Source organism: Bacillus sp. AFS059628 (genome assembly GCF_002571225.1).
In the GTDB taxonomy this organism is placed as follows: domain Bacteria; phylum Bacillota; class Bacilli; order Bacillales; family Bacillaceae_G; genus Bacillus_A.
The window spans coordinates 1-57,671 of sequence record NZ_NVEC01000052.1; the positions used below are offsets into that span (position 1 = coordinate 1).

At 34.2% G+C, this 57,671-nt stretch carries 61 protein-coding genes and 4 pseudogenes (1 of these 65 running past the window's edge); 41 read left to right on the forward strand and 24 right to left on the reverse strand.

Annotated elements, in window-relative coordinates; all coding sequences use genetic code 11:
• The first annotated feature begins 245 nt into the window (after positions 1-245).
• The 6 genes from COL05_RS17845 to COL05_RS17875 all read left to right on the forward strand — a co-directional run bounded on the left by COL05_RS17845 (position 246) and on the right by COL05_RS17875 (position 5,074).
• Entirely contained in the window at positions 246-644 is a 399-nt protein-coding gene (locus tag COL05_RS17845; protein WP_098669551.1) for a DUF2871 family protein, read from the forward strand.
• 294 nt (positions 645-938) lie between these two features.
• Positions 939-2,330, forward strand: coding sequence for an FAD-binding oxidoreductase (locus COL05_RS17850; protein WP_098669552.1), 1,392 nt, complete (start codon positions 939-941; stop codon positions 2,328-2,330).
• 4 nt (positions 2,331-2,334) lie between these two features.
• Positions 2,335-3,303, forward strand: coding sequence for a bile acid:sodium symporter family protein (locus COL05_RS17855; protein ID WP_098669553.1), 969 nt, complete (start codon positions 2,335-2,337; stop codon positions 3,301-3,303).
• 12 nt (positions 3,304-3,315) lie between these two features.
• Positions 3,316-3,663: a DUF4260 domain-containing protein gene (locus tag COL05_RS17860; RefSeq protein ID WP_098669554.1), complete on the forward strand. Its 348-nt coding sequence runs from the start codon at positions 3,316-3,318 to the stop codon at positions 3,661-3,663.
• Between the two features lie 23 nt (positions 3,664-3,686).
• Positions 3,687-4,214, forward strand: a complete 528-nt coding sequence (locus COL05_RS17865) for a GrpB family protein (RefSeq protein ID WP_098669555.1) — start codon at positions 3,687-3,689, stop codon at positions 4,212-4,214.
• A gap of 260 nt (positions 4,215-4,474) precedes the next feature.
• Positions 4,475-5,074, forward strand: coding sequence for an FMN-binding negative transcriptional regulator (locus tag COL05_RS17875; RefSeq protein ID WP_098669556.1), 600 nt, complete (start codon positions 4,475-4,477; stop codon positions 5,072-5,074).
• Between the two features lie 73 nt (positions 5,075-5,147).
• Here the strand turns inward: COL05_RS17875 and COL05_RS17880 are convergent, their stop codons facing one another.
• The 5 genes from COL05_RS17880 to COL05_RS17900 form a co-directional block, all read right to left on the reverse strand.
• Positions 5,148-5,336, reverse strand: coding sequence for a Phr family secreted Rap phosphatase inhibitor (locus COL05_RS17880; protein ID WP_098669557.1), 189 nt, complete (start codon positions 5,334-5,336; stop codon positions 5,148-5,150).
• On the reverse strand, positions 5,333-6,427 hold the full coding sequence (locus COL05_RS17885; RefSeq protein ID WP_098669558.1) for a response regulator aspartate phosphatase: 1,095 nt from the start codon (positions 6,425-6,427) through the stop codon (positions 5,333-5,335). Before COL05_RS17885 ends, COL05_RS17880 begins: the two co-directional genes overlap by 4 nt.
• Positions 6,428-6,679: 252 nt before the next feature.
• Positions 6,680-8,143: a protein adenylyltransferase SelO gene (locus COL05_RS17890; protein WP_098669559.1), complete on the reverse strand. Its 1,464-nt coding sequence runs from the start codon at positions 8,141-8,143 to the stop codon at positions 6,680-6,682.
• Between the two features lie 178 nt (positions 8,144-8,321).
• A complete protein-coding gene (locus COL05_RS17895; RefSeq protein ID WP_098669560.1) occupies positions 8,322-9,320 on the reverse strand; it encodes an NADP-dependent oxidoreductase in 999 nt (332 codons plus the stop codon).
• A gap of 114 nt (positions 9,321-9,434) precedes the next feature.
• Positions 9,435-9,836, reverse strand: a complete 402-nt coding sequence (locus COL05_RS17900) for an ArsR/SmtB family transcription factor (RefSeq protein WP_098669561.1) — start codon at positions 9,834-9,836, stop codon at positions 9,435-9,437.
• Positions 9,837-10,311: 475 nt separating this feature from the next.
• Between COL05_RS17900 and COL05_RS17905 the strand changes: the two genes are divergently transcribed.
• Both COL05_RS17905 and COL05_RS17910 read left to right on the forward strand, forming a co-directional pair.
• The gene (locus COL05_RS17905; protein ID WP_142337547.1) at positions 10,312-11,931 is read left to right on the forward strand and encodes an FAD-dependent oxidoreductase; all 1,620 of its coding nucleotides are present in this window, start codon (positions 10,312-10,314) and stop codon (positions 11,929-11,931) included.
• A gap of 380 nt (positions 11,932-12,311) precedes the next feature.
• Positions 12,312-13,256: a glycerophosphodiester phosphodiesterase gene (locus COL05_RS17910; RefSeq protein ID WP_098669563.1), complete on the forward strand. Its 945-nt coding sequence runs from the start codon at positions 12,312-12,314 to the stop codon at positions 13,254-13,256.
• Between the two features lie 74 nt (positions 13,257-13,330).
• Here the strand turns inward: COL05_RS17910 and COL05_RS17915 are convergent, their stop codons facing one another.
• Positions 13,331-13,840: a DUF3916 domain-containing protein gene (locus COL05_RS17915; RefSeq protein ID WP_098669564.1), complete on the reverse strand. Its 510-nt coding sequence runs from the start codon at positions 13,838-13,840 to the stop codon at positions 13,331-13,333.
• 2 nt (positions 13,841-13,842) lie between these two features.
• Positions 13,843-14,685 (reverse strand): LysR family transcriptional regulator, encoded by an 843-nt coding sequence (locus COL05_RS17920; RefSeq protein ID WP_098669565.1) that lies wholly within the window; start codon positions 14,683-14,685, stop codon positions 13,843-13,845.
• A gap of 85 nt (positions 14,686-14,770) precedes the next feature.
• Between COL05_RS17920 and COL05_RS17925 the strand changes: the two genes are divergently transcribed.
• Complete coding sequence (locus COL05_RS17925; protein ID WP_142337548.1) at positions 14,771-16,021, forward strand: MFS transporter; 1,251 nt, start codon at positions 14,771-14,773, stop codon at positions 16,019-16,021.
• Between the two features lie 99 nt (positions 16,022-16,120).
• Here the strand turns inward: COL05_RS17925 and COL05_RS31915 are convergent.
• Positions 16,121-16,330: pseudogene (locus tag COL05_RS31915) on the reverse strand (hypothetical protein).
• Between the two features lie 257 nt (positions 16,331-16,587).
• Between COL05_RS31915 and COL05_RS17935 the strand changes: the two are divergent.
• Positions 16,588-17,721, forward strand: coding sequence for a serine hydrolase domain-containing protein (locus tag COL05_RS17935; RefSeq protein ID WP_098669567.1), 1,134 nt, complete (start codon positions 16,588-16,590; stop codon positions 17,719-17,721).
• 35 nt (positions 17,722-17,756) lie between these two features.
• On the opposite strand, the gene pepF is transcribed toward COL05_RS17935, so the two are convergent.
• Both pepF and COL05_RS17945 read right to left on the reverse strand, forming a co-directional pair.
• Complete coding sequence (gene pepF, locus COL05_RS17940) at positions 17,757-19,544, reverse strand: oligoendopeptidase F (protein ID WP_098669568.1); 1,788 nt, start codon at positions 19,542-19,544, stop codon at positions 17,757-17,759.
• Between the two features lie 117 nt (positions 19,545-19,661).
• A complete protein-coding gene (locus COL05_RS17945; RefSeq protein ID WP_098669569.1) occupies positions 19,662-20,453 on the reverse strand; it encodes an arylamine N-acetyltransferase family protein in 792 nt (263 codons plus the stop codon).
• A 214-nt stretch (positions 20,454-20,667) separates the two neighbouring features.
• Here COL05_RS17945 and amyS point away from each other — a divergent pair, with 214 nt between their 5' ends.
• Positions 20,668-22,209 (forward strand): alpha-amylase, encoded by a 1,542-nt coding sequence (gene amyS / locus COL05_RS17950; RefSeq protein WP_098669570.1) that lies wholly within the window; start codon positions 20,668-20,670, stop codon positions 22,207-22,209.
• 92 nt (positions 22,210-22,301) lie between these two features.
• Here the strand turns inward: amyS and COL05_RS17955 are convergent.
• Positions 22,302-22,388 (reverse strand): annotated as a pseudogene (locus COL05_RS17955) (exosporium leader peptide); the annotation flags it as partial.
• 234 nt (positions 22,389-22,622) lie between these two features.
• Between COL05_RS17955 and COL05_RS17960 the strand changes: the two are divergent.
• The 4 genes and pseudogenes from COL05_RS17960 (at position 22,623) to COL05_RS17975 (ending at position 27,099) form a co-directional block, all read left to right on the forward strand.
• Complete coding sequence (locus tag COL05_RS17960; RefSeq protein WP_098669571.1) at positions 22,623-23,342, forward strand: hypothetical protein; 720 nt, start codon at positions 22,623-22,625, stop codon at positions 23,340-23,342.
• A gap of 453 nt (positions 23,343-23,795) precedes the next feature.
• Positions 23,796-25,697 (forward strand): endonuclease MutS2, encoded by a 1,902-nt coding sequence (locus COL05_RS17965; RefSeq protein WP_098669572.1) that lies wholly within the window; start codon positions 23,796-23,798, stop codon positions 25,695-25,697.
• Between the two features lie 6 nt (positions 25,698-25,703).
• A pseudogene (locus tag COL05_RS17970) lies at positions 25,704-26,228 on the forward strand (GNAT family N-acetyltransferase).
• A gap of 160 nt (positions 26,229-26,388) precedes the next feature.
• Complete coding sequence (locus tag COL05_RS17975) at positions 26,389-27,099, forward strand: histidine phosphatase family protein (protein ID WP_098669573.1); 711 nt, start codon at positions 26,389-26,391, stop codon at positions 27,097-27,099.
• A 50-nt stretch (positions 27,100-27,149) separates the two neighbouring features.
• On the opposite strand, the gene COL05_RS17980 is transcribed toward COL05_RS17975, so the two are convergent.
• Positions 27,150-28,115, reverse strand: a complete 966-nt coding sequence (locus COL05_RS17980) for a quinone oxidoreductase family protein (protein ID WP_098669574.1) — start codon at positions 28,113-28,115, stop codon at positions 27,150-27,152.
• Between the two features lie 122 nt (positions 28,116-28,237).
• Here COL05_RS17980 and COL05_RS17985 point away from each other — a divergent pair, with 122 nt between their 5' ends.
• The 3 genes from COL05_RS17985 (at position 28,238) to COL05_RS18000 (ending at position 30,439) form a co-directional block, all read left to right on the forward strand.
• Positions 28,238-29,131, forward strand: a complete 894-nt coding sequence (locus COL05_RS17985) for a LysR family transcriptional regulator (RefSeq protein WP_098669575.1) — start codon at positions 28,238-28,240, stop codon at positions 29,129-29,131.
• 301 nt (positions 29,132-29,432) lie between these two features.
• On the forward strand, positions 29,433-29,945 hold the full coding sequence (locus tag COL05_RS17995) for a DUF2690 domain-containing protein (RefSeq protein ID WP_098669576.1): 513 nt from the start codon (positions 29,433-29,435) through the stop codon (positions 29,943-29,945).
• 17 nt (positions 29,946-29,962) lie between these two features.
• A complete protein-coding gene (locus COL05_RS18000; RefSeq protein ID WP_098669577.1) occupies positions 29,963-30,439 on the forward strand; it encodes a DUF2690 domain-containing protein in 477 nt (158 codons plus the stop codon).
• A gap of 98 nt (positions 30,440-30,537) precedes the next feature.
• On the opposite strand, the gene COL05_RS18005 is transcribed toward COL05_RS18000, so the two are convergent.
• Entirely contained in the window at positions 30,538-31,029 is a 492-nt protein-coding gene (locus COL05_RS18005) for a DinB family protein (RefSeq protein ID WP_098669578.1), read from the reverse strand.
• A 184-nt stretch (positions 31,030-31,213) separates the two neighbouring features.
• Here COL05_RS18005 and COL05_RS18010 point away from each other — a divergent pair, with 184 nt between their 5' ends.
• The gene (locus COL05_RS18010; RefSeq protein ID WP_142337549.1) at positions 31,214-31,690 is read left to right on the forward strand and encodes a DinB family protein; all 477 of its coding nucleotides are present in this window, start codon (positions 31,214-31,216) and stop codon (positions 31,688-31,690) included.
• A 215-nt stretch (positions 31,691-31,905) separates the two neighbouring features.
• Complete coding sequence (locus COL05_RS18015; protein ID WP_142337550.1) at positions 31,906-32,943, forward strand: DUF4003 domain-containing protein; 1,038 nt, start codon at positions 31,906-31,908, stop codon at positions 32,941-32,943.
• Positions 32,944-33,046: 103 nt separating this feature from the next.
• Here COL05_RS18015 and COL05_RS18020 read toward each other — a convergent pair whose 3' ends face one another.
• Entirely contained in the window at positions 33,047-33,811 is a 765-nt protein-coding gene (locus COL05_RS18020) for a DUF817 domain-containing protein (RefSeq protein WP_098669580.1), read from the reverse strand.
• 267 nt (positions 33,812-34,078) lie between these two features.
• Here COL05_RS18020 and COL05_RS18025 point away from each other — a divergent pair, with 267 nt between their 5' ends.
• The 5 genes from COL05_RS18025 to COL05_RS18045 all read left to right on the forward strand — a co-directional run bounded on the left by COL05_RS18025 (position 34,079) and on the right by COL05_RS18045 (position 38,153).
• Positions 34,079-35,113: a FecCD family ABC transporter permease gene (locus COL05_RS18025; protein WP_098669581.1), complete on the forward strand. Its 1,035-nt coding sequence runs from the start codon at positions 34,079-34,081 to the stop codon at positions 35,111-35,113.
• Position 35,114: 1 nt separating this feature from the next.
• Complete coding sequence (locus tag COL05_RS18030) at positions 35,115-36,131, forward strand: FecCD family ABC transporter permease (RefSeq protein ID WP_098669582.1); 1,017 nt, start codon at positions 35,115-35,117, stop codon at positions 36,129-36,131.
• A 21-nt stretch (positions 36,132-36,152) separates the two neighbouring features.
• Positions 36,153-37,061 carry an iron-hydroxamate ABC transporter substrate-binding protein gene (locus tag COL05_RS18035; RefSeq protein WP_098669583.1) on the forward strand — a complete coding sequence of 303 codons (909 nt, stop codon included), beginning with the start codon at positions 36,153-36,155 and terminating at the stop codon, positions 37,059-37,061.
• A 218-nt stretch (positions 37,062-37,279) separates the two neighbouring features.
• A complete protein-coding gene (locus tag COL05_RS18040) occupies positions 37,280-37,831 on the forward strand; it encodes a GNAT family N-acetyltransferase (RefSeq protein ID WP_098669584.1) in 552 nt (183 codons plus the stop codon).
• A 94-nt stretch (positions 37,832-37,925) separates the two neighbouring features.
• On the forward strand, positions 37,926-38,153 hold the full coding sequence (locus COL05_RS18045) for a coiled-coil domain-containing protein (protein WP_001047302.1): 228 nt from the start codon (positions 37,926-37,928) through the stop codon (positions 38,151-38,153).
• Positions 38,154-38,224: 71 nt separating this feature from the next.
• On the opposite strand, the gene COL05_RS18050 is transcribed toward COL05_RS18045, so the two are convergent.
• Positions 38,225-39,550: an ArsB/NhaD family transporter gene (locus tag COL05_RS18050; protein WP_098669585.1), complete on the reverse strand. Its 1,326-nt coding sequence runs from the start codon at positions 39,548-39,550 to the stop codon at positions 38,225-38,227.
• 414 nt (positions 39,551-39,964) lie between these two features.
• Between COL05_RS18050 and COL05_RS18055 the strand changes: the two genes are divergently transcribed.
• Positions 39,965-40,315 carry a YojF family protein gene (locus COL05_RS18055; protein ID WP_000407039.1) on the forward strand — a complete coding sequence of 117 codons (351 nt, stop codon included), beginning with the start codon at positions 39,965-39,967 and terminating at the stop codon, positions 40,313-40,315.
• Between the two features lie 15 nt (positions 40,316-40,330).
• Positions 40,331-40,993, forward strand: a complete 663-nt coding sequence (gene bshB2 / locus COL05_RS18060) for a bacillithiol biosynthesis deacetylase BshB2 (protein WP_098669586.1) — start codon at positions 40,331-40,333, stop codon at positions 40,991-40,993.
• A 112-nt stretch (positions 40,994-41,105) separates the two neighbouring features.
• Here bshB2 and COL05_RS18065 read toward each other — a convergent pair whose 3' ends face one another.
• Both COL05_RS18065 and COL05_RS18070 read right to left on the reverse strand, forming a co-directional pair.
• The gene (locus COL05_RS18065) at positions 41,106-41,534 is read right to left on the reverse strand and encodes a cytidine deaminase (protein WP_098669587.1); all 429 of its coding nucleotides are present in this window, start codon (positions 41,532-41,534) and stop codon (positions 41,106-41,108) included.
• 108 nt (positions 41,535-41,642) lie between these two features.
• Positions 41,643-42,194: a DUF5823 family protein gene (locus COL05_RS18070; RefSeq protein ID WP_098669588.1), complete on the reverse strand. Its 552-nt coding sequence runs from the start codon at positions 42,192-42,194 to the stop codon at positions 41,643-41,645.
• A gap of 364 nt (positions 42,195-42,558) precedes the next feature.
• Here COL05_RS18070 and COL05_RS18075 point away from each other — a divergent pair, with 364 nt between their 5' ends.
• Both COL05_RS18075 and COL05_RS18080 read left to right on the forward strand, forming a co-directional pair.
• Positions 42,559-43,758, forward strand: a complete 1,200-nt coding sequence (locus COL05_RS18075) for a multidrug effflux MFS transporter (protein WP_098669589.1) — start codon at positions 42,559-42,561, stop codon at positions 43,756-43,758.
• A 579-nt stretch (positions 43,759-44,337) separates the two neighbouring features.
• Complete coding sequence (locus tag COL05_RS18080; RefSeq protein ID WP_098669590.1) at positions 44,338-45,729, forward strand: amino acid permease; 1,392 nt, start codon at positions 44,338-44,340, stop codon at positions 45,727-45,729.
• Positions 45,730-45,778: 49 nt separating this feature from the next.
• Here the strand turns inward: COL05_RS18080 and COL05_RS18085 are convergent, their stop codons facing one another.
• The gene (locus tag COL05_RS18085; protein ID WP_098669591.1) at positions 45,779-46,798 is read right to left on the reverse strand and encodes a zinc-binding alcohol dehydrogenase family protein; all 1,020 of its coding nucleotides are present in this window, start codon (positions 46,796-46,798) and stop codon (positions 45,779-45,781) included.
• A 303-nt stretch (positions 46,799-47,101) separates the two neighbouring features.
• Between COL05_RS18085 and COL05_RS18090 the strand changes: the two genes are divergently transcribed.
• The 4 genes from COL05_RS18090 (at position 47,102) to aiiA (ending at position 49,923) form a co-directional block, all read left to right on the forward strand.
• Entirely contained in the window at positions 47,102-47,431 is a 330-nt protein-coding gene (locus tag COL05_RS18090; protein WP_001969260.1) for a PadR family transcriptional regulator, read from the forward strand.
• Complete coding sequence (locus tag COL05_RS18095) at positions 47,418-47,981, forward strand: HAAS signaling domain-containing protein (protein WP_098669592.1); 564 nt, start codon at positions 47,418-47,420, stop codon at positions 47,979-47,981. Before COL05_RS18090 ends, COL05_RS18095 begins: the two co-directional genes overlap by 14 nt.
• Positions 47,971-48,837, forward strand: a complete 867-nt coding sequence (locus COL05_RS18100; protein ID WP_000608750.1) for a DUF4097 family beta strand repeat-containing protein — start codon at positions 47,971-47,973, stop codon at positions 48,835-48,837. Before COL05_RS18095 ends, COL05_RS18100 begins: the two co-directional genes overlap by 11 nt.
• 333 nt (positions 48,838-49,170) lie before the next feature.
• On the forward strand, positions 49,171-49,923 hold the full coding sequence (gene aiiA / locus COL05_RS18105; protein ID WP_098669593.1) for a quorum-quenching N-acyl homoserine lactonase AiiA: 753 nt from the start codon (positions 49,171-49,173) through the stop codon (positions 49,921-49,923).
• A 40-nt stretch (positions 49,924-49,963) separates the two neighbouring features.
• Here aiiA and COL05_RS18110 read toward each other — a convergent pair whose 3' ends face one another.
• From COL05_RS18110 to COL05_RS18120, 3 genes are all read right to left on the reverse strand, one after another.
• Positions 49,964-50,458, reverse strand: coding sequence for a hypothetical protein (locus COL05_RS18110; protein ID WP_142337551.1), 495 nt, complete (start codon positions 50,456-50,458; stop codon positions 49,964-49,966).
• Between the two features lie 89 nt (positions 50,459-50,547).
• Positions 50,548-51,012, reverse strand: a complete 465-nt coding sequence (locus COL05_RS18115) for a DMT family transporter (protein WP_098669595.1) — start codon at positions 51,010-51,012, stop codon at positions 50,548-50,550.
• A gap of 13 nt (positions 51,013-51,025) precedes the next feature.
• Complete coding sequence (locus COL05_RS18120) at positions 51,026-51,472, reverse strand: DMT family transporter (RefSeq protein WP_142337552.1); 447 nt, start codon at positions 51,470-51,472, stop codon at positions 51,026-51,028.
• A 109-nt stretch (positions 51,473-51,581) separates the two neighbouring features.
• Between COL05_RS18120 and yeiL the strand changes: the two genes are divergently transcribed.
• The 4 genes from yeiL (at position 51,582) to COL05_RS18140 (ending at position 54,403) form a co-directional block, all read left to right on the forward strand.
• Positions 51,582-52,274 carry a transcriptional regulator YeiL gene (gene yeiL / locus COL05_RS18125; RefSeq protein ID WP_098669597.1) on the forward strand — a complete coding sequence of 231 codons (693 nt, stop codon included), beginning with the start codon at positions 51,582-51,584 and terminating at the stop codon, positions 52,272-52,274.
• 13 nt (positions 52,275-52,287) lie between these two features.
• The gene (locus tag COL05_RS18130; protein WP_098669598.1) at positions 52,288-52,641 is read left to right on the forward strand and encodes a glyoxalase superfamily protein; all 354 of its coding nucleotides are present in this window, start codon (positions 52,288-52,290) and stop codon (positions 52,639-52,641) included.
• 204 nt (positions 52,642-52,845) lie between these two features.
• Positions 52,846-53,889 carry a flavin-containing monooxygenase gene (locus COL05_RS18135; RefSeq protein ID WP_098669599.1) on the forward strand — a complete coding sequence of 348 codons (1,044 nt, stop codon included), beginning with the start codon at positions 52,846-52,848 and terminating at the stop codon, positions 53,887-53,889.
• 265 nt (positions 53,890-54,154) lie between these two features.
• On the forward strand, positions 54,155-54,403 hold the full coding sequence (locus COL05_RS18140; RefSeq protein WP_000666946.1) for a hypothetical protein: 249 nt from the start codon (positions 54,155-54,157) through the stop codon (positions 54,401-54,403).
• 35 nt (positions 54,404-54,438) lie between these two features.
• On the opposite strand, the gene COL05_RS18145 is transcribed toward COL05_RS18140, so the two are convergent.
• On the reverse strand, positions 54,439-55,476 hold the full coding sequence (locus tag COL05_RS18145; RefSeq protein ID WP_098669600.1) for a serine hydrolase domain-containing protein: 1,038 nt from the start codon (positions 55,474-55,476) through the stop codon (positions 54,439-54,441).
• Positions 55,477-55,578: 102 nt separating this feature from the next.
• A complete protein-coding gene (locus COL05_RS18150; RefSeq protein WP_098669601.1) occupies positions 55,579-55,773 on the reverse strand; it encodes a hypothetical protein in 195 nt (64 codons plus the stop codon).
• 131 nt (positions 55,774-55,904) lie between these two features.
• Here COL05_RS18150 and COL05_RS18155 point away from each other — a divergent pair, with 131 nt between their 5' ends.
• Entirely contained in the window at positions 55,905-56,186 is a 282-nt protein-coding gene (locus COL05_RS18155; RefSeq protein WP_098669602.1) for a hypothetical protein, read from the forward strand.
• A gap of 29 nt (positions 56,187-56,215) precedes the next feature.
• Here the strand turns inward: COL05_RS18155 and COL05_RS18160 are convergent, their stop codons facing one another.
• The gene (locus COL05_RS18160) at positions 56,216-56,506 is read right to left on the reverse strand and encodes a DUF3784 domain-containing protein (protein ID WP_098669603.1); all 291 of its coding nucleotides are present in this window, start codon (positions 56,504-56,506) and stop codon (positions 56,216-56,218) included.
• Positions 56,507-56,619: 113 nt separating this feature from the next.
• Between COL05_RS18160 and COL05_RS18165 the strand changes: the two genes are divergently transcribed.
• From COL05_RS18165 to bla2, 3 genes and pseudogenes are all read left to right on the forward strand, one after another.
• The gene (locus COL05_RS18165) at positions 56,620-56,901 is read left to right on the forward strand and encodes a MazG nucleotide pyrophosphohydrolase domain-containing protein (protein ID WP_098669604.1); all 282 of its coding nucleotides are present in this window, start codon (positions 56,620-56,622) and stop codon (positions 56,899-56,901) included.
• Positions 56,900-57,097: pseudogene (locus COL05_RS31425) on the forward strand (GH25 family lysozyme); the annotation flags it as partial. The gene COL05_RS18165 and the pseudogene COL05_RS31425, both read left to right, overlap by 2 nt.
• A gap of 136 nt (positions 57,098-57,233) precedes the next feature.
• Positions 57,234-57,671, forward strand: the 5' portion of a protein-coding gene (gene bla2 / locus COL05_RS18175) for a BcII family subclass B1 metallo-beta-lactamase (RefSeq protein WP_098669606.1). 336 nt of this gene lie beyond the right edge of the window; 438 of the gene's 774 nt are visible here — the first part of the coding sequence; the start codon lies at positions 57,234-57,236; its stop codon lies off the right edge, out of view.

The window sequence follows — 57,671 nt, forward strand, 5'->3', positions numbered from 1 at the left end:
TAAAGTTTCACTTTATAATAATTAGTATGGATTGCGTAATACGAAATCGCAACATATTTTAAAAGAATCTTGCTTGTTCACATAAAGTTCGTTTGTTTTGTATAAAGGGATATTTTATAATTAGAATTGATTGTAAAGAGTGAGATGCTTATACAATGACTCCTAGGTAACTAGGAGTTTTTACTATATAACTATCATTATTACTAAATATGACACACTACACATTCTACTCAAGGAGGTACATAATGAAAAAATTATATAATGCATCGTTTACGTATTTGATTATCGGTTTATTATCAGGAATTTTCGCTAGGGAGTATGGAAAGTATAAGGGGATTTTAGGATCTACTTTGTTAAATCTTTTGCATACACATACACTTGTGCTGGGCTTTTTCTTCTTTTTAATTGCTTTAGGATTAGCAAAAGTATTCGGGTTTCATGAAGCGAAAAGTTTTAATAAGTGGTTTGTTGTACATAATATCGCATTAACTTTAATGTTAGGTTCGTTAGCAGCGAGAGGGCTTCTTCAGTTAAATGGAGCAGACTTTAAAGGGTTAACGTATATTGTAGGGTTTTCCCATTCGTTAATGGCAGTTACTTTAGTTTGGTTTATGTTGTTAATAAAGAAGTCATTTAAAATATAGTTTTATCCCGCTATTCGTCGGGCAGTAAGACCCCCAACTAAAAATTCAACGAAAGCAAAGAAGTTAGGTNNTGAGGGCTAATAATCAGTGGTGGATGAATACACCCTACTGATTAAAGTTTCACTTTATAGAAAAGAACTTGCAGCAATTGTTGCAAGTTCTTTTTGTTTATTCGACAGTATGAAACGAGTTTCATATGTATAAAACTTGAATTATTTAATTTTTCGGATTATTATGTATAAAATAGTTAGCATATTTTGTAATTCGAATTTATAGTAGGTAGGAGAGTGTATGATGGAAATAACGGTAGAGCGTTTAGTAAATGAATTAAAGGGCGTACTTCCCGAAGATCGAGTAGTTGTAAATACGACAGTAAGAGAGTTACATAGTAAAGATGAATCTTATCATACTAGTAGTTTACCTGATGTAGTAGTTTTTCCGAAAACGACTGAAGAGGTTAGTAAATTAATGAAAGTAGCGAGTGAGCATAAAAAACCTGTCGTTCCTTTTGGGGTAGGTTCTAGTTTAGAAGGCCATGTTATTCCATATGAAAAAGGAATTACAATGGACTTTTCGTTTATGAATAAAATACTCGAAATAAGAGAGAAAGATTTTCTTGTGAGAGTACAGCCGGGAGTGACTCGCTCTCAGCTTAATAAAGAATTGAAAAAGTATGGATTGTTTTTTAGTGTAGACCCAGGTGCAGATGCGACGTTAGGTGGAATGGCTGCCACAAATGCGAGCGGAACGACAGCGGTTAAGTATGGGGTAATGCGTGATCAAGTTCGTGATTTAGAAGTCGTTCTTGCTGATGGGGAAGTCATACATACTGGGAATTTAGCCGCGAAGTCGTCATCAGGTTACCATTTAAATGGTGTTTTCGTAGGATCAGAAGGTACGCTTGGATGCTTTACAGAGTTAACATTAAAAGTATACGGCATACCAGAACATGTTATGGCTGCTAGAGCATCGTTTCCAACTATAAATGATGCAGTAGAAGCTGTTATTCATATACTGCAAGCGGGTATTCCAATTGCGAGAATTGAACTTGTAGATGAATTATCTATGAAACAAGTAAATCATTATAATGAAACAAGTTATAGAGAAGAGCCTATACTGTTTTTAGAGTTTCACGGTAATGAAGCAGGTCTTAAGCAAGATATTGAATTTACGAAGGAAATTGTTTTTGATCATAAATGTAAAGAAGTTGCTTTTGAAACAGAAACTGCGGCCAGAAATAAATTATGGGATGCACGGCATAATCTAGCATATTCTTACGTTCATAGCTATCCTGGTAAAAAGCTTATGAGTACAGACGTATGTGTACCAATTTCAGAATTAGCTGGCGCAATCCAACATGCGAAAGAGACGTTGGATAAGATTGGACTTGTCGGCGGTATTCTTGGCCATGTAGGAGACGGAAATTTCCATGTGCTCTTAATGGTTGATCCAAACGATAAAGAAGAAGTGGAAAAGGCGGACGAAATAAATGAAAGTATCGTTTTATATGCTCTTAAACGAGGTGGAACGTGTACGGGAGAACATGGCGTTGGAATCGGAAAACGGAAGTATCAAGAAGAAGAACATGGGGCGGCATTACTCGTAATGGAAAAAATAAAGAAAGCTCTTGACCCGCAAAATATTTTGAATCCGAATAAAGTTTTTCAGTTGAAGGATAGGGGATGATGGGGTGAAAGTACTAGAAGCGATAAGTAATATAGCTGGAAAGTATTTTGCATTTTGGGTTATTTGTATTGCAGCAATTGCATATTTCATTCCTGGACCATTTCTCGGGTTAACTAGTTACATCACAATTTTACTTGGAGTTGTAATGTTTGGGATGGGATTAACATTAAAGGCTGTTGATTTTAAGATCATTGCTACAAAACCATTGCCAGTTATTATCGGTGTATGTGCTCAGTTTATTATTATGCCACTTGTCGCATACGTACTAGCCTACGTTATGAATCTGCCAGCTGAATTAGCAGCTGGACTAGTGTTGCTCGGTTCAGTACCGGGTGGCACTGCATCAAATGTTATGGTTTATTTAGCAAAAGGGAACTTAGCATTGTCTATTGCAATGACGTCATTATCAACGTTACTAGCACCGATTGCTACACCTCTTATTTTATTATTACTCGCGGGACAATGGATGCCAGTGAATGCTATGTCTATGTTTCTTTCTATCGTACAAGTTATTATCATACCTATTATTTTAGGATTAGTAGTGAAGAAGTTTTTCCCTACAACTGTTACGAAAGAGATGACTGTTATTCCGTTAATATCAGTTTTAGCAATTATCATTATTGTTTCTGCAGTTGTTTCAGCGAATGTAAGTAACATTACTCCTTCAGGCCTGCTTATCTTTATTGCAGTGATGCTTCATAATGCATTTGGCTTTTTACTCGGATATATAACAGCGTTCGTACTTAGACTAGACGAAGGGACAAGAAGAGCTATTTCAATAGAAGTAGGAATGCAAAACTCAGGTTTAGGTGTTGCGCTAGCAACTGCACATTTTGGACCAGCTGCCGCACTCCCAAGTGTATTAGCTGCAGTATGGCATAACATTGCAGGACCAATATTAGCAACCATCTGGTCAAAAAATGCAAAGAATACTTTCAGTGATGAAAATGTATCTGTAAGTATAGAAAAATAGGGATGGTAAAGAATGCAAAAGCGTATTTTACATTTTGAAGGTCTAGTTGTTTTCTTAGCCACGACTTATGCGTATTCAATATATGAATTTAGTTGGATTATATTTTTGGTGTTCCTTTTAACGCCGGATTTATCAATGTTCGCGTATGGGATAAATAATCATGTAGGTGCTACAATTTATAATATATGTCACACATATATTATATCGATAGTAATAGCTATCATAGGTGTCTATTTTAAGGTAGATACCGTTATAATGATTGGCTTAATATGGATAGCGCATATTGGAATGGATCGAATGTTTGGATATGGATTGAAATATGAGACGGATTTTAAGGATACTCATATTCAGAGGTTATAGTTGCTTTTGAGGAGAGGGATACATTGAAACAGAGAATTACTATCGAAGAATATAACATCAAATGGGAGAATGAATTTTATAGACTACAATCGCTCATTAACAATGTAATAAATGAACTAGTTTTGTCCATTGAGCACGTTGGGAGTACATCTGTTAAAGGACTTGCAGCAAAACCAGTATTAGATATTGATATAGTAATAGAAGAGTACGAAATTTTTCCTGAAGTAGTAAAAAGGCTTGAAACGATAGGATACTATCATCAGGCAGAATGGAGTTACAAAGGGAGAGAGGGGGTTGGCAGAAAGGATGCTTTCGTTCCGTGGAGTGAAGAAAGTACAGTTTGGATGGAACATCATTTATATGTGTGTGATAAAAATAGTGAAGAGTTAAGAAGACATATAGCGTTTCGGGATTACCTTCGTGAGCATGAAGACGTTGCTGTTGAATATGGTCGTTTAAAGGAAGAGTTGGCAAGAGAATCGAAAAATCGATCCAGTTATAGTGAAGGTAAGACGGCATTTATTACAAGTATATTAGAAAAAATAAACTAAGGTCGCATTGAGTATATGCGACCTATTCTTTTTTGATTGAAAGCTGCCACTATAAAATAATGGCAAACTGTCCCTGTTGATTGATGCGATTACTAAATATAATAGAAAATAAAGTGAAACTTTAATCGTGGGGGTTTTCTTCATCCCACACTGATTATTAGTTGAACCAATCGGACTTTTATGNNGCTGCATTTTGAGGTGGGGGTCTTACTGCCCATTAAAGCGGGATAAAATAGAAAAGAGCGGAAAAGAGGGAGTTTATGTATATACCAAAATATTTCGCAATACAAGATGAAGAGATGAAATACGAAATAATGGAACAAAATAGCTTTGCAACATTATTTTCTCAACATAACGGGGAACCATATGCAACGCATTTACCGTTGTTATTAAATAGGGAAACACTCACGTTACATGGACATTTCGCACGTCCGAATGAACAGTGGAAAGATATTGAGAGTCAACAAGCGCTTGCTATATTCCAAGGACCGCACAGTTACATATCGCCGTCATGGTATGAAACAAACAATGCAGTACCAACTTGGAATTACGTTGCAGTGCATGTATACGGTGAATTAGAAATTGTTGAGGGTGAACAGGAATTAATTGACTCTCTTCAACAATTAGTACATAAATATGAAGATTCAAAGAGCACGTACTCATTAAACGATGTAAATCCGAATTATATGGCAGGATTAAGTAAGGGAATAGTTGGATTCAAAATAAAGATAAATAAAATAGAAGGAAAAGCGAAGTTAAGTCAAAATCATTCTGTGACAAGAAGAAAATTAGTTGTGGAGGAACTTGAAAAAGTTGATAGTGAGGGGAGCAGGGGGATTGCGGAGTTGATGAGAAAATAAAGTCTACATGAAAGGAAAATATTCTAAATAAACGTATTTAAAAAGACCTTCTTAATTGAAGGTCTTTCATTTTTTAAAGTGTTTTTTCAGCTGTTGTTGAGTTGTAGTCTTTATTTGTGTCAACAGATTGAACAAAGTCAGGTCTTTGTGGTGCCGGGAAATCTGCATGGCCTGCTTGATATGTAAATGAACTATTTAGACCAATAGATACAATACCTAGTACAGATAATCCTAAAACGATAGAACTAATTTTCTTTATCATTTTAATGCCCCTTTCTCAAACGTTTTTTCTTTTGCTTGTAACGCTTTATGAAAATACTCACTTGCTTTTATATGGTTATTTTCATCGTAAAGTTTAATGGCTAACTTTTCTGAATATTCCTGAGTGTAGTTATATAAAGATTCTTTGTCGAAATACGTAATTCCTTCAAGAATAATTTTTTCTAAGTCTTCAGTTGATGCATTATTGTTAAGAGACTCTAAAATTTTAAAGTGAAGCATATATTCTTCATTGTTAAGTTCTGTACAAATTTTTAATCCTTTTTTAATAAATTCTGAAGCGATATTTATTTCACCAAGTTTAGAATGTTCCCTTGCTTGTAAGAAAATTGCTTTAAAATGTGTAGGCATTTTTGTTGTCACTTCAGATAGATGACGAATAGCTAATGTTGATAAGTTTTGATTAGCATATAGCCAACCTAAGTTATTACGCACTCTTAACAGTAATGATTCTTCACCCTGTTTCTGTAAAATATTGATTGCTGAATTATATTTTTCCTCTGCTTGCTCGTATTGTTTTAAATATACAAATGCTGCACCTAATACGCTTTCACAAGAGGCGACATTTTTTTCATATCCTACAGCTTTTATGAAGAATTCTTTTGCTTTGGATGCATATTCAATAGCCTCAATTGGCTGGTAAAAATGATAATAGAAAATAGCCATTCGATAATTAAATTCCCCTTTTTCTAGATCATCAGTGGCATTTACCAGTAGTCTCTCAGCTTTTTCATAATGTTCATTTGCTAAATTATAATTTGTTGTTAAAGTAGCATGAATAGCTTTAAAGAAATGATAGTAGTAAGAAAGTTGGTGATTAGGTGAAATCGCGTAAGAATCTATTTTATTGAAACTGTCTTTTGTGATACTTAAACCGTCAGTTAAAACTTTGAAACGAAAATCTAGTAGAGAATAGTATAATGCTAAGTTTTCATCTTCTTCAAAGTTTAGTTCCTTTTCCTCAATTTCATGCTTTAAGTTTGTCGCCTGGGACACATCTTGTTTAAGCATAGCTAAATACCAATCATTAAATAATTTCGTAATTTGTTTATTACCTTGTAGTTGAACGTTCATGAAATCCCCTCACTTTTTGAATATTCTTATAAAATATATTATCAAAAATAACAATATTTAGAAATGTAATTTTTATTTCTCAATATTTGTTTAACAAGATCATGAGTAAGTCTATTGGAATAGTTAGGTTTTTGTTTTGGAGTAAAGAAAAGGAATCGGGGGAAGTGCATTTTAAAGTTCTAGTTGAGAGGGGAGAATATAAAAAAGTGTGTTCACATAATTTGTATGAACACACTTTTTTATATTAAACCATCAAGTCCCACAAAAAGTACGATAAGGACGATTCGTCGGTGCAGGTGGAACGCAGTATTCTTCTTGCTCTGTAGCATACGCATAAGGATTTGATAGAGCTTCAAGAAGTTTTTCCATTACGCTATAGTCGCCGTTTGTGACAGCTGCTTCTAGCGCTTCTTCTACGCGGTGATTCCTTGGGATGATGGATGGATTATTATTTTTCATCATTTCGTAGGCGTTTTCTTTCGATTCTTCTTGTCTTTCTAATCGAGATTGCCATAGTTTGTACCATTCTTTAAATTCAGGACTTTCAAATAGAGCTGTATTTTCGATCGTATTAAGAGTTAATGAACGGAATGTATTTGTGTAATCTGCTTTATGTTTCTCCATCATTTTTAAAAGTTGCTCAATAAGTGATTGATCTTGTTCCTCACTGCTAAATAGTCCTAATTTCTTTTTCATTCCAAGGAACCACAGGTTTTCATACTGTACGCTAAATTTTGAAATTTCATCTTGAGCAATCTTTAATGCTGCTTCCTCATCTTCATGTAGAATTGGTATTAAAGATTCTGCTAATCGCGCCAGGTCCCATGCGGCCATATATGGCTGATTTCCATATGCGTAGCGACCTTGTGTATCAATAGAGCTAAATACGGTTCCTTGGTCGTAATTGTCCATAAATGCACAAGGGCCGTAATCAATTGTTTCTCCACTGATTGTTATATTGTCAGTATTCATTACACCATGGATAAATCCAACAAGTTGCCATTTAGCGATGAGACTTGCTTGTTTCTTTATGACTTCTTGTAGTAATGCAGTATATCGGTTTTCATGAGCTTCAATTTCTGGATAATGTCTTTTTATCGTATAGTCAGCTAGTGATTGTAGATCCTCGATAGAACCACGAGCAGCATATTGAAATGTGCCGACGCGTATATGACTGCTAGCGACTCTAGTTAAAATGGCTCCAGGTAACTTTGTTTCCCGATATGTTGGTTCGCCTGTTGTGACAACTGCTAAACTGCGAGTAGTCGGAATATCAAGTGCATACATTGCTTCGCTAATAATATACTCACGTAGCATCGGACCAAGTGCAGCGCGACCATCACCACGGCGTGAATACGGAGTAGGGCCAGAACCTTTCAGCTGAATGTCAAAACGTTTACCTGAAGGGGAAATTTGTTCACCTATTAAAAGCGCACGACCGTCGCCTAACATATTAAAATGTCCGAATTGATGACCGGCATATGCTTGAGCTAATGGACGAGCTCCTTCTGGGAGTGCATTACCAGCAAAAACAGCAATTTCAACTTCTTTTTTCAATTCTTCAGGATTAAAGCCAAGAGATATTGCTAGTGAATGATTTAGTTTAACTAGCTCCGGTGAACTTACGGGAGTAGGGGGGATTTCTGTATAAAATGATTGTGGTAAAGTCGTATAACTATGATCTAAATTCCAACCAGCTTCATTATTTTTAGTCATTTTATTTCCTCCTTGTTTATTTTTTTATTATGTATTTGTACGTATGTATTCTTTGCAAAATTAGCTAAAAGTATAATATGATATTTCCCCTTGCAATCTATTGTAAGGACTTCACTGCACTATGTCTATTTAACAGTAAATATAAAGACCCCATTTTAAGAAAATGGGGTCTTTGTTATTATTTTATTTTTACAATTATTTTTCCCTTTGCTCTTCCAGCCTCTGAATATTCCATTGCTTTTTGAGCATCTTCAAATGAAAAAACTCGATCGATTATCGGTTTGATTTTTCCGGCTTCAATATAGTTTGCGATAGTACGTAATTGATCTCCGCTTGGTTTCATAAATAAAAATGAATATTGAGCATTATGCTTTTTTTCAAGTGCAGTAAGTTTTTTGCTCGCTAATGAAAATAAGAGTGTTTTGAAAAATCCCGAACCGAATTCTTTACCGAATCGAGCATTCGGCATACCTGAAACTGAAACAATGTTGCCACCGCTTTTTATAATATTGAATGATTTTTCAAGGGTTGTACCGCCGATTGTATCAAATACTGCATCATAATCTTTTAGTATTTCTTCAAATTTTTCTGTTTTGTAATTAATAATTTCATCTGCGCCGAGAGACTTTACTAAATCGGCACCAGCTTCACTAGCAGTCGTTGTAACGGTAGCGCCCATTATTTTTGCTAACTGAATTGCGAAAGTACCAACACCACCAGACCCAGCGTGAATTAATATTTTTTGTCCTTTTTGTAAATGCATAATATCATGTAGTGCTTGATAGGATGTTAAGCCAACGAGTGGAATCGACGCTGCTTCCTCAAAACTTAAATTTTTTGGTTTTAAAGCTATATCATCCTCATGAATGGCTATATATTCCGCGAAAGTACCGATCTTATTTTTTCTTGGACGTGCATATATTTCATCGCCGACTTTAAAACGAGTCACTTTTGATCCAACCTTTACGATAACACCGGAAAAGTCATTCCCAAGGATTAGGGGCATTTCATATTTAAGTAACATCTTTACTTTTCCATCACGTATTTTAAAGTCAATTGGGTTAATACTAGCTGCATGAATTTCTGCGAGCACTTCATGCTTATTTATTTCAGGCGTAGGTACCTCTGCCATACGCATTGGAACTTTCCCGTATTTATCAATTATCATTGCTTTCATTTCTTATACCTCCAAATTTTAATAAAGTGAAACTTTAATCAGTGGGGGGGTTCTTCATCCCCCACTGATTATTAGTCCTCACCAATCGGACTTTTATGGGCAGTTGATCCCCCATCAAAATTCTTTGCTTTCGTTGGATTTTGATGTGGGGGTCTTACTGCCCGTTAAAGTGGGATAAAAGTTGTGTAATAGCTTTTCGATATCTAATACAAGATTTTTTAATACACCTAATTTTGTACGTATATCAATATAATAAAAGTTTTTTGTACCTTCTTTTCGCATTAAAATAATACCAGCTTCTCGTAAAATCCGAAGGTGATGCGATACCGCTGGTCGAGAAAGGTGTGTTTGTTTCGTGATTTCTTCTACACGTAATCCGGTTTGACATTCCGTTTCCATGAGAACTAACAAAATAGCTTGACGTGTTTCATCGCCAATTGCCAATAATACTTTTTGAGAATCAATAAAATCTTTTTTTATAACATTTAATTGTTCTTGTTTATTCATTTCAATCATTTTACCTCCTGGTAATTAGTCGAAAGGTTTAAGATGATGAACCATTACATCGATACGGTAATGCTACATGATTGTTGAATGGGCTGCAATATTGGGAAAGAAAATCGAGACGAATGAAATTTTATGAGTTGGAAATGGTAGGGGGATAGAAAAGGCTTTAATGATACGTTGTTTACAGATGAGAAAGGATAAGAATTTTAAAAAAAATAAGCAGTCGTGCCCTGTATAACTTATAGGGTTACGACTGCTTATCATGTTTTTATTATGTTATTGTCTACTAAAGTGAGTTGTTTCGTTTTACTCTTTCATACATGCATAATTCAAGCAGATTATAGATGTATGAAAAAGTAAAAGTAATTTGGGGCGTAATCTATCTATATGATAATTTAAAATGAAATATAAGTCTATATTTTAATGTTTTTTTTGATTATATTTATGTCACTGAGCTCAGAACAATGATGTGGAGGATAAATATATGAAATCGAACGATGTACCAGTTTTAATTGTTGGAGGGGGATTATCAGGGTTAGCATCTGCGCTATTCCTTGCAAAACATAACGTTGATTATTTATTGGTTGAAAGACACCCGGCTACTGCAATTCATCCAAAAGCGGGTGGAATCACTTTTCGTACGATGGAGTTATTTCGAGAATTAGGTTTAGAACAAAGAATTAGATCAGCGGGTAAAGCGTTAGAAAATTGCCGCGGAAGAATAGCAGTTCATACGATAGCTGAGGTGAATAAGGAAGAATTGGCAAAAATGCGGGCGACTCAGTATGGAAACGATGAGAAGTTACTTCGAAAAATAGAAGAAATTAGTCCATCAAAACAAACGGCTTGTTATCAAATTACTTTAGAAGAGATCATGTTACAAGAAGCGAGAACATTAGGTGGAGAATTATCTTTTTATCATGAATTAGTTTCTTATGAACAAAATAAGCACGGAGTAATCGCAACGATTCGGAATCGTGAAACGGAGCAAGAGCGCATTATTCATTGTGATTATGTAATTGCAGCGGATGGAGCGAAAAGTAAAATGCGTGAGCAACTAGGGATAAGTACTGAGGGACGAGGTACAATCGGTGGCTATTATATGAATATTTATTTTGCAGCGGATTTAAGTGAGTTTATGCAAGGAGATGCATTTGGTTTTACTATGGTACTTCATCCTGAAGTTCTTGGTGCACTTATTCCAGTTGATAACGAAAGAAGATGGATTTACCATGTATCCTACGATCCATTAAAAGGAGAGCGACCAGAGGATTTCACTATAGAACGTTGTAAACAAATTATTCAAATAGCAATTGGAAGCACAAATGTTGAGCCGGAAATAGTAAGTGTTTTACCGTGGGAAGCGGCTGAAAGTACTTCTACAAAATTTCAAGATAATCGCATTTTTTTAGTTGGCGATTCTGCACATATTATGCCGCCAACAGGAGGATTTGGTTCAAATACAGGTATACAAGATGCACATAACTTAGCTTGGAAATTAGCGGCTGTTATAAAAGGGAAGGCAAAACCAAAATTGTTAGAAACATATCATAAAGAGAGGTATCCTGTTGCAAAATTAACGACGGAGTATGCGAGTAGTTTGTTGTTCCGTGCTGCAAATAGGGAGGAGGGCAGTTTAAATAATATGGATGGTTTAGCTGTAACAGTTGGGTATCAGTATTGTTCAGAAGCAATACTAGATGAATCAGCCACTTCACATAGAATGGATATCGTAGATTTGAATGGAAGACCTGGAACACGAGCACCGCACTTTTGGGGGATGTATAAAGGGAAAGAAGTTTCTATATTAGACTTATTTGGTAACAATTTTGTATTACTTACTGGAGTAGACAATAGTTCTTGGGCTGAAGCCGTATATGATGTTTCATCTAAATTAGGGATAAATATTAATGTGTATCGAGTAGGGTTAAGCGGAGATTTTATTGCTCAAGAAAATGTTTTTCGTGAATTATATGGGATAGAAAATGAAGGAATTGTATTAATTAGACCAGATGGCTTTATTGGATGGCGTTCGGAAAAAGCAGTGGTAAATCCAGATGTAATACTGGAGGAGGTAATGAGTAATTTATTATGTGATTTTTAAGTAACTATGGAAACATTGTCTGATAAGCTTCACTTTACTGAAAAAATAATATTCACAAATATTAATAGGTTTGGTATGATTAATTTCGACAAGTTAATCGAGGCCGGAGATATTTGAGATAAGCCATAAATTTATTTAGGGATACAGCAGTGTCCTCTAAATAATTTATGGCTTTTTTTATTGATGAACTGTAATCAATAAGGAGTTACATGTGAATAGGAGGGATATGGAAAATAAATAGTATAGTAATAACATAGGGGAATTGTATTTGTAAGATTGGAATTTTTATATAAGCTTATAAAAATGATGAAAGTATATCTTCTATTTCGTGTAAATCTCATTAACTTGTTGAAATTTGCAACGTAGGAAGGATTAGAAGGATGAGAAAAGTTATTAGCGTGTTAGTTATTTTCTTTATGACGGGGAGTATCTTTGCTGGGGGAGCTGTTCATGCGAAAGCAGAAGGGCAGCATGAATGGAATACGAATAAGTTTTTAAATATTGCACATCGCGGAGCAAGTGGACATGCACCTGAGCATACTTTTGCTTCTTATGATTTAGTGAAAAAAATGAAAGCGGATTATTTGGAGTTAGATATTCAATTAACTAAGGATGGCCAATTAATTGCAATGCATGATACAGCAGTTGACCGCACTACAAATGGAACAGGTGAAGTACGAGATAAAACATTAAGTGAAATAAAAAGCTTAGATGCAGGATCTTGGTTCAATAAAGCTTATCCAGAAAAGGCTAAGCAAGAGTATGTTGGGCAAAAAGTTCCGACTCTTGAAGAAATCTTCCAAAAGTACGGAAGAAGCATGAAGTATTACATTGAAACAAAATCACCAGATGTGTATCCAGGAATGGAAGAGAAATTATTAGCTTTATTAAAAAAATATAATTTAGTAGGTCAAAACATGTCTTCTAGCCGTGTTATGATTCAATCATTTAGTAAAGATAGTTTAACAAAGATTCATAGTATGAATAAAAATATTCCGTTAGTTCAACTGCTTTGGTATTACCCAAATGAAAACAATGAGATTGTTGAATGGTCTGGCATTACACATGAACCAAAAAGTGTAACAAATGAAGATTTTCAAGAAATTAAAAAGTATGCAGTTGGTATTGGACCAAACTTACGTAATGATAACGGAGAACTAATTATTGATGAGTCATATATGAAAATGGCTAGAAATAATGGGCTGTTAATTCATCCTTATACAATTAATGAGAAACCAGATATGAGATTGTTAATTAAATGGGGTGCTACAGGAATGTTTACAAATTATCCTGATCGATTACATAGTGTGTTAAAAGAAAAATAAATATTAGAAAAGGTATACCGAGGTTTTGGTATACCTTTTCTAATATGCTAGATGATAGAAGTAAAGTACCCCTTTTAAGTTAATTCTCCAACAAACCAAATTTCTTTTTCATAGCATTTACCTTCATCATAAATGACTTCTTGGAAGTGTAAGGTTTGGAAGGGAGGGTAAATTAAAATTCCCCATATCTTCCAAAAATCAGGTTCATTTGCAAGAGGAATCCATTTTTGAAATGCACTATTTCTCTTAAAGAAATTATGAAAGTACTCTTCATTTTTAAATACAATAATTTGCGAATCCCACAAACTTTCTATAGAAATGAAAACAACAACTCGATATGTATGTATATCGCTCGGTTTTATGTTTATTAAATGGTTTGCTTGATTTAATAAGGTTTGTATACATAATCGTTTTACTTGTCTAGGTGTTTTACACGAATTGATAAAAGTTTGTGAAAATGGTAAAGGCATATACCAATATTCATCGTTATAGAAAGTAGAAGGGAACGTTTTTGTATGTTCTTCAATTCGCTGTATCATCGTGTTTGTTTTACGCTTCACCCCACGTATTTTCTTTTCACGCATTGTCAAATCATCTCCATAAATTTTTGAAGTGCAGCTGAGTGATATATATCTTTTCTAGTAATAAAAGTAGTAGGAACTTTTTTAAATCTATTAGGTAAAGGATTGAATGATAAATTATGTTCATGCCCCTTTAAAATTGATTTCATCATAATCGCTACGCCCATACTTGATTTTACACATGCAAGTATAGCTTCGATTGTCCCGAATTCCAAAACTCGTTTAGGTGAGATGTCTTCTTCTTGAAGCCAGTCTTCTAATAAACTTCTATAATAGCACCCGTGACTAAAAGCGAGTAAATTCATATCTTCTATGTCTTTAAGAGAGGATAAAGTTTTTTTACTAATGAGAACCAATTCTTCTTCATGAAATACATTTGTATGAAGTTCAGCATGCTGAGTAGAGCCAGCTATAAACGCTCCGTCTAGTTTTCGCTCTAATACAAGCTTAATTAGTTGTTCAGTCGTATTTGTTTCCAAAATCAATTCGACTTCTGGGTATTTCTCATAATAGGCCGTTAATATAGATGGCAGCCTAACCGCGGTTGTAGATTCTGTACATCCGATTTTTAAAGTACCTTTAGGGTCGGTTCCATTACTTTGAACCGCTTTTATAGATTGATCCATTAAGTGGATAATTTGTTTGGCGTATGCTAATAAAATCTCACCGTTAGAAGTTAATGTTACACCTTTTCCGTTACGATAAAATAAAGGCACACCTAATTCGTTTTCTAGTTGTTTCATACGCATTGTTACGCCTGATTGTACATAGTTCAAATTTTTCGCTGCGTGAGAAATATTACTTTCCTTTGCCACTTCGTAAAATATAGTTAAATCTTTTATGTCCACGTATCATCCCTCCGGAAAGGTATCAATTTTTTTGATGGATTATATGATGAATCTTTATTTTATATGATATCAGAACTTTCATACAATGGAAGAGAATGGGGGGATTATTGTGTTAATGGAAGAAAGGATGAATAGTACTTATAAGTGGGTTATGTTATTGTTTGCGACGATTACTCAAACAACAGCGACACTTATAACATATGGTGTTGGAGCTTTCGCTTTATTTTGGAAAGAAGAATATGCGCTTACGAATATGGAAAGTGGATTGTTAGTAAGTGTTGTAAATGTTGGACCATTATTTTGCATGCTTTTTGTCGGTCGGTTACTGGATAAATATAATGAAAAATTATTAATTTCTATCAGTTCATTTTTATTAGGAGGTTCGTTTTTACTAACTAATATAGTAAGTGGATTGAATGGTCTGTTATTTGTACTTTTATTAGTAGGAATGTTTTATAGTGTTTCCCAGCCAGGAGGAAGTAAAGTGATTTTGAAATGGTTTTCAAAAGAAAATCGTGGATTAGCGATGGGAATAAGGCAAGCTGGTATACCGATTGGTGGCGCATTAGCGGGAGTGCTAATCCCATTTCTTACGATACAATATAATGTGACTTACGCGATAAATAGTATGGCATGCATTTGTATAATTGGAGGATTATTATTTTTTATGTTTTATAAAGAACCATATGTTCAAGTGGATGCAAGGAAAGGACATATTAAAATTTCTTTTTGGACGCAGCTAAAAGTAGTGATATGTAAAAAAGAGTTGTATCCAATATATATAACGGGTATTTGTATGATTTCATTGCAAATGGTGTTAGTTGGACACTTTATGAAATTTTTAGTAAAGGAACAATCTATCACATCTATTGTAGCCGGAACAGTATTTTCAGTGATGTTCTTTTCTGGCATGATTGGCCGTGTTATATTAGCATCTATTAGTGATTTGTTTTATAATGGAAATCGGCGCACGCCATTATTTATAGCTGTCTGTGCTTCTATCGGTTTAATTCTATTGTTAGTCATGAATATACATACGGTAACGACTGGTGTATTGTATGGTGTAAGTGCATTGTTAGGTTTCTTTTCAATTGGTTGGTTTAGTCTTTTTATCGCCGAAGTTGCTGAATTGGCGAGTGAAGATTCCGTTGGGATAACAGTTAGTTTGGCACTTACATTCAATCAAATTGCTATTATTGTTGCACCTATTTTATTTGGTTATATTGTAGATAAAAAAGGGTATACGTATGCGTGGTTGTGTATAGTAGTATTACTATGTATCTCAGCAGTCAGTTTATATAGAAAAAACAAAAAACCAAAAATAAAGGGAAGTTAGCAATGTAAATTTTTTATGAAGAAAATCTAAAGAAATGCCGAATGAGCGACATTTCTTTTTTTATTTGTTGTATAATCAAAACATAAATGAGATTTATTTTCAATGATGTGCATTGCCTGTAATTTTAGACATAATGAGTTGTTTTTCTGTATCGTTATTTGCATGATTTATTTTGATTGAAAATTTTCAGTAGCATTTCCCTTTAAAGTTATAATCCATTTTACTTAATATTAAATTATAACTATATTTTATTGTAGGATAATAAAACATTATATCATCTAAACGATTATCTCTATCTGTATTTTTCATCTTAACAACTCTGTTTTTATAGTGTGTAACAAATGTTACATAAGATATTGAAATTATAGTAGGGTGCATCCGATTGTAAGGTGGAAATTTTGCAAGAAAGAAATACAATAGAGAGTAGCCAAAAACTGAATATGAGAAAAGGGAATCTAGTTCACTTGGATGAATAATAGATAGTTATTATAAAAAATTGAAAATTAATAGATATAGAATAGAATGGATGTGCGTTAAGTGAAACTAGATAAAAGAGGGTTCCTATTATGTTAAAGAAATGGTTAATCGTTTTCTTTATTTTTGCTATTTTTTGTGGGAGTGTCGTTGCACTCATACATGCAAGTAAAGGAAAGAAATATGATATAAAGGCATTTTCTAATGTAAATAGTAAGCAAAAGGACGATATGCAAGAAGTTGATGCCAATGAGAAAAAGCACTATGAAGTTGTAGCTGGAAAACTAGATCAATATTTAAAAGATAAAGGATTTAATGGGAGTGTTCTTGTAGCTAGTAAAGACCATGTGATTTTACGAAAAGGTTATGGGTATGCAAATGTGAAAGATGAAGTAGCGACAACGCCAAGAACGAAATATCGTATTGGTTCTATTACGAAAACAGTCGTTGCAATATCTATTATGCAGCTAAAGGAAAAAGGGAAATTAAATATTGAAGATAATGTAAATAAGTATATTCCATCGTTTCCAGCAGATAAAAACATTACGTTACGAAATTTGTTAACACATACGTCCGGGTTACCAGATCAGGGACAAGGTAGGGTTGATGCGGCGTCACGATTAAAGTTAGTAACGTGGATTGGCGCGCAAAAATTGCAATTTCCTGCAGGTACAGGATGGAAATATACAGACTATAATTATATGGTACTTGCGTATATTGTAGAAAAAATAGCAAATAAACCGCTCGCTGAATATGTGAAAGAAAATATTTTTACTCCTGTTGAAATGCATGAGTCTGGAATGGGGGCAACTCTTCCTGAAGATATTTTTTTAGCAGAAGGTTATACGAGAAAAGATAATGAGTTAATAGCTACACCCCGTTTGAAAATGAACTGGTTGTATGGGTGTGGTGAAATGTATACGACTGTTGAAGATATGAAAAGACTAGATGAGGCAATAATGGATGGAAAACTGTTATCGAAACAAAGTGTAATAGATATGTTTACTGCATCACCAGCAAGAAAATATGGATTTAGTTTCTATACGTATCCAGATTATTATCATAACCACGGCGTATTAGCAGGTTGGAATACTTTTAATAATTTTAACTGGGATAAAAAAACGTTCGTCATATTATTCTCTAACGTTCAAAATGGTATGAATGATGCATTTAATCAAGAGTTTAGGAAAATGGCGAATGATTTAATAGAAGGAAAGGGAGCATAAAAGAGAAAGAGCCTCTAGCGAGAGGCTCTTCTTTTTTATAGAGTTGAAAACTCTTCAACAAGTGAGCTAAAACGATTTAGTGCACTCTCAATCGGTTCAGGAGTAGTTAAATCGACACCAGTTTTTTTCAATAAGTTTAATGGGTAGTCTGAACTTCCACTTTTAAGGAATTCAATATAATGTTTTTGAGCATTTGGATCGCCGCTCAATAATTTATCGGCAATTTGGATTGCAGAAGCGAATCCAGTTGCATATTTGTATACGTAAAATGGACGGTAGAAATGCGGTATTCTAGCCCATCCGTATTTTACTTCTTCGTCAAATACGAGGGAGTCACCATTATACTCTCTAAACAAGTTTTCATAAACTTCGCTAAAGACTTGGGCATTTAATGGTTTACCTTTCTGCGCCATTTCATGTGTGATTTTTTCAAACTCAGCGAACATGATTTGTGTAAAGAAAGTGCCTTTAAATTTATCGATGAAATGGTTTACTAAATGATTACGTACATTAGCATCTTTTGCTTCTTTTAATAAATGATGAATTAATAGCACTTCATTTACTGTAGAAGCGACTTCTGCAACAAAAATAGTATAGTGTGCAGAAATTCTTGGTTGGTATCCGTGTGAGTAGTGCGTATGCATACCGTGTCCACATTCATGAGTGAGAGTGAAAAGGCTATTTAAATCATCGTGATGATTTAAAAGAATGAAAGGATGAACACCGTACACACCAAAGTTATAAGCACCGGAACGTTTTCCTGGCGTTTCTCTCACATCAATATAACGTTTATCTTTAAAGTTTTTTAATGTTTCAATATATTCTTCACCTAATGGAGCTAGTGATTCAATCATGATGTCAAACGCTTTGTCATATGGAATGTCTTGTTTTACACCCGCTACTAAATCAACGCTCAAATCGTACTGGCGTAGTTCATCTACATTTAATTTTTCTTTTCGAAGTTCATTATAAGTATGTAGTGATTGAATGTTTTTTTTCGTCGTATCAATTAAATTTTCATATACTTCTTTTGGAACCATGTCGCCAAATAATGATTTTTCTAAAGCTGATGGATAGTTTCTTAGCTTTGAAACAGTAACATTATTTTTAATAGCAGCAGATAAAGTAGAAGCGATAGAATTTTTTAATTGTACGTATGGCTTGTAATAAGCTTTATAGGCTTCTTTACGTTTCTCGCGATTCTCATCTTCTATTAACTTTGCATACATCCCGCGTGTTAAATTTACTTTTTCTCCATCATCATTTGTAATTTCTCCAAATAGTATATCTGCATTATTTAACATGCCGTATGTATGCTGAGGAGAGGAAAGTGCTTCACCCATTTGTGATAAAATCTCTTCTTGGTCCTTATTCAATACGTGTTTTTTATAACGATATAATTCAAATAAGTCTTCTTTATAATATTGTAAGCCTTCTGCTTCTTCTATGTAAGAATGTAATGTGTCTTCATCTATGCTAAGTAAGAATGGAGAAAAGAAAGATTTAGCCGCACTTACTTTCACGTGCAATTGTGACACTTTATCAACAAGAGATTGAGCGTCAGTATCACGCGTATCAAGATCAGATTGTAATCGTGCATAAGCAAACATTAAAGATATTATGCTAGATATTTCTTCGCTCTTTGTTAAATAGGCTAATAAACTATTGCCATCGTGAATGTTTCCATTAAACTCGTGTAATTCATTCGTTAATACTTCAATTTTATGAAAATCGCTTTCCCAATCTTCAATGGTATCGTAAATATCCGTTAAATCCCATTTCTCTTTCTCATCTACTTGTAGTCGCTCTTTAAGTTCAGTCATAATCATTTCCTTTCTAAATATGTAGTTATATTCCTATATAACTATGAAATACAACAAATTGCAAAAAATCCCTGCTGAAAATTGAAAAGCCTTGCTAAAATGGCAAGGCTTGAAAAATTATAATGTAATTCCGAATTTTGCATGTAAAAGATTTTTATATTGCCCATTTGTAATGTTTTCTTTCGTTTTTTTACCGTTTTTTGCTATTGTGAGACCATCCTTCGTTAATGATGCATGCCCATCTTCAGTTAGTTTTACAATAAGAGGTACTTTATTAAATGGTGAGCCCTCATGTTCAACGATAATTTTTTGTGCCGCATTTGCTTTTTCTTCAGTGACTTCTTCTAAATAAAATGCATAGCCTAACGTCCAATCATCAGCAGAAGATTGATCCAAAAACTCATTATTTTTACGCATCTCTAAAGTATAGTTTCCTTTTTCGGTTATTTCTTTACGAATACGATAATCTCCTGTAACGGAGTGAATGACTTCACCTGAGAAAGGAATAGGTGCAAGAGGTAAGTATGATCCGAATCCCACTTCAATTAAATAAAGTTCATTATGATATATTAAAACGGTTGCGATATGGCCAGAATCAACAGCCCATATAGAATTTGCCGCATTGTACACTGTTCCTGAAACGAGATGAACATCAAATCCAGCGTCTTTAAGGAAGTAGTACATAGTAGGATTAAGTTCATAACAAAGACCGCCACGGTTGTTTACTAAAATTTTTTCTTTTAGATTTTCTTTTGATATTTCTGTAAAGTTGTTTTCGAGTATATTTAAGTTTTCAAAAGGGACAGTTTGTGCCATCGCGTACATAATGTTAGGTAAATCTTCAAATGAAACGTTGCCTTTTTCTTCTACATGTAATCGTGCGAAAAATTGTTTTTGAAAGTCGGTCATAGAAATCCCTCCGTCATGCTTTTATAGATAAATTGTAAACAATCTTGAATAAGATGTGAAATAAAACTACTTTGAAGTATTTGCTAAATATGTGAAGTTAGACTGAAAAATAACGTGGGAGAGTGAGAGATTGCTACTTTACTAATTGTAGAACGAATATTATAATAATTCCGATAAACTATGCAAACGTTTTCTTGAAGGGGATGGTGTAAATATGTTGAAAAGAATAATAGTAGTCGGCTTTTCGGTTGTTTTGTTTTTACCTATTATATATGGAGGGAGTAAAGTGTATGCAGATACAGTTAACAATGGAACGTTAATGCAGTATTTTGAGTGGTATGCTCCGAATGATGGGAATCATTGGAATCGTTTGCATTCGGATGCTGGAAATTTAGCTCAGAAAGGAATTACATCTGTCTGGATACCGCCTGCATATAAAGGAACTACGCAAAATGACGTAGGATATGGAGCGTATGATTTATATGATTTAGGAGAATTCAATCAAAAAGGAACGGTGCGGACGAAATATGGGACAAAAGCACAGTTGAAATCTGCAATTGAAGCTTTACATAAGCAAAACATCGATGTATATGGCGATGTAGTTATGAATCATAAAGGTGGAGCAGATTATACTGAAACTGTAACAGCTGTTGAGGTAGACCGTAACAATCGAAATATTGAGGTATCAGGTGATTATGAAATTAATGCATGGACAGGGTTTAACTTTCCAGGGCGCGGCGATGCTTATTCTAATTTCAAATGGAAATGGTATCATTTTGACGGAACGGATTGGGATGAAGGAAGGAAATTAAATCGAATTTATAAATTTAGGGGGATAGGTAAAGCATGGGACTGGGAAGTGTCTAGCGAGAATGGAAATTATGATTATTTGATGTATGCAGATCTTGATTTTGATCATCCAGATGTTGCGAATGAGATGAAAAATTGGGGAACTTGGTATGCGAATGAATTAAATTTAGATGGCTTTCGTTTAGATGCTGTTAAACATATTGATCATGAATATTTACGCGATTGGGTAAATCATGTCAGACAGCAAACAGGAAAAGAAATGTTTACGGTGGCTGAATATTGGCAAAATGATATCCAGACTTTAAATAATTATTTAGCGAAAGTCAATTATAATCAATCTGTATTTGATGCACCACTGCATTACAATTTTCATTATGCTTCAAAAAGAAATGGGAATTATGATATGAGAAATATTTTAAATGGAACAGTAATGCAAAATCACCCTACACTTGCAGTTACTCTCGTTGAGAATCATGATTCTCAGCCTGGACAATCATTGGAGTCTGTAGTAAGTCCGTGGTTTAAACCGTTGGCATATGCATTTATTTTAACTCGTGCAGAGGGCTATCCTTCAGTTTTCTATGGTGATTACTATGGTACAAACGGAAATAGTAGTTATGAAATTCCAGCGTTAAAAGATAAAATTGATCCGATTTTGACGGCACGAAAAAACTTTGCATATGGTACGCAGCGTGATTATTTAGACCATCCAGATGTAATTGGATGGACAAGAGAAGGTGATGGTGTACATGCGGATTCTGGTCTAGCAACATTAATCTCGGATGGGCCAGGAGGATCAAAGTGGATGGAAGTTGGAAAGAATAACGCAGGGGAAGTATGGTACGATATGACGGGTAATCAAACAAATACTGTAACAATTAATAAGGACGGATGGGGGCAGTTCCATGTAAGTGGAGGATCAGTTTCCATATATGTTCAGCAGTGAACTGGTGATAAAAAAAGAGGAAGACTGAAATATAAGTCTTCCTCTTCTTTTTATATTGTTATCATTCCTAAATTTTTATTTTTATAAATGAACTAGTCGACTTTTAAAACAATGAGAGATGCGTTGGAATAAATAATGTCACCCGTGGCTTCTCTTATTCGTACTCGAAGAATATCTCCTTAATGTGATTGCTATAGAACTAAATATTAGTATGTTTTTAACGTAATTTTTATAGATATTATATTTGCTTTACGATAAAACAATTATAGTGTAAAATTACACTATAATTGTAAAGTTACAATAAAAAGTGTTTTTACACTTGTGGTTATGAGAAGAAGTTCTTTATATAAATCGTAATTTAAAATCGATAAGGACATTTCTGTATAGGCAGTAGTAGCAAAAGGAGAGGCAATATGAAAAGAACAATAATGAAATATAGCATAATGTTTAGTTTAGTCCTATTAACATCATGTGATATATCGGATAAAGAAATGGAACAAAAAGCACAAAGTTATACAAAAGCTGAGTATGGTATTTCTGTAAAACTAGATCGAATTGAAATACCCGACCTAGGTAAGGATTTTTTAGGTCCAGACACACGAACAGCTTATGTACAGCAAGTAGATGAACCGCATTTACACTTTCAAATATCCTTCGATGGACGAAGCTCTCCAAAGGTAAACAATGATAACTATAAAATAAAAAAAGGAGCGAATGATTTACGAGAAAGATACAATACATATTATGAAGAAAAAGGAAATAATACTATACTTACTTTTGAACAAATGCAGACGGGGGATATTGTTTTCGATAAGGATGCAGAGAAAAGAATAGTGAAGAAACATCCGAAGCATTATGTTACGGCAGTTTTCAAAAGTAATATCTTGTTGGACGTAAACAACCGTGTACATATGGAAACATTAGCGGAGGTTGCAAGAAATATTCAGGAATTTAATAAAACAATTGAAAATAGTAAGAGTAGCGTGGATGATATAACGATTCAGTTGCCAAATGATAATAAGGATGTATTACAACATATTCCGGTAGATTATATAGTAACGGCTGAAGAGGCAAAAAAGACACTTGAGAAAAATGTTGATTATATGAAAGCTTTACAATCTGTAAGGAAATAGTCTGACACCTTTACTTCTCAAGAAACATATAGTATGATGATTTCAGTAAATTAGATTTCAATGACTATAATATAAATTAATGAGAGGTGCTTTTTGTGAGTGCGGTAGGTACTAAATAGGAAAAATTTAATGAAATAAATCGGATAAGAGCAGGGGATTTTTATGTATACCATACCCCTAATTTTGTCATGGATTTATTTCGAAACCTATGAAGATACCTACAATACTTTATAAAGCGTGTAATAAGGGGATTGCCATCTGTTTTTTATGGCTTATTTCCGCATATGTTATTACACATGCCTTGTAAATGTAAAAGCTGCGGTATCCCCGCAGCTTTTTTGTATATATTTTTAATGTATAAAAATGGTAATTGAATCATGTAGAGCTCATTGGAATCTAATGAGTAGGTATCTTCATTTATGATAGAAATCAATCATAGTGAGGAGAAACAAAATGAATACAATGACTTTTGAAAAGTTACAATATAACGAATTAAAGGATATAGTGAAATCTTATTGTGTAAGTGGATTAGGAAAAGAATTAATAAATAAATTAGAGCCGAGTACGAGTATAAAAGTAGTAAGGAATCGATTAAATGAAACAACCGAAGCGCGAGCTATATTAGATGCAGAAGGGCATGTTCCTTTTTTCGGTATTTCAAATATCGCAAGTACGATTCAAAAAATAGAAAAAGGGATGATTTTAGATCCTGAAGAGTTAGTAAGCGTTTCAGATTTTTTACGTGGCTGTAGGAAGATTAAAAAGTTTATGTTAGATAAAGAATTTTTTGCGCCAGTATTAGCTTCTTATGCAAATTCAATGACTGAATTTAAAAGTATTGAAGAGGAAATTAATTTTTCAATAAAAGGAAATACCATTGATTCTGCCGCTAGTAAAGAGTTAAAACGAATTCGAAATAACATCGATTCTGTAGATGGAAAAATAAAAGAGCGTTTAACGAAGTTTTTAAATAGTAGTGCAAATAAGAAGTATATTCAAGAATTCTTTATTAGTAAGAAGGATGATAGGTATACGATTCCAATTAAATCTTCTTATAAAAATCAAGTTGCGGGAAGTATAGTTGAAGCCTCCGCTAAAGGTTCTACTGTATTTATAGAACCACATACGGTTACAAAGTTAAATGGGGAACTCGCAAGTTTGAAAGCAGAAGAAGCGATGGAAGAGTATCAAATTTTAGCGACTTTATCAGGAATGGTGTTAGAAAACATTTATAGTATAAAGATTAACATGGAGTTAATTAGTCAATATGATATGGTATTTGCGAAAGCGAAGTTTAGTAAATCAATCGATGGAATAGAGCCGAGATTAAATGATCATGGCTACATGCATTTAGTAAATTGTAAGCATCCGCTTTTAAGTGGGAAAGTAGTACCGTTAAACTTTGAAATCGGTCAAAATTACCGTAGTTTAATTATTACAGGACCAAATGCAGGCGGGAAAACGATTGTATTAAAAACAATTGGATTGTTAACATTAGCGACAATGTCAGGCTTGCACATTGCTGGAGATAAAGAAACAGAAATTGCTATTTTCGAAAATGTGTTTGTAGATATTGGTGATAATCAAAGTATCGAAAATGCACTCAGTACATTTTCATCTCATATGAAAAATCTATCTGAAATTATGAGGATGTCAAACAATAATACGCTGTTATTATTTGATGAAATAGGAAGTGGGACCGAACCGAGCGAAGGGGCAGCCCTTGCAATTTCTATTTTAGAGGAGTTTTATCTTGCAGGATGTATTACAGTTGCGAGTACGCATTACGGTGAAATTAAACGATTTTCAGAAATGCATGATGATTTTATGAACGCAGCGATGCAATTTAATAGTGAGACACTAGAACCACTTTATAAATTAGTAATCGGAAAATCAGGTGAAAGTAATGCGCTTTGGATTGCGAATAAAATGAACGTAAGAGAGCGTGTACTGCAAAGAGCGAAAGCGTATATGGAAAATAAAGAGTACGCTCTAGAAAAAGTGAATGAAAGTAAAATTAGAAAACCGAAATTTGTGCAAGAAAAAAGAGAAAACCATTATGAGTACAAAATCGGTGATCGTGTAAAATTATTAGATTATGATGATTTTGGTATTATCTATAAGGAAATAGATAATTTCTATAACGTCGTTGTATATTATAACGGTGAATTTGTTGAAGTAAATATAAAACGTATTACGTTGGAGGTAGCGGCAAAGGAATTATACCCAGAGGGATACGATTTAAATACACTATTTGTCGATTATAAAGAAAGAAAAATGCAGCATGATATAGAGCGGGGATCGAAAAAAACGCTTCGTAAAATCCAAAAAGAAATAAGAAAGAATAGAGGATAAGTTAAATTGGTAACGATTAGACAAGAACAAAAAAACGATTATAGAAAAACAGAAGAAGTTGTACAACAAGCATTTTTACAGGAAGAATGTAGCGATAAAAAAGAACATGAACTTGTAAAACGTATTAGAGAATGTGACGGGTTTATTCCAGAGTTATCAATCGTTGCAGTAGATGAGGAAATCGTTGGTCACATTATGTTATCTAAAATTACGATAGAATAGGGTACAACTTCTGTAGAATCGTTAGCACTTGCACCGGTTTCAGTTACTCCAATTCATCAGAGAAAAGGTATTGGCGGAAAACTTATTGTAGCTGCGTTAGAAAAAGTGAAAGAACTCGGATACGGATCAGTTGTAGTGTTAGGACATCCAGAGTACTATCCGAAATTTGGTTTTAAGAAAGCAAGTGAGTGGAATATAAAAGCACCATTTGAAGTGCCAGATGAAGTGTTTATGGTGATTGAGCTAAGTGAGAACGCTCTGCAAGGTGTAGAAGGAGTTGTTCAGTATTCGAGTGCATTTGCTGAGTAGGAGTATCGGTTAAATAAATGTAATCATAAAAGATGCTATCTTTTTGTAGGGATATACAGAAAGATAGCTTTTTTATTAAACAAATGCACTTACGTATATTTTGCTCAATGAATAATTAAGGTGGTAAGATTGATATAGAAATGTAAAGGGAGAGAATTGAATGAAGAAGCGAGAAACAGATAGCAATGAGAATGTAGTTACGTTATATGTTACGAGACACGGTAAAACAATATTAAATACGAATCATCGCGCGCAAGGTTGGGCAGACTCTCCGTTAGTAGAAAAAGGTGTGGAAGTTGCCTCTAATTTAGGAACAGGATTAAAAGATGTTCACTTTGTGAATGCGTATAGTAGTGATAGCGGCCGAGCGATCGAAACTGCTAATTTAGTATTAAAATATAGTGAGCAAACAAAGTTAAAACTTAAGAAAAGAAAAAATTTACGAGAATTAAATTTTGGTATTTTTGAAGGTGAAAAACTTGAAAATATGTGGGATGTGGTTGGAAAAGCTGCGGGCGTTGCATCGCCAGAAGAACTTATGAAGTTTTCTATTCAAGAAGTAATTAATCTTATTAGAGCAGCAGACCCTACGAAACAGGCGGAAGATTGGAAATTATTTTCTACTCGTATAAAAGAAGAGATTGATAAAATTAGTGAAGAATCTGCTGCAAATGGAGGCGGCAACGTTTTAGTTGTCGTTCATGGGCTTTTAATTACTACATTAATCGAAATGTTAGACAGTAGCCAAACAAAACTTGGAGTAGAAAATGCTAGTGTGACGAAGATTATATATCAAAATGGAACATACACAGTCGAGTCGGTTGGAGATATGAGCTACGTTGCAAAAGGGAAAGAAAGTGTGGAAATATAAAAATAAGAAAAGGAAGGTAGAGAAATCTAGCTTCCTTTTTATTTTGTTAATTATGGGATCAATAAAATCTTCCCAGTACTTTTTCTGCTCTCTAATAATTCATGTGCAAGAGCACCATCTTGTAAGGAGAATGTAGTAGGGCTCGCAATATTTAATTTGCCAGTAGCGATCCAATCAAATAATTGAGTAGAACGCTTTTTACGTTCTTCATACGTAGTAAGCACGTTCCAAAGGTCTCCGCCAGTTAAAGTTTTCGAAGTATCCATCAGCATACGCGGATCAACAGGCGCAGGATTACCACCGGCCATTCCGTAAAATACGACAGTGCCACCAGTTTTAGTAGCGCTAAAACTTTCCTCTAATGTAGAACCTACTGATTCATATACCACATTTACCCCATTACTGTTTGTTATTTCAACTACTTTCGTAGGCCATGCTTCCGTATATAAAAATACGTGGTCAGCACCAGCTAATGTAGCTATTTGTGCTTTTTCTTTTGATGACGTGAGGCCGATTACTGTTCCGCCTAGTAGTTTAATGATTTGGATAAGAAGTTGCCCAACACCACCAGCTGCGGCATGTACTAAAGCTATATTACCTTGTTTTATTTCATAGCTATCTTTCGTTAAATAATGTGCTGTTAATCCTTGTAATAAGACAGAAGCGGCTGTTTCAAAAGAAATAGAATCTGGAAGTATAATTGCTTTCGCAGATGGAACGGCAACTAGTTCTGCATTAGCAAATGGTACATCAGCAAATGCAATACGATCTCCAGGATTAATATTCGTAACGTCAGCTCCTACTTTTTCAACAATGCCAGCCCCTTCATAACCTAATATATACGGCGGGTTGCCAGCGAGATGATAATCACCGCGGCGTCTATAAATGTCGGCGAAATTTAAACCGATTGCTTTCGTACGGACAAGAACTTCATTTGGATTTATGATTGGATCATTTAGTTCTTTATATTGTAGTACATCCGGATTTCCAAACTGTTCAAAACAAAGTGCTTTCATATGGAATACCTCCATTTTATTGTTTGTCGATGCTCTTTATCATACAATACAAATATTAATAGACAAAGAGGATTATTTCGATGAAATCAATCGGAAATATCGATTGAAAAGAGGGACGATAAATGGAGATAAAACAATTAATTACATTTAAAATAGCCGCGGACACTTTGAATTTTACGCAAACTGCGAAGAAATTAAACTTTGCTCAATCAAGCGTAACAGCGCAAATTAAAACGTTAGAAGCTGAGCTAGGTACGCCGTTATTTGAAAGATTAGGAAAACGCCTTTTCTTAACGGAAGCAGGTAGGAAGTTTCAACTATATGCCGACAAGATGATTGCACTGAGTAACGAAGCAAAAATGGCTGTGAAACATGATGAGGGAATAGCAGGTACATTAATAATCGGTGCGCAGGAAAGTCAATGTACATATAGACTTCCTTCTATATTAAAGAGGTTTAAAGCACAATTCCCTCAAATAAAACTTATATTTAAACCAGCGCATTCCAATAAAGATGCGAAGGAACAATTGATGGAGGGAAAAGTCGATCTTGCCTTTATTTTGGACGAATGTAAAACAGAAGATGCTTTACATGTGGAGCCGCTTATGAAAGAAGAATTAAAAATAGTAGCTGCTTCAGGGCATCATTTACTCGAGAAAGCTTCCATTTCTACAAAAGATTTAGAAGGTGAGACGCTGTTGCTAACAGAGCTAGGGTGCTCGTACCGGACTTTATTTGAAGAGCTACTTCGTACAGAAGATGTGTATCCAGCAAATAAAATTGAGTTCGTTAGTGTAGAGGCAATTAAACAATGTGTTATTGCAGATTTAGGAATAGCTGTTTTACCAGCGATAGTAGTAGAAAAAGATATACGAGAAGGGACGATAAAAGAGTTACATGTAGAAAGTGCAATCTCACCAATTTACACACAAATTGCTTGGCATAAAGATAAATGGATGACAGTGCCACTGCAACAATTTATTGATGTAACGAGGGAGTTTCTTACAACGGATTAAGTGGAGAAATATTTATTTTATATAGTAGTAAAAATAGAAATTTTGTATAAAGAACCGGTGCTTGCATGAAACGAGTATCGGTTCTTTTATGTTTTAAATAAAGGATGCTATAAAATGTGTATTTCTCAACTTTTTTTCTTAGATGGATACGTAAAATTCTTCGTATATTCCAATAATCATAAGGAAATTTACAACGTTTATTGGTTTCTGTAAGATGCCTCTAGGAAGTATGAAAGGAGGGGCGTACATAGGGGATAGATTGTCTTTATTATACGTACTTATTTTAAGGGGGAGATTTAAAATGTTTAAAAAGCTAATGAAAGTATGTGCGTTAAGTGTAGTGAGTGTCGGGGTATTATTTAGTTTTCAAGAAAGTACATTTGCAGCTACTGATTTAAGTAGTTATTATGACGGAAAAAATTCAGCAACAACAAAGGTATACGGGGGAAGTACAACGTGTGATGCTGATGGATTTAATGCAAAGTCTACAGCCGTGTACGAAGGTAGTAAAAAAGTAGGAACAGTCTATTTACGTTACAGTAATAAATGTCATGCAGCTTGGGCTAAGCTTGTTTTAGATCAACCAGCACCTTCTGTTTCTGGAGGAGTATATGCTTACGCTGTTATTAATAAATATAAAAACGGTGTATTCCAAAAATCAGTAGATTCTAATAGTGGTAATGGAGCAATAAAAACAGGTCAAACGAGCACGTATACAGGAATGGTATTTGATTTAACTGCTGATTTTGGTTATACAGCTGATGCCGAAGCGGTGACGATTAATAATGGTTACGGGAAAACTGGACGTTATTAATAAGGGAGCGGAGTGCTATGAAACTTTTAAAAAAGCTGAGCGCATGTTTTTTTCTATCTTTGCTCGTTTTAACTAGTGTGTTTAGTACGACTGGTAATGAAAAAGCATATGCAGAAGACCATTCGTATGATGGGAAAAGTCCGTATTACAATAGTTGTGACCAATCCGCAGTAACGAAAGAAAAGAAATGGATTGATTCCAATTCTTATGTGGAATTAAAATTTAGCACGACGTGTAAGACAGCGTGGGCAAAAGTTACTGTAACCCGCCCAGCAGTATATAATAATGAAGCTGATGCAAGAATTGTAAGAAAAACAGATGGAAAGGCATACACTTGCGGCAGTGCTGGAGGAAATGGTGTTGTAAATAAAGGGCAAACATCATGCTATACACCAATGGTATATGATTTAGATCCAAGAAAGGCGCAAGCGCAGGGGAAACATGCCATTCCGAATAGTGATGCATATAATTATGCTGAGACTATTTGGTATTGATCATATTATAAAAAAATTAAGATAGCATATTTAAAGAGCATGTTTTGAGTGGTTTTCAAAGCATGCTCGATTTGTATTCATTTTAAGTTTTTAGGTAATCAACTAATAAGGTCCGTATCAGGAGGCGTGTACCCAAGGTGACGAGCCATTGATACAATTTGTCCTTTATGATGAAACTCATGTGTCTCTGTATGAGTTAAAAGCCATAGCGGTGTTGTGCTCCAAGGCTCTTTTTGCCATTTTACTTCATTTGCTATATTTTCGAGCCAGCGGTCATTGTATTCATCTAAAAAACGTTGTACAGTCTCATCTACTAACTTAAATCTAGCACGGACTTTCTCCACATCTGCATGCTCAATTTCATCATCACTAGCAAATGAAAAATCTGCTCGCTTTTGCTTAAATGCAAATGATCCAAGCCAGTATCGATAGCAATCGGCTACATGAATATGCGTCTTTATAATGCTACCGCTTCCGAAATTGGGAACAGTGCTATGTAATTTTTCTAGTGGGATTTCTTCCAAAAACGAAAATAAAGTTTCTCTTGTAGAGCTAATAAGATGATATTGCTGTTTAAAAACACGTAACATGTAATTGACACTCCTCTATTATTTACTAAACTAACTGTGTAGTAAGTAATTCTATATTTATTAGGGGTGAACCTTTTAAATATTTTTACTAAGCATATTAGATGTATTTCTTCATTGTTTCTGATAGATTAAACAAGGTGAAACTTTAATAAATTGAACATTCTTAGTTCATAATAAATGGTACATGAAGAAGGAGAACGATCAAATGAATAGACTAGTTGGCTTAAAACAATTTGAAATAACGCGTGGGGCATTGCTTAAATTTATGGAGACGCTAGACGATAAAACTGTAGATACACAGCCAGAGGGTTTTAACAATACAATTCGCTGGCATATCGGTCATGTATTAACGGCAGCAGAAGTTTTCATGTTTGGAAAAGAATTTAAACAATTACCAACTGAATATCCAGGTATGTTTGGGTATGGATCAAGACCATCTAAATGGAAAACAGAGGGGCCGTCATTGGAAGTGTTAGCGGCTCAATTAAAAGAACAAGCAAAACGTATTAACGAAATTCCAGCAGAAGCATTTGAAAATAAACTTCCAGAGCCATTCCTAGGATTGGAAACGGTAGGTGAGCTTTACGGCATGATGCTTTATCATGAAGCTGATCATATTGGGCAAATGAAGGCGATGGAGCGTATTATTAAAGCTCTTTAGTTGTAATTGCATGTAAAAAACGAAATTACACCTGTATTGTGAAATAATATAACGACAAAAAGGATAGATANNTATCTATCCTTTTTGTCGTTGCGCTTAAAGGAGGTATAAGCGCTTGCAATCTTAATACTGATAAAATAGGAATAGTTATTATATTTGTTTTACATAATAGAAAAATATTGAAGATAATACAGAATTAAGGTTGCGAAACCTGCATGAAATATAAGTATAATAAAAGAGAAGAACTAGAAATAGGGGTGAATACTATGATTACATTAGAACAAAAGTTGGAGCAATACACACATACGTATACACAGTTAAAGCGAGAACTAAAATGGAAAACGAGTGATTCTCGAACAGGTATGATGATTGCTGCTATGTATACAGGTAGTGATAAATTGTTTGATCTCGGACGTTTTTTAGAGATTAGTAGTTATATTAAAAATCAAGTAGGGATGTTTTCATACTTAAAGTCTTATCATCGCTTTGTGGTGGCCGCAACTTTAGATATTCACTTTACAGATTACAAGAAGGCTTTTCGGAAGTTTTTAGATTTATATGAACAATTGGTTGCTGGTGGTTTTAGTCGGAGTATATTTACTTATCTCGCAGCATCTGTGCTTTTAACAGAAGAAAATGAACAGCATGGCACGCACATTCAGCGTTCGATGCAAGTATATAAACGTATGAAAGAGGATCACTTTTTTCTTACAAGTACAAATGATTACCCACTTGCAGTTTTACTAGCAGGACAATCAGAGAATGTAGAAACGCTTATGGACCGAGTGGAACGTCTGTATCAGAAACTAGTGAAAGCTGGTTTGCGTAAAGGGAATGACCTTCAGTTTTTAAGTCATATCTTTTCACTAAAGAAGGATGTTCGTGAAGAAATGTTAGTTGCAACATGTACAAACATATGGAATTCATTAAAAAAAGAAAAGGTAAAAGTGAAACAGATGCATTACCCAGCCATAGGGCTACTAGCGTTACTTGAGGATGGAGAAAAAGAGATTCATTCTATTACAGCGTTGATTGAAAAATTGCAGGGAGAGAAATTATTCCGTTGGCATACAGACACGAATATTCTTATTGCTATTCAACTGTTCGTAAGTCAGAAAGGTGAGGAAAGTAAAGCTACTAACACAGGTTTACAAACAATGATAGAAGTCATCATACAAGCACAACAAGCAGCTATGATGGCAACGATTGCCGCTTCATCTGCAGCAACCTCTTCAGCTAGTAGTAGCTCATAATGTGTAACTGCTTATGCTCTTGTAATGTATAACTCCTTTGATAAGGACGGTAAAAAAGCCTATCACTCTTTAATGAGTGATGGGCTTTTTTACATAATCAGCATTATTTTTTCGACTCCTTCAAATGTTTAAGTTGTGTAACAATCATAATGCTAATAACAACGAGTAAAAACCATGAGCTAATTTTGCTTAAGTGAACGAGATTCCACGCCTCCCGTTGATTTGGATATTGCCATGCTCCGAAAAATGTTGCTATGTTCTCTGCAATCCAAATAAAGAAACCGATAAGGAAAAAGGAGAGAACAAGTGGTATTTTATAGGTAACGCCTCGTAATGAAAATTCTACAAATGTCCGAAAGAAAACGATGAATAAAAGGACAGTTAATACCCATCTAAAGTCATATAGAAAATGATGTGTAAAAAAATTAAAGTAAATCATTGCTCCTAGAGGAATTGTAAAAATAGCTCTCGGCCAATGATGCATTTGTAAATGCAATCTTCTCCAAGCTTGGCATATGTAACTGGCGACACTTGCATACATAAAACCACTGTAAAGCGGAACTCCCAAAATTTTTGAATACGCCTCTTCCGGATAACTCCATGAACCGAAATGTACTTTATATATTTCTAGTAGAAGGCCGATGAGGTGGAAGACAGTAATTACTTTTAGTTCGTCTTTTGTTTCAAGTTCAGTCTTATACATAATCCACTGCATAAGAAGACATACGATGAGTATGAAATCATAGCGGTATAACCCTGGGATAGAAATGATTTTTGATAGGGCTAGTGTTAAGAAAATAACGACTGGGAATAAACAGGATAATGCTTGCTCGTAAGTGAAATGTAATAGTTGTTTTATATAGAACATTGTATCTCCTTTTTGTTAGAAAAATCAAAATAATGACTAAGTATACTATAATTAAAAAAATAAACCAGTAGTCTATTTTGCATGTATTTGTAAGTTTTAGAGGGGAATTGTAATAAGTATTTTAATATATAACAAAGTAAAAAATAGTTTGCTATTTAAAAAAAGTGGGGATATAATATCTAAATGAAAATGATAATTGTTATCAATATTAATTATAAATAAAAAATAATTATAAAAAATAACTGAATATAAAGGATGAAATGAAACATGTTACATAAGTCTACTATACGTGCTGGCAATAACCGCTGGATACATATTAAGTTCATATGTTTTATGAGCTTAACAATTATATGTTTAATTGGATCTATATTTTTGGCCATCGCATTTGGTGCAAAGGATATTCATTTGCAAACGGTGTGGACAGCGGTTTTTGATTACAATCCGAAATTAACGCAGCATCAAATCATTTACGAATTAAGGCTCCCAAGGGTAATTGGCGCAGCAGTTGTAGGAGCGGCTTTTGCGGTCGCTGGGGCTGTTATGCAAGGAGTAACACGAAATCCTTTAGCTGATGCAGGTGTACTTGGCATAAATGCAGGTGCGATGTTTGTAGTAGCACTTAGTTTTGCCTTTTTTCCGCATATGCCATATTCCTATTTAATGATTGTCTCTTTTATTGGAGCGGTTTTAAGTACAGTACTCATTTTTATTATCGGATCGGCCACATCAGGCGGATTAACACCGATGAGATTAACGATTGCAGGGGCAGTTATGGCCGCGTTATTGCATTCGTTGAGTTCAGGTATCGCGATTTATTATGACTTAAGTCAAGATTTAGCGTTTTGGTACGCTGGTGGTGTTGCAGGGGTTAAGTGGGAACATTTGAAGTTTTTAGTTCCTATTATTCTTATAACGATTCTTTTTGCGATAGTGATAGGGCGATCTATTTCACTCATATCAATGGGGGATGACGTCGCTACGAATTTAGGAGTAAAAACGAACCGAACGAGAATACTAGGGATGATTATAGTAGTCATTCTTGCAGGTGTATCTGTTTCAGCTGTTGGTTCTATCGGATTTGTAGGACTCGTTATCCCGCATATTGCTAGAAAAATAGTTGGTGTGAATTATCGACTCATTATTCCTATGTCAGCATTATTAGGTGCTATGTTATTAGTTTTAGCTGACCTAGGGGCAAGAACAGTAAACCCTCCTAAAGAACTGGCGATAGGAATTATGGTAGCTCTTGTTGGAGTTCCGTTCTTCCTCTATATAGCACGTAAAGTTGGGAGGGAGCTATAAGGTGAAGGATCTTATTACCACAGATAAAAAAAGAGCCATTACTGTAACTACAATATTCGGTTGTATTAGTATCGCTGTCATTTTACTTAGCTTAAATACAGGGACACTTAGCATTGCACCGCTCAAAGTAATTCAAACACTTTTCGGTTATGGTGATTTTGAGAGCGTAACAGTGCTATACGATTATCGTATGCCAAGAATTATAATCACCATGTTAGCTGGAATTGGCCTTGGGATTTCTGGTGCGATTTTACAAGGATTATCACGTAATGCACTTGCAGACCCTGGTATTTTAGGATTACATGCAGGTGCATCCTTCGGGCTAATTATATTCGTTACTTTCTTTCATTCTATTAATGAGAATGCATCGATTTTAATACCGTTATTTACATTTGGCGGAGGAGTGCTAGCTGCATTTTCAATTATTATACTTGCGAGTGATCGGTCAAAAGGTTTACTGCCTATTAGACTTATTCTCGTTGGTATTGCTGTTTCAGCTGGATTTAGTGCAATTTCGTTATTTTTCTCTCTCAAGTTAAATGATGAGACATATACATTCGCTTCTAGATGGTTAGTTGGTAACGTGTGGGGAAGGGATTGGATTCATGTCCTTGCATTATTACCTTGGATTTTCATACTAACTCCGTATGCATGGCTAAAATCTAAAACGTTAAATGCATTGTCACTCGGTGATAGTGTGGCAGCAGGACTTGGTGTTTCTGTTCAAAAAGAACGTTTACTCCTTTTAGCTACAGCGGTTGGATTATCTTGCGCGAGTGTATCGATGGCAGGAGGGATTGGTTTTATCGGTTTAGTTGCTCCGCATATTGCAAGAAAGTTAGTAGGTACTACGTATCAACATTTCCTTCCACTAGCTGGCATTATCGGAATGATTATTTTAGTACTAGCAGATACGATAGGTCGTTCTATATTTGAGCCAAACTCTATTCCAGCTGGTGTAGTAGTGGCAGCTTTAGGAGCACCGTATTTTCTTTATTTACTTACAAAAACAAAATAAATATTTCAAAGAGGAGAACATATGAAAAAGAAACTTACTATTTTATTTAGTATGATGTGTATTTTAGTATTAGCAGCATGTGGTCAAACGAAATCTAATGAAGGGGCAAGTGAAAAAACGGAAAAAAGTAATGACCCGAAAATCGCCTCTATGTCCATTCACTTAACGAATAATTTACTAGCATTAGGAATTACACCTGTAGGTTCTGTTATTGGTGGAGATTTAAAAGATTTCTTACCGCATGCAAAAGAGCAGTTGAAAGGTACGAAGAAACTTGGTGTTGTAACGGATCCGAATATGGAAGCATTACTTCAATTGAAGCCAACTGACATTTATGTGGATGAAAAATACGCTGGCAAAGATTTAGCGAAATACGAAAAAATTGCAAAAACACATTCTTTCAATTTAGATGAAGGTACGTGGAGAGACCATTTAAAACAAGTTGGTAAACTTGTAAACCGTGAGAAAGAAGCGGATACATATATTCAAGATTACGAAGAGCAATCAAAACGAGTAAAAAGTTTAATAGATAAAGAGTTAGGTAATAACGAAAAAGTAATGGCAATTCGCGTTACTGCAAAAGAATTACGTGTATTTAGTACGAAAAGACCGATGGGACCAATTTTATTCCAAGACTTAGGATTACAACCTGCAAATGGTGTAGAGAAAATTGATGGAAACCGTCCTTTCGAAGTCATTTCCCAAGAAGTATTACCTGACTTTGATGCAGATGCTATTTTCGTTGTTGTAAATAGAGACGATAAGGCAAAAGCTGCATTTAAACAACTTCAAGAAACACCAATTTGGAAAGACTTAAAAGCTGTTAAAGGCAAGCATGTATACATTATTAATGACCAACCATGGCTTGACTATTCTGCTTTAGGTAACAAAATGGCAATGGATGAAGCGGAGAAAATGTTTACGAAATAATGCAGTTTTATTATTAGGGAAGGCCTTCTAAATTTGGAGGGCTTTTTTATTGTTGTTAGAATAAACAGGAAATTATACAATAAAGTTAATTTCGTGTAGAGGAGATGTGCCAATGTCAGCGCTTATTGTATGTATCCCGTTTATAACGCAGTTTATGGAACAAGGGGATAAATAGGCTAAAATAAGTATCCCCGTTATTAAAAAAGGGGGAGTTTGAAATGACAATGAAACTTTTTCAAAATAAAACGATGAAATTAACAGCTATGAGAGAAAACGATGCTGAAGTAATGGCCAAATGGCAAGAAGATAGTGAGTATTTAAGAAATGTCGATACAGATGTAGCATTCCCGCAATCTTTACAGGAAATAGTAAGTGATGGTCTATTAAAGGGAAGGAGATCGAATAGTGTTTCTTTTATGGTAAGGACAGTTCAAGATGATCGCTTAATTGGTTTTGTTGCAATTCATGGCATAGAGTGGAATAACAGGACGGGTTTATTAGCGATTGGTATAGGAGATGCAAATGATAGAGGGAAAGGATATGGAAGAGAAGCGATCTACCTTATCTTAAAATATGCTTTCTATGAATTGAATTTACACCGTGTCGGTCTGGATGTTATTTCTTATAACAAAGCTGCTATTGAGTTGTATAAAAAAATGGGTTTTCAGATGGAAGGCTGTATGAGAGAAGCGGTTCAAAGGGATGGGAAGTGTTTTGATCGTATCATTATGGGGATATTGCGAGATGAATGGATAGAGATGCAAGATTAAAAATGCATTCTTATATGTGTAATATGCAGGAGATAAAACAATAATTGGCGAATTTTTACAATGTACTGATTGAACTTATAAGGAGTTATGCAAAATGAACTTAGAAAAAGCAAAACCAGTAAATGAAGAGGTCGCTGAATTAAAGGAATTAATTAAAGAATTACACGGAAGTGTACATCAACTTCAAAGTGAAGTGCAGCAATTAAGGCACGAGAGACCGGTTGTTGAAGTGAGAAAAGGTGTTCAATTATCGCCAGCAATCGTCGGGCAAATTGGTGGTATGATATTAGGTGGATTAGCAATTATCGGTATATTTTGGTGATGAAAAAAGGTTTGCAGCATAGTGCTGCAAACCTTTTGTATTTGACGATATAATTTCATGCAATATAACTTTTACATTAAATAACGTAAATATATGTAAGCATGTGATAACAATAGCGCAATAATTGTTAACGGTAAACCAATTTTTAAGAAGTCCATATACGAGAATCCATGTCCTTCACGTTTTGCAATACCAGCAACGACTACGTTTGCGGATGCTCCGATTAATGTTCCGTTTCCTCCTAAGCAAGCTCCAAGTGATAACGCCCACCATAGTACTTCGATTTGCGGAGAGTCAACAGATAGTCCGAGTCCTGTAGCTAAATCTTGAATAAGCGGAATCATCGTTGCGACAAAGGGGATATTATCAATTGTCGCAGATGCGATGCCTGATACCCATAATATAAGTACCGCAGCGAAACCGATATCGCCATTTGTTACGTCGAGTACTTCTTTTGCAAGTGAAGAAATAAGGCCGATATCAATTAATCCGCCAACGAGAACGAATAGTCCAGCGAAGAAGAAAATGGTTACCCATTCAACGTGGGCAAATACATCTTCAATATCATGTTCTTTTACTCCAATTAGCATAAGAAGTGTAGCGCCTGTCATCGCGATAACGGCAGCGTCTACATGAATAATCGAATGAAGTACAAAGCCTAAAATAGTTAGTCCCAAAATCGTGATCGATTTTAAAAGGAGGCTTTGATCTTTAATATAATCTTTTTCGTTCAATGCCATTAATATTTTAATTTGTTCAGTTGTTGTTTTTAGTTTGTTACGATACATGAAGTAAATAATGCCAAGTGTAACGATAGAAATAATGATTACGATTGGAGCTAAGTTTAGTAAAAAGGCATTAAAATCTAAATGTTTGTTTGCTGATCCAATCATAATGTTCGGTGGGTCACCGATTAATGTTGCTGTTCCGCCTATATTTGAAAATAGCACTTCTGAAATCAAATAAGGAACAGGGTTTACTTTTAAAATACGTGTAATGGACAGTGTAACAGGTACGATTAATAAAACGGTTGTTACGTTGTCCAAAAATGCTGATCCGACAGCAGTTAATAGGGATAGCAATAATAAAATGCGGATTGGTTTTCCGCCAGCTGCTTTTGCCGCTTTAATGGCTACAAATTCAAATATGCCTGATTGACTCGTAATATGTACGAGAATCATCATCCCAATTAAAAGGGTGATCGTTTCCCATTGAATATGTGATGTGAAAGCGGTATGTAAATCTACAACTCCAAAAATAATCATAATAGCAGCACCGAATAGTGCGATTACAGCACGATTTAATTTCTCGGAAATAATAAATCCATATGTGATTAAAAATACGGCAATTGCAAAATAATATTGCCAATTTGCTACTTCATGTGCTGATTGTTCCAATCATGTCACCTTCTTTAAAGTATGTATTCAATTGTCAAAATGTATCTCGCTGTATTCATACGGGATAAAATATATTGTAGCAAATTCAAAAAAGAAAGAAAACTATTTAACAAAGTGAAAGAAAAAATGATGATTTTACATATGATATAAAGTGAAACTTTAATCAGTGGGATTTTTGTTCATCCCCACTAATTATCAGCCCTCACCAATCGGGCATTTAGGGATAGTTGATTTCCAACATAGCTGACGTGCATTTGCTGGATTTTAAGGTGGAAATCTTACTATCCGTTAATGCGGGGTAAAAAAATAAAGAAACACAGTGCAAATTATTAGGAAAAGTGGGCGCTGTCCTCTAATATAGAGATAGCAATTTACATTATTTTTGCGTAAAATGGTTTAAAGAGGTGAATTCCGATGGAAATAGTAAAAGATAGTTCTCTTATTCAAAATGAAATTGAACGTTTTGTAAATAAAGATGTATATATTCATTTAGAAACAACGAACGGAGCGTATGCGTCACACTTTAATGAAAAGATGATGACGGTTGGTGCATTCATTCGAAATGCAATTATTCGCTTTGAACGCGGGAAGATTACTGGAACGAATCCATACCGAGTTGGTCTGAAAATGGATCATGGCTGGGTATATGCAGAAGGTATTACGCACTGGGAAGTAGACGATAAAGAGCGTTTATTACTTGCAGGGCACGATAATCAAGGCCGCTTAGCAGTTGCACTTGAGTTAAGCTTAACGCCATTTAAGTAAGAAGGAGGGAAACTTATGGAGAGACATGTACTTGTTGTATTTCCACATCCAGATGACGAAGCATTTGCTGCGGGAGGAACAATTCGCTTATTAACAGATCAAGGAGTACCTGTAACGTATGCGTGTGGTACTTTAGGACAAATGGGACGTAACATGGGGAAAAACGTATTCGCTAATCGTGAAACGATTCCAAATATCCGTGAAAAAGAATTAAAAGATGCATGTGAAGCGATGGGAATTCAAGATTTAAGAATGCTTGGTTTCCATGATAAAACGTTAGAATTTGAAGATGTTGATTTCGTTGCAGATAAAATTGAAGCGATCATTCAAGAAGTAAATCCATCTCGAATTATTACATTTTATCCAGAGCACGGCGTACATCCAGATCACGATGCATTTGGACGCGCTGCCGTTCGCGCTGTATCACGTATGCCAAAAGAAGAACGTCCAGTCATTCATGCAGTTGCAATTACGAAAAATCGTGAAGCTGTATTAGGTGAGCCGGATGTTGTAAATAATATTAGTGAAGTATTCGAGCATAAATTAGCTGCACTAGGTGCGCATCGTTCCCAAACAGAAGCGATGTTAGAAGAAACACACGTAAAAATCAAAAACAAAGATGCAGCAACATTAAAATGGTTGCAACTTGAACAATTTTGGACTTATAAATGGGAGTAGGCTAGAAGGGAACCTTCTAGTAGCTCTTACATAGAAAAAGCACCGTCATTTGTGACGGTGCTTTTTTAGTGAATAATTTTTATTTTTCTGCTATTTGCGAGCAGATTTCACTTTATCTTGTACTCCATTCTTTTGTAAATTCATCATGATATGCTTCGCTCCAATGGTATGGTTGTAATTCTTTTAACGGTTTGAAAATGATATTTTGTTTCGGATTTGTAATGGCGCATAGTACTTCTGGTCCCCAATAAAATAAACGTTCTTGGCATACGCCACAAGGTGATAATATTTTTAATTCAGCACGCTCATTTTCTCTTGCAAAACAAATAGAATGTGTAACTTTCTTATGAAATTTATGTGCTTCTAAAATTGCACCTGTTTCCATACAAAGTTCTGTTGAAGCGTTTATTACGTCGGGGGCCACACTTGTATAAATGGATCCATCTTCTACACGAATTGCTGCAGCTCCGCCCCAACCATGTGGGTATCTTTGGTCAATTAAACGTTTCACTGCATCATATAATTGTTGTTCAATGCTCAATTGTAGTTCCTCATTTCTACGTAATTTTCCATTCAATGACTATGTTATTTTTTTAGTAATACCGTTAAAAAAGAATAGACATCCAATTTCACACTATGGATGTAAGAATTACTCTTCATCTGCATACTTTTCCTCTAAAGAAATTAATAGAGCAATTAACCCGAGTACTACAATAATTAAAGTAGTTATAAAAGATTTAGAAAGAGAAAAGGAACCTGCAATGAAAGGTGATAAAAACTTAAATGATAGTATACTAGCAAGTAAGGACACTACTAAAATGGTAAAAAGAGCTATATTTTTATTATTAATAGATGTTAGTAAAAAGTCTTTAATAAAGCCAATAGAGACAAATATAGTTAGTATGATAAGTGAAATAAAATAATGTGTTATATTTGTCATACTAATAGTAGGATCGTCTATTATGTAGGCAAGTAACTTAGATATTAACATACCGCCGAACAATAGAATGATAAAAGCGAGTAATTCTGTTGACATATAGGTGCTGAAATTGACTTTCTTTTTAAAGAATTTATAGCTGAGAGTAGCCTGGATTATTTGCATGATAAATAAAGCGATAATCCACACATAATATACAATTGGTAATTCTCCTGAGAATAGAGAAATTAGGAAATTTACTATTGTCCTTAAAATTTCAATCATTACGAAAGTCCTCCTGTTTGTAAGCTTGCGATATTAAAATATATTAGTCTATCGTTTAATAATTAAAGTTGTAAATTCAAACTATTTCTAATTATTCCATAAAAAGGTGGTGGATTCAAGTTATCTTTTTAACAAATCCTCCAAGGCTCGACACTAGAAAAAGAAACGCAATATGTAATATAATTGAAAAAGTATATTTAAAAAATCAATGTTAATATTACCCTCCTATAAGTATTAACATACGTAATTGAGGTGTTTTCTTTGTTGTTTTATGATCGAATTTCTATAATGGCCCCTCCTGTTCCGTAGCTTAGGAAAGTCTTTTTATTTCTGAGATTTTCAAAGTTATAGGAGGGTATGAAAAATGAAAAAAGTCTCAGTACCATCACTTTTGTTAATGATCATTCTTGTCGCATTTCCGCAAATTAGTGAAACGATTTACACACCGTCTTTACCTGACATCTCAAAGGCACTACATGTAAGTAATAATGAGGTACAGTTAACACTAAGTGTGTATTTTGCTGGATTTGCTTTAGGTGTATTTTTTATTGGGTGGTTATCGGATATAATTGGCCGCCGCCCGGCAATGTTATTTGGAATTGTTGTATATGGCGCTGGGAGTTTCTTATGCTTTATCGCAAAATCCATTGAAGTTTTATTGGTAAGTCGTTTTATTCAAGCATTTGGAGCAAGTGCTGGCTCTGTTGTTACACAAACGATTCTACGTGAAAGTGTAGAAGGGCATAAGAGGCATGTTATGTTTGCTCAAATATCGGCAGTCATTGCTTTTACACCAGCGATAGGGCCATTAATTGGTGGCTTTCTTGATCAAATGTTTGGATTTAAAATCGTATTTTTAAGTTTAGTAGTTATGAGTATCGGGATTTTTCTGTATACGTTTGTTTCTCTTCCCGAAACAAAGACGGACTCAGTAACGAATAAAATAAATGTGTTTTCAGTCTTGAAGAGGTTAATTACAAATCCGAAAGTAGTAACATACGGGTTATTAATTGGAGGAGCGAATGGTGTTTTATTTAGCTATTATGCAGAAGCGCCATTTATCTTTATTGAATACTTTCAATTATCGCCTAGTATGTATGGATTTTTAGGGATTGTTGTTGCTTCAGCTTCTATTATTGGAGCAAAAGTTTCAAAACGATTGCTTGCTACTTATAAACCAGAGAAGATTATATATATTGGTTGTCTTGTAATGACAGGAGGAGCTATCCTTTTATCTGTTATTACTTCACTGGGCTCAAATCCAGACATAATATATATGATTGGATTTTTAGTAGCGATGTTTATTTTGCTATTAGGAATTGGGATAGCGTTACCTAACTGTTTAAGTTTAGCATTAGTAGATTTTCAAGATGTTATTGGTACAGCCGGAGCTTTGTTTAGCTTAGGGTACTATGTCATTGTAACGATAACAATTTGGGGAATGAGTCAGCTGCATACGGGCTCTTTACTCGTGTTGCCACTTTATTTTCTGGTTATTGTAGTTATCATGATGGTGTTTACTAAAGTGTTTATTTTAGGTAAAGAAACTTCAAAAATGAGTTAAATATGAAATGGTAAAAGAGTCTCATTTTTTAATGAGACTCTTTTATATTGTATCCCGCTGTTTTGAGGCAGCAAGATTCCTGTCTCAAAATTGGGCTGGACTAAAGAAGTTAGTAGTTTATTAATATATTAAATTTCTGGTTGGTATATAAATCGGACGTGTGGGAAATTACGTTATCAACTATATAGATTGAAGTACATGAGGTGTGAAACCGAGGAAGAAATACTCTCCTCGGTTATTTATATTGTAATAATATTCATACCGGAATCAAATTGAATAGATGTATTTTATTGTTAATTCAGTTAAAAATTAAACATAATCATGCATATTAATTTATTGAAAAAATAATTGAATTTTTCAGATTAATGAATTAATATAAGGTAAGTAATTTTAAGATTTATAGAATGTTGGAAGATGAAAGGTTTTGAAAATTTTGTGAGAGGCAAAAAAAGATTTTAGGATAGCTTTAAAGCTAGTGTAAAATGACGTTTGCTTCATCATTTTCAGGGCCGAAAGGAATTAGGGGAAAGCATCTTGTTTTAAAATGTAGCTATGAATCATCTAAGAGGGGGAAGTTAAGTGGCAAACAAAGAATTGAAAAGAGGCTTAGAAGCACGTCATATTCAAATGATTGCTTTAGGCGGAACGATTGGTGTTGGCTTGTTTATGGGGTCAGCCAGCACGATTAAATGGACAGGTCCGTCAGTAATGCTTGCGTATGCAATTGCAGGTGTTTTTATTTTCTTCATTATGCGTGCGATGGGTGAAATGTTGTATATGGAGCCGAGTACAGGTTCATTTGCGACGTTCGGTCATAAGTATATTCATCCGTTAGCTGGTTATATGACAGCGTGGAGTAACTGGTTCCAGTGGGTTATCGTTGGGATGTCAGAAATTATTGCGGTAGGAGCATATATGCAATATTGGTTCCCAGACTTACCGGCATGGATACCAGGTGTAATCGCAATGGTTATTCTTGGCGCAGCTAACTTAATTTCTGTTAAGTCATTTGGCGAATTTGAATTTTGGTTTGCGATGATTAAGATCGTTACGATTCTATTAATGATTATTGCAGGATTTGGACTTATTTTCTTCGGAATTGGTAACGGCGGAGAAGCGATTGGCATATCAAATCTTTGGTCAAATGGCGGTTTCTTTACAGGTGGTTTTTCAGGATTCTTCTTTGCATTATCACTTGTAGTGGGAGCATACCAAGGTGTGGAATTAATCGGTATTACTGCTGGTGAAGCAAAAGATCCGAAGAAGACACTTACAAGAGCGATTCAAAGTACAATTTGGCGTATTTTAATTTTCTATATTGGTGCTATTTTCGTTATTGTAACTGTGTATCCGTGGGATCAATTAAGTACAATTGGTAGCCCGTTCGTAGCAACTTTTGCGAAGGTTGGTATTACGGCAGCAGCTGGACTTATTAACTTCGTTGTTATTACAGCGGCGATGTCTGGTTGTAATAGTGGTATTTATAGTGCGGGTCGTATGCTTTATACGTTAGGTGTAAATGGACAAGCACCGAAATATTTCACGAAACTTTCTGGAAATGGTGTGCCTTTATTCGGTACAGTTGGCGTAATTATCGGTTTAGCGGTCGGTGTTGTTTTAAGTTATATCGCACCGAAAAACTTATTCGTATATGTATATAGTGCGAGTGTACTTCCTGGTATGGTACCGTGGTTCGTCATTTTAATTAGTCAAATTAATTTCAGAAAAGAAAAGGGAGCAGAGATGAAAGGTCATCCGTTCAAAATGCCATTCGCTCCTGTTACAAACTATTTGACGATTGCCTTTTTAATTATGGTATTAATCGGAATGTGGTTTAACGATGATACACGTATTTCACTAGTTGTAGGTATTATTTTCTTAGCTATCGTTACAATTAGTTTCTACGCTTTCGGAATAGGGAAACGACGTCCGTTAGATGTTCCAAATGATCAGGAGATTTCAAGTAAATAAAGATAGTAAAAAAGTCCGATTTCTCATTTGGAAATCGGACTTTTTGTTATTAAAACTTTTCTAAAACGATTTTCCCAATTGTACTGCCGCTTTCAAGTAGTACATGTGCTTTCTTTACATTTTTAGCGTTAATTGGTGTTAGTGTTTCATTTAATGTAGTCTTTAAAATGCCTTCATCTAACAGTTCGCTTACTTTATTTAATAGTTCGTGCTGCGTAATCATATCACCAGTTTCATACATCGCTTTTGTGAACATAAACTCCCAAACGAATGTAGCACTTTTACTTTTTAAAATACCCATTTCAAGAGGGTGTTCATTTTCTACGATAGAGCAAATTTTTCCTTGTGGTTTAATAAGCTCACATATTGCTTGCCAATGTTGATCTGTATTGTTTAAGCAGAAAATATAATCTACATCTTTTATCCCGAATTCTAATATTTGATCTCGTAAAGGTTGGTGATGGTTAATAATATAATCGGCACCAAATTTTTCAACCCAGTGTATCGTTTCATTGCGGGATGCAGTTGTGATGACATTTAATCCAGCCCACTTTGCAAGTTGAATCGCAATCGAGCCTACACCACCAGCACCGCCAATGATTAAAATGTTTTTAAATGTATTCTCATCTCTTTTATTATAATCAATACCTAAACGTTCAAATAAACCTTCCCATGCTGTAATAGCTGTTAAAGGGAGTGCTGCAGATTCCGCATCACTTAACGTTTTAGGTTTTTTACCAACAATTCTTTCATCAACTAAATGATATTCACTATATGTACCTTGTCTCGTAATGCTTCCAGCATAAAACACTTCGTCGCCTTCTTTAAATAATGTACAGCTTTCGCCAGTTTGCACGACAACACCACTAGCATCCCAGCCAAGTATTTTCGCTACATCTTCTTTTTTATCTTTCGGAGAGCGAATTTTTGTATCAACTGGATTAACGGAAATAGCGTTAATTTTAATGAGTATATCTCTTCCTGTAGCAACAGGTCTTTCAACTTCAATATCAATTAAACTGTTTTCTTCTTCAATAGGTAAGTATTCATGTAAACCAATTGCTTTCATTTGTATTCCCTCCATTAAAGTAAGAGTCATTTACCCTTTTATTATAGTAGGTAAAGTGTCATTATGTAAAAAAGTTGAATCCTTTCCATTTTGTAAAAGGCTTGTTTTAGCCTCATTTAGAACTTTGTAACTGCAGAGGGCCAGCCATCGTTTTGATTTTCTTTGGATGAAAGGTATATATTTTTATACTGTACCTTGCAATGAACAATACTAAATGGTATGTTATACTTGTAGTTACTTATTATAAAACAGTACTAAATAATAAATAGTAGTGGATATTAATTAGAATAGGGTGAATGAATATTGAATGTACAATTTAAAAAAGGAGTTTTGGAACTTTGTGTTCTTGTCTTACTGGATAAGCAAGACCGTTATGGATATGAATTAGTTCGAAATATTTCTAATCGAATTGAAATATCAGAAGGGTCTGTTTATCCTCTTCTTCGAAGGTTAACTAAGGAAGAATATTTTACCACGTATTTACAGGAGTCTTCAGAAGGTCCTTCAAGAAAGTATTATACACTAACGGATAAAGGTAGAACGTATTTGTATCAACTTTTGGAGGAATGGAATGAGTTCTCACAAGGTGTCAATCAATTAATTAAAGAAGGTGTACGTAATGACGAAAGATAAATTTTTAAAACAATTAAATATATCTCTAAAAAGATTATCTGATAAAGAGCGTGCAGATATTTTAAAAGATTATGAAGAACATTTTACTTTCGGATTAGAGGAAGGGAAAAGCGAAGAAGAAATTGCAGTTTCATTAGGTTCTCCATCTCAAATCGCTAAAGAGCTATTAGCAGATTATCATATTGAGAAAGTAACAACAAGTGCAACAACAGGAAATGTTTTCCGTGCAATTTGGGCAGTAATTGGATTAGGTTTTTTCAATTTGTTAATCGTGCTTGCACCTGCAATTACATTAGCGGCATTGATTTTTTCAGGATGGGTTCTAGGTATCTCATTTTTAGGCGCACCATTACTTGTTTTAGTTGATGCTATTATACATCCAAATACATTCTTGCTATTTAATCTTTTTGTTTCTTTAGCACTTTGCGGACTTGGATATTTCATTGTTATTGCTATGTTATTTTTAACGAAGCTAGCAAAGAATGGATTTGTTCGTTATTTAAAGTTCAATATGGCATTAGTAAAAGGTGGTTTGAAGCATGATAAATAAAAAGAGCCTTTCAATCATTGCAGGTATTGTTTTCCTTATTGGTATTATCGGAAGTTTATTTACTTATCGTTCAATTGCTGCAGTACCAATTTCTGAAGAAAAGGTCATTAACAATAATAATGTGTCAAGCGTCATTATTGACACGAATAACGTTCGTGTTAACATCAATCCTACAACAGATAGTAGTATTAAAGTAAAATTAGATGGCGAAGTGAATCCTAATGTAAAAAGGAAATTAGCTACGGATGAGAAAGATTCAAAGCTTCTCATTTCTTACAAAGAAAAACAACAGAGCTGGTTTAACTTTAATATTTCTGAAGTATTGGCACCATTAACATTAAATGTGTATCTACCCGAAAAACAATATGATTCATTAAAAGTTTCCAATAATAATGGATACGTTTCTGCTAAAAAACTAAACACAACACATTTTAATATCAATACAAGCAATGGACGTGTTGAATTAAGAGAAATCAATTCGCCAAAAATTATCGCAGAAGCAAATAATGGAATTATGGATTTCAAAGATGTATTGGCACAAAATATTCATGTGAAATCGAACAACGGACGAATAGTGCTAGACCATGTTGAAGGTGAAATAGAGGGGCAAACTAAAAATGGAAGTCTTACTCTGAAAACGAATGAACTGGATCGAAATCTCAATTTTATGACTCACAATGGAAAAATCAATATTGAAACTGAAAAAGAACCAACTAATGTTCAATTTAATGTTTCTGTTGACAATGGCAGAGCGAATATCCTTGATAAATATAATGGAAATACGGTTATTGGAAAAGGAGAAAATGTAATTAAATTAAACACACATAACGGAAATATTACAGTGAAAAAACAATAGTATATTATCTTTTATAATCTCAGCTCGCCACACATAAAGAGTAATAATAAATAAAAGAACCGACTCCTTTTCTCGATATATAGGTAGTCGGTTCTTTTATTTGTAACATTCGTTTAAGTGTGTATCTTTTTCGTATTACAAAATACAAACAGTTGATTTATTACTCTGGATTCTTAGGGAAATAATGAATAGTAATTAAAAGTGTAAGGAGAATTTGTGAATGACTCAAAAATAATAATTGAAACAGTGAAGGAAGAGAAGGAGTTTATTTCTAACAGGAGGAATTTTTTACTGTGAACTTTATCCAAAACTAAATGTAAAGGTGGATACATAATGACAGTAAAGAAGCTTTATTTCATCCCAGCAGGTCGTTGTATGTTAGATCAATCTTCTGTTAATAGTACGCTCACACCTGGGAATTTATTGAACTTACCTGTATGGTGTTATCTTTTGGAGACAGAAGAGGGGACTATTTTAGTAGATACAGGTATGCCAGAAAGTGCGGTTCATAATGAAAGCTTATTTGAAGGGACATTTGCAGAGGGACAGATTTTGCCGAAAATGACTGAAGAAGATAAAATTGTAACTATTTTGAAACGTGTAGGATATAAGCCGGAAGACCTTCTATATATTATTAGTTCGCACTTGCATTTTGATCATGCAGGGGGAAATGGTGCTTTTTTGAATACGCCAATTATTATACAGCGTGCTGAATATGAGGCGGCACAATATAGAGAGGAATATTTGAAAGAGTGTATACTACCAGATTTAAACTACAAAATTATTGAAGGTGATTATGAAGTGGTACCTGGTGTTCGGTTATTGTATACACCAGGACATTCTCCAGGGCATCAGTCATTATTAATTGAGACGGAAAAATCCGGTCCTATATTATTAACGATTGATGCATCTTATACGAAAGAGAATTTTGAAGATGAAGTACCGTTTGCGGGATTTGATTCGGAATTAGCCTTATCTTCAATTAAACGTTTAAAAGAAGTTGTGATGAAAGAGAAACCGATTGTTTTCTTTGGACATGATATAGAACAGGAAAAGGGATGTAAAGTGTTTCCAGAATATATATAGTGCAAAAAGTCATGAGCTTATTTGCTCATGACTTTTTCGTTTAAATAATTTTTTTAAATAAGTTATATACTTTTTTAGAACTATCTTCATTTAATTGATAGTACGTAAGGTTTACATCATCAGGAGTATCTTGCTGAGCAATCATCACTTCGTTACTGTGATGGTCAACTACCCATATGAAATATTTTTTATAAGTTCCATCCTCGAAAGTAATCCACATATCACAGTCTATTAAATCTGATCCTTCTTCATCTAATGTTAATTTTCCTTTTTTGGCTGTATCCATACTGTTCATGAATGTCTTTAATTCATCTGTTTTTGTGAGAAAGATATCTTTTTTTGTTTTAATTGACTCGACATGTATATCTTTTATTTCCTGTTTTCCTAAAAAGACAGGGGGCTCATTTGGATCTCTTTGAGTTGAAATGATAGTAGCTTTCTTCTTTGGTTTGTTTGCTGTATAGAAATCTTGAATAGATTTTCCAGAGTTGAAAAACCATACGATACAAAAAATAATCAATACGCTACCGAGCAGTAAAATGATTTTCTTAATAGAATATTCTCCTCTCTATTACTTCGTATGAAGAGTTTTTCTATTAATATATGATAGGGAGGCGCAAAGTATTATAGTTGAACTTGGTTATGTTTCACAGTTTTTACAGGGCGATCTACGAGTAAATTGTAAGTGAGACCAATTAGTACGAAAATGCCACCGATAACTTTGCCCATTGAGAGTTCATGTGACAAGATGAAATCAATGATAGTCCCCGCAAATAATTGTCCGATAAAGATGAGTAATGTTAAATAAAATGCTGATATTTTAGGAGTGATATAGTTGGATAATGAAATAACGATAACGCCTACTAATCCGCCTAAGTACACAGCGATAGGAATAGATTGTAACGTCTGCATTGGAATATACAATGAATCTGAGCTGAAAATTAAAAATAATGTAGAGAAAAATAATCCAGTAATATAATTAAAAAAAGTGCCTTCCCAATTGCCAATTTCTTTTGCTAAATTCGCATTAATAATTCTAGCAACGACGATAGAAACACCAGCTAAAATAGCGATTGTAACATATAACATTTTCTTGCCCCCATTAATAAATTGTCATGATTATAATTCCAGAAGAGATGAAACATAATCCAATTAGTTTTTTCTTTTCAAACTTTGCAACTTTCATTCCTAATAAGCCGAAATGATCAATAACGATGGAAGCAATGGATTGACCGAGTAAACTTAATGCGATCGTAATAGAGGCACCAAGGACGGAGAAACTTATATTATTAAAAAGAACAGTGAATACTCCAATCGCTCCAGCGCTATATAAAAAAAGTGGAATACTTTTATCAAAATGGATTTTATTTTTGTTTACGATTAAAATGAAGATAACTGCAAGTAAACCGACAAGGTGAATGACAACGCTCGCTGTGTACTTGCCAATTAACTCAGATAAAATCCCATTCAATGGCAGCATAACGGCGATGAGCACACCAATAAAGACAGAAAGAAAGTTATACAATGTAATATCCCCTTTATATTTCATATTTGTAATGACTGTATCATGCTGAAATTGTGTATTACTATGACATATGTCATAGTAGAGAAAGAAAATTTTGATTACAATGAGGATGAGTTGTAAAGGCGGGGGAACTATGAAGAAAGTATGTAATTCTATTAAATTAGCAGAGTATATGAAACAAAATAATATTGACTCCTTTTTTAGTAATGATATGAATCCGTATATGGAACTAATATTTTTTAAAAAGAATGAGTTTATTTGTAGAGAAAATGAAGAGATAGATTATTTATATTTTTTTGTTGAAGGAAAAGCGAAAGCGTTTAATACGTTAAGTAACGGGAAATCTGTATTATTATGCTTTTATGATAGCTTGCAGTTGCTTGGAGATGTGGAGTTAATTCATTCACAAAGGATTACTTCAAACGTACAAGTAATGGCAGATTCATATTGTGTTGGTTTGCCTTTAGGAAAAGTGAGAAATCAACTATTTCATGATGCGAAATTTTTACGATGTATTTGTGGATCACTAGCACATAAATTAAACCGACTTTCAAAAAATAGTACCATTAATTTACTATATCCACTTGAAAATAGACTTGCGAGTTACATGTTAGCAGCGGGAGAACGAGCTGTGCAACATGGGAATCGAATTGTATTTAGTGGGAATTTAACAGAAACAGCTGAATTGTTAGGAACGAGTTATCGGCATTTATTACGCACATTGAATACCTTTTGTGATAAAGAGATTATAAAGAAAAACAATGGATGCTTTGAAGTAGTGAATGTGGATGTTTTAAGGGAATTGGCGGCAGATGTTTATAAATAGGTGAGGATTATAAATGATTACACCTATATTTAGAATTTTTGATATTGAAAAAGCAAAGCAATTTTACATAGATTTTTTAGGGTTTAAACGGGATTGGGAACATCGGTATGAGGAACATATGCCATTATATATGCAAATTTCGTTACATGATGCTGTAATCCATTTATCAGAACATCATGGGGATGCTTCGCCAGGCGGTGCGATTCGGTTCAAAATAGGTAATGTAGAGGATTATCATTCTATATTATTGAATAAAGAATATGCTTATTCGAAGCCAAATATAGAAAAAACACCTTGGGATACAATTGAATTAACTGTAATTGATCCGTTTTCAAATAGAATTATATTTTATGAGGAAAAATTGTAGAGCCGGAAGGAATTAATATATATTTTTTTAGAGATAGTGCAGTGTAATTACGTATTAAATAAATGGGATGAAGAGTAGTTCATAAAGCGGTGAACTACTCTTTTTCATTTTGTTAAATAGATTGAAATATTGAAAAATAAATCGTATCATAAAACATATGAACAAATGAGCATGTATTCATACGTTTTGAGAAGGAGGAAAAAGATGTTAGATGTAATTATTATTGGAGCTGGTCAAGCTGGATTAGCTATGGGATATTACTTGAAGCAAGAAGGATATAATTTCTTATTAATTGAGGCAGGAAACCGAATTGGGGATTCATGGAGAAACAGATATGATTCTTTACAGCTCTTCACACCGAGAGAATATAGTAGTTTACCAGGGATGGTAGTAAAAGGAGAAGGAAAGGGATTTCCATGTAAAGATGAAATGGCAACATATTTAGAAGAATATGCAAGACACTTTACATTACCGATCCAATTGCAAACCGAAGTTTTAAAAATAAAGAAAGAAAAAGATATATTCGAATTACATACTCCTACAGAAGTTTTACAATCAAAAAAGGTTGTTATCGCAACAGGTGGTTTTCAGCAACCGTACATCCCTTCATTTTCACAACATCTTTTATCACATGTTTTTCAAATACATTCATCACAATATAAATCACCATCACAAATTCCTAAGGGGAAAGTACTCGTAGTAGGTGGCGGGAATTCAGGAATGCAAATTGCAGTAGAACTTGCAAAAACTCATGAAGTTACAATGTCTATCAGCCATCCTTTAACATTTTTACCGTTACGTCTTTTTAGAAGAAGCATTTTTAATTGGTTAGAAAAATTAGGTTTATTGTACGCCGAAGTAAATACTAAGAGGGGAAAGTGGTTTCAGAAGAGAAAGGATCCTATTTTTGGTTTTGAAGGTAAAGAATTTATTCGTAATGGAGCAATTAAACTAGAGGAAAAAGTGGTTCATGCATCAGAAAATGGCATTATGTTTCAAAATGGTGGCACGTATAGCGGAGGAAGCATTATATGGTCAACTGGTTTTATTCAAAACTATAAATGGATTGAAATAGAGCAGGCAGTGAATGAGAAAGGATTTCCTAATCATATAAGAGGAATAAGTCCAGTAAAAGGGTTATATTATATCGGTTTACCGTGGCAATCTCAAAGGGGCTCTGCACTTATTTGTGCTGTGGGAAAGGATGCAGCATATTTACTTTCTAAGATCAAAAAAATAGATCAGTAGCAGCGACTACTGATCATCCATATGTACATGAATTAGGAGAGGTCAAACATTTATTAACTTTATTATAATTGATTTTCATAGGAATAAAAACTGAAAATTCTAATTTTATGTTGAGAAAGTTTTTTGTATCGAAATATATAAAAGAATAGGGGTTTTTAGGAAAAAGAAATATGATATTTATATTTTAATAAATTATGATATAGTTTATAAAGAGTAGATTACATAAAATGTTATTTTATTACATATAAAGTAAGGGGGAATGGTTGTGAAGTTTGATGATCAACGCCTACTAGGAGTACGATTAGGTTCAGTACTTGTAACAGAGGAAAATCAATATTTAGTAATAAAGAAAAAAGATCATTATGCATTATTAAATATACATAATTTAGAATGCACACATGTTGAAGTGCAGCTAGAACATATTGAAGAAATGTTGCAGGAAGATTTCCAAGAAAGTATAACGGAGATTATCGCACCGGAACATATAAAAATTGTTGCGAAAAATGTTATATAAGAAAGAAGCTGAAAGGAACAGCTTCTTTCTTTTCATTATAAGGATAACGTTTCTAAAACGTCACCAATAATCCCTTCCATTTGATGAACACCTAAATCAGTGTTCGTCATTATAACAGCACCATTACCCCGGTATGGATAACAAACCATCATACATTGAAATCCAACGCCCCATCCAAGTGAATATATTTGAAAGTCTTCATTAGAATTATCTAGAAAAACCCCTAATCCAGTCCATTTTGAGCAACCTTGAGGTGAAATCATATCTTGTACTGTTTTTTGAGAAAGTTTTAGTTTGCCCTTTCCTTGTAAGGAATGAATGATTTCAATTACTAAAGTTGATAAGTCTGTTGGTGTTGTCCAAATACCTGAAGCAGCTGCGAAGGGATAAAATGGATACTTTTCATTTGTAACGGTGCCATTTTTATTATGCCCGCAAGTAAAGATCTCCATTTTATTTATATCTTCAGAAGAGAATACTGTACTATTCTTTAGCTGGAGTGGCTGAATGATATATTCTTCAAGTAAAAGTTTGAATGGTTTTCCAGTTATATCTTCAAGTAGTAATTCGATAATACAAAAGTTTGCATCAGAGTAGTGAAATTCACTTTCTGGTTTATAAGTTATTTCTATTGGTACTGAACAATATGATGTTTTACCAGCAAGTAGTTCAGCCATGTTTGGTCGCCCTTGTGCAAGTGTATAATGTTCAAAACTATTAGGGGGATCAATAATTCCAGATTGGTGACTTAATAAATTTCGTAACGTAACTTTTTTCTGTGAGGTAAATAGATTGGTAGGTATGTTCCAAGATGTGAGTCTATCATTTATGTCTTCATCTAAATGTATGATTTCTTGATCTGATAACGTTAGTACGAGCATTGTAGTGATGAATTTACTAATTGAACAAGAGTTGAATATAGAATTCGTAGTGACAGTTCTAGTTGTTCTAGATTCAAGCGTTCCAAAGGCAATCGTTTCGTCTAGTTTGCCATCACGTATAATAGCAAGGCTTAAACCTGCAACGGAATATTGGTTCATTTTTTCGTATATATTGTTACTTTTTAAGTTCATAGTGACTCCTTTCTTGAAAAGACAGAATGTTAGTTCTATTATACAGTAGTAAATAGAGAGAAAAAGAAAAAACTTCATCTTTTATCGATGAAGTTTTTTTAGTTAATTCGAAGTGAATGTTTTAAAAAATTTATCTCGGTACATGTACATAAACCATGAAGTTGTTAGTAAGGAAATGATAACTTGTTTGTTTTGAATTGGCGCATTGAAAACAAGCCAGCCAACGATATCAAATAATAAATGTAGTGCAATTGAAAGAACTACAAATTGTAGCAACGTATTTAAAAATCTTTTCATAAAGTGTCCCCCTAAAATAAAAGGTTTTATCAACATTGTTGTATATTACTATTATACATTAAATGTGTTTTGTGGTAAAATTTACATAAGATAATGAAATAAAACAAATGAGAGCTAATAGGGGGATAGTCATGGAATTTTGGATGATCATACCGATAGCGATCTTTGGGTTTATTTATATTGTTGAAAAATTAAATAGAATCGAAAAGAAAACGGATGCACGTTTAAAGAGGATGGAAGATAGATTACAGCTAATTACGAAGGAAATGGGAATTATAGATAGAGAACCTGAAATTAATAAAGAGTTGCGCCAGCTTATGGAAGAAGGAAAAACAGTTACAGCAGTTAAAAGAGTAAGAGAGGCTTTTGGTTTTTCTTTACTAGAAGCGAAGCAATATGTTGATAAATTATAAAAAAGATCATCCATTTGGATGATCTTTTTTCAATGCACCATGCGTGTATTTACATAAGCAGCGATTATAACGTGGCCAATTATAATGATAGGAAATAAGATTTTTGCATTAGGGGTAGTGAAGACACTGCCAATTGTGGCAATAGCACCAGCAGTTAAATTATAAAGACCAACTATTTTTGATAACTTCATTTTATCTGGTACACGGCGTTCGTTGAATCCTGATAAGAGCCAAGTGTATTGCTTAACTCCGATGAAATAGGCTAGTGCAAATGAAATAATTGCTAGTATGAATAATGATGGGGAAGCGAAGAGAGTCATTGAAAACACCTCCATGAAAGGGCTATAAATAAATTATAGTATGAATGTTATAATTTAACAAAATACATTTTTGATTTTAAGTGTAAGAGAAAAACGGAGAAGGGAGATTAAGTATGAATATTGTGGAATTCCAGAGGTATGTATTAAATTTCAGTAAAGAAAAAGGATTTCAAGATACAACAATTGAAGAGCGTACGATGTATACAATGGCTGAATTAGGTGAATTAGCGGAAGTTATATTAAAGCGTGATAAAATACAAGATTCGAAAAGAGAGATTGGTTTAGAAATGTTTGATGTAATTTGGAATGTATGTGATTTAGCGAATAAGTTAGAAATTAATTTAGAGAAGGCGTTTGAAGAAAAAATGATGATTAATAAAAAACGTGAATGGTAATGCGTATTCCCAATTTGATATATGGATTCGTAGTGTTTTTACAAAACCGAGTTTATCTGATGAGAGGAAATGGACGTTTTGGCAATACACGAACCGGGGGAGATTAAATGGTTATAATGGAAAAGAAAAGTATATTGATTTGAATGTATTTTATGGGAATGAAGAAGAGTTTGAAAATTTCGGAATGAAAGGTTAAGTTTTAAAGCGCACAAAATTTTGTGCGCTTTTTATTAATGGTATGAAAAATATGTAAGAAAAGATGGAACAAACACTGAAGATGAATTGTCTATTATAGGTAATAACTATTTCGTTTGAAAGAAAGGGTGGAGAAAATGAAAAAGAATATATTATTAAAATTAGGGGTATGTGTTAGTTTACTAGGAACAACTCAATTTGTTAGTACAATTTCTTCTATACAAGCAGAACGAACGGTAGAGCAAAAAATAATAAAAAATGAGACAGGAACTATTTCAATTTCTCAGTTAAACAAAAATGTATGGGTTCATACGGAGGTAGGTTATTTTAACGGGGAAGCAGTTCCTTCGAACGGTTTAGTTCTTACTGCTTCTAAAGGGTTAGTACTTGTTGATTCTTCTTGGGATGACAAATTAACGAAGGAACTAATAGAAATGGTAGAAAAGAAATTTCAGAAGCGCGTAACGGATGTTATTATTACGCATGCGCACGCTGATCGAATTGGCGGAATAAAAATGTTGAAAGAAAGAGGCATTAAAGCGCATAGTACGGCATTGACTGCAGAACTAGCAAAG

Coding starts and splice junctions, on each gene's coding strand:
- COL05_RS17845 (WP_098669551.1), top strand. CDS start 246: ATGAAAAAATTATATAATGCATCGTTTACGTATTTGATTATCGGTTTA.
- COL05_RS17850 (WP_098669552.1), top strand. CDS start 939: ATGGAAATAACGGTAGAGCGTTTAGTAAATGAATTAAAGGGCGTACTT.
- COL05_RS17860 (WP_098669554.1), top strand. CDS start 3,316: ATGCAAAAGCGTATTTTACATTTTGAAGGTCTAGTTGTTTTCTTAGCC.
- COL05_RS17875 (WP_098669556.1), top strand. CDS start 4,475: ATGTATATACCAAAATATTTCGCAATACAAGATGAAGAGATGAAATAC.
- COL05_RS17880 (WP_098669557.1), bottom strand. CDS start 5,336: ATGATAAAGAAAATTAGTTCTATCGTTTTAGGATTATCTGTACTAGGT.
- COL05_RS17885 (WP_098669558.1), bottom strand. CDS start 6,427: ATGAACGTTCAACTACAAGGTAATAAACAAATTACGAAATTATTTAAT.
- COL05_RS17890 (WP_098669559.1), bottom strand. CDS start 8,143: ATGACTAAAAATAATGAAGCTGGTTGGAATTTAGATCATAGTTATACG.
- COL05_RS17895 (WP_098669560.1), bottom strand. CDS start 9,320: ATGAAAGCAATGATAATTGATAAATACGGGAAAGTTCCAATGCGTATG.
- COL05_RS17900 (WP_098669561.1), bottom strand. CDS start 9,836: ATGATTGAAATGAATAAACAAGAACAATTAAATGTTATAAAAAAAGAT.
- COL05_RS17905 (WP_142337547.1), top strand. CDS start 10,312: ATGAAATCGAACGATGTACCAGTTTTAATTGTTGGAGGGGGATTATCA.
- COL05_RS17910 (WP_098669563.1), top strand. CDS start 12,312: ATGAGAAAAGTTATTAGCGTGTTAGTTATTTTCTTTATGACGGGGAGT.
- COL05_RS17915 (WP_098669564.1), bottom strand. CDS start 13,840: ATGCGTGAAAAGAAAATACGTGGGGTGAAGCGTAAAACAAACACGATG.
- COL05_RS17925 (WP_142337548.1), top strand. CDS start 14,771: ATGGAAGAGAATGGGGGGATTATTGTGTTAATGGAAGAAAGGATGAAT.
- COL05_RS17935 (WP_098669567.1), top strand. CDS start 16,588: ATGTTAAAGAAATGGTTAATCGTTTTCTTTATTTTTGCTATTTTTTGT.
- pepF (WP_098669568.1), bottom strand. CDS start 19,544: ATGACTGAACTTAAAGAGCGACTACAAGTAGATGAGAAAGAGAAATGG.
- COL05_RS17945 (WP_098669569.1), bottom strand. CDS start 20,453: ATGACCGACTTTCAAAAACAATTTTTCGCACGATTACATGTAGAAGAA.
- amyS (WP_098669570.1), top strand. CDS start 20,668: ATGTTGAAAAGAATAATAGTAGTCGGCTTTTCGGTTGTTTTGTTTTTA.
- COL05_RS17960 (WP_098669571.1), top strand. CDS start 22,623: ATGAAAAGAACAATAATGAAATATAGCATAATGTTTAGTTTAGTCCTA.
- COL05_RS17965 (WP_098669572.1), top strand. CDS start 23,796: ATGAATACAATGACTTTTGAAAAGTTACAATATAACGAATTAAAGGAT.
- COL05_RS17975 (WP_098669573.1), top strand. CDS start 26,389: ATGAAGAAGCGAGAAACAGATAGCAATGAGAATGTAGTTACGTTATAT.
- COL05_RS17980 (WP_098669574.1), bottom strand. CDS start 28,115: ATGAAAGCACTTTGTTTTGAACAGTTTGGAAATCCGGATGTACTACAA.
- COL05_RS17985 (WP_098669575.1), top strand. CDS start 28,238: ATGGAGATAAAACAATTAATTACATTTAAAATAGCCGCGGACACTTTG.
- COL05_RS17995 (WP_098669576.1), top strand. CDS start 29,433: ATGTTTAAAAAGCTAATGAAAGTATGTGCGTTAAGTGTAGTGAGTGTC.
- COL05_RS18000 (WP_098669577.1), top strand. CDS start 29,963: ATGAAACTTTTAAAAAAGCTGAGCGCATGTTTTTTTCTATCTTTGCTC.
- COL05_RS18005 (WP_098669578.1), bottom strand. CDS start 31,029: ATGTTACGTGTTTTTAAACAGCAATATCATCTTATTAGCTCTACAAGA.
- COL05_RS18010 (WP_142337549.1), top strand. CDS start 31,214: ATGAAGAAGGAGAACGATCAAATGAATAGACTAGTTGGCTTAAAACAA.
- COL05_RS18015 (WP_142337550.1), top strand. CDS start 31,906: ATGAAATATAAGTATAATAAAAGAGAAGAACTAGAAATAGGGGTGAAT.
- COL05_RS18020 (WP_098669580.1), bottom strand. CDS start 33,811: ATGTTCTATATAAAACAACTATTACATTTCACTTACGAGCAAGCATTA.
- COL05_RS18025 (WP_098669581.1), top strand. CDS start 34,079: ATGTTACATAAGTCTACTATACGTGCTGGCAATAACCGCTGGATACAT.
- COL05_RS18035 (WP_098669583.1), top strand. CDS start 36,153: ATGAAAAAGAAACTTACTATTTTATTTAGTATGATGTGTATTTTAGTA.
- COL05_RS18040 (WP_098669584.1), top strand. CDS start 37,280: ATGACAATGAAACTTTTTCAAAATAAAACGATGAAATTAACAGCTATG.
- COL05_RS18045 (WP_001047302.1), top strand. CDS start 37,926: ATGAACTTAGAAAAAGCAAAACCAGTAAATGAAGAGGTCGCTGAATTA.
- COL05_RS18055 (WP_000407039.1), top strand. CDS start 39,965: ATGGAAATAGTAAAAGATAGTTCTCTTATTCAAAATGAAATTGAACGT.
- bshB2 (WP_098669586.1), top strand. CDS start 40,331: ATGGAGAGACATGTACTTGTTGTATTTCCACATCCAGATGACGAAGCA.
- COL05_RS18070 (WP_098669588.1), bottom strand. CDS start 42,194: ATGATTGAAATTTTAAGGACAATAGTAAATTTCCTAATTTCTCTATTC.
- COL05_RS18075 (WP_098669589.1), top strand. CDS start 42,559: ATGAAAAAAGTCTCAGTACCATCACTTTTGTTAATGATCATTCTTGTC.
- COL05_RS18085 (WP_098669591.1), bottom strand. CDS start 46,798: ATGAAAGCAATTGGTTTACATGAATACTTACCTATTGAAGAAGAAAAC.
- COL05_RS18095 (WP_098669592.1), top strand. CDS start 47,418: ATGACGAAAGATAAATTTTTAAAACAATTAAATATATCTCTAAAAAGA.
- COL05_RS18100 (WP_000608750.1), top strand. CDS start 47,971: ATGATAAATAAAAAGAGCCTTTCAATCATTGCAGGTATTGTTTTCCTT.
- aiiA (WP_098669593.1), top strand. CDS start 49,171: ATGACAGTAAAGAAGCTTTATTTCATCCCAGCAGGTCGTTGTATGTTA.
- COL05_RS18115 (WP_098669595.1), bottom strand. CDS start 51,012: ATGTTATATGTTACAATCGCTATTTTAGCTGGTGTTTCTATCGTCGTT.
- COL05_RS18120 (WP_142337552.1), bottom strand. CDS start 51,472: ATGAAATATAAAGGGGATATTACATTGTATAACTTTCTTTCTGTCTTT.
- yeiL (WP_098669597.1), top strand. CDS start 51,582: ATGAAGAAAGTATGTAATTCTATTAAATTAGCAGAGTATATGAAACAA.
- COL05_RS18130 (WP_098669598.1), top strand. CDS start 52,288: ATGATTACACCTATATTTAGAATTTTTGATATTGAAAAAGCAAAGCAA.
- COL05_RS18135 (WP_098669599.1), top strand. CDS start 52,846: ATGTTAGATGTAATTATTATTGGAGCTGGTCAAGCTGGATTAGCTATG.
- COL05_RS18145 (WP_098669600.1), bottom strand. CDS start 55,476: ATGAACTTAAAAAGTAACAATATATACGAAAAAATGAACCAATATTCC.
- COL05_RS18150 (WP_098669601.1), bottom strand. CDS start 55,773: ATGAAAAGATTTTTAAATACGTTGCTACAATTTGTAGTTCTTTCAATT.
- COL05_RS18155 (WP_098669602.1), top strand. CDS start 55,905: ATGGAATTTTGGATGATCATACCGATAGCGATCTTTGGGTTTATTTAT.
- COL05_RS18160 (WP_098669603.1), bottom strand. CDS start 56,506: ATGACTCTCTTCGCTTCCCCATCATTATTCATACTAGCAATTATTTCA.
- COL05_RS18165 (WP_098669604.1), top strand. CDS start 56,620: ATGAATATTGTGGAATTCCAGAGGTATGTATTAAATTTCAGTAAAGAA.